This is a genomic window from Leisingera sp. ABM4_060, from assembly GCF_056158765.1.
In genome coordinates this window covers 3,963,787-4,017,987 of sequence record NZ_JBSWTX010000001.1, presented here as the reverse complement: position 1 = coordinate 4,017,987, position 54,201 = coordinate 3,963,787, and the positions used below count along the sequence as shown (strand labels likewise).

The following is a 54,201-nucleotide window of genomic DNA, read 5'->3' as shown; positions in this document are numbered from 1 at the left end:
ATACGTGGAATTAACTGTGACGCTTATATAGCCTCTATAGTGTTTAGGAAAAGAGACTGAGACACGCAGATTGACAGGAAATTTGACAACAATCGGCTTTGATGCCGACGACACCCTATGGCACAACGAGCGTTTCTTCCGCGTCACGCAGGAAAAATTCGCCGAATTGCTGATGGATCACACGCCCGCGGACATCGGCCCCGAGCAGCTGGAACGCCTGCTGCTGGACGCCGAAAAGCGCAACCTCGGCCGCTATGGCTACGGGGTGAAGGGCTTTACCCTTTCGATGATCGAAACCGCGATCGAGGTGACCGGCGAACGGGTGCCGGCGTCGGTGGTGAAGGAACTGATCACCGCGGGCCAGATGATGCTCTCTTACCCGATCGAGCTGTTGCCCCACGCCCGCGAAGCGGTGGAGGCGGTGGCCGGGCGCTATACCGTGGTGCTGATCACCAAGGGCGATCTGCTGGACCAGGAGCGCAAGCTGGCGCAATCGGGCCTGGGCGATCTCTTTGACGGGGTCGAGGTGGTCTCGGAGAAAACGCCGGACGTTTATGTCGAGATCTTCAACCGCCACGGCGACGGCCCGGAGACGGCGATGATGGTGGGCAATTCCATGCGTTCCGACGTGGTGCCGGTGATCAAGGCCGGCGGCTGGGGCACCTATGTGCCGCATGGGCTGGTCTGGGAGGTGGAGCACGCCGAAGCGCCGGAGCACAGCCCGCGCTATACAGAAATCGCCGACCTGAGCGGCCTGGCCGAACTGGTGGAGAGCCTGGGCTGACTTTATCCCGCGCCCGGACCGCCCGCTCCGCCCCAATGTGATGGCCATCGCCAATGCGGGACAGGTCGAATTCCTGCGAGGAATTCGGCCCGGTTTCCGGCGCGGAAACCGGATACCGCGGGGGGAACCGAAGGCTTCTACCCGAAACGGGCCTGAAATCCTCGCAGGATTTCAAGACGGAATTCGCGCCCGAATTCCGTATCCCCCGGATGCGGCAGCCTTGCCCCAAAGGCGGGTGCTGCCCTCATTGCGGGTCTTCATACGCTTTTCATTCGTCCCTTGATGGCCTAACTCCATCCCAACAGCCAAGGGAGCCCCGGGACATGCCGCACGCCGAACTGAAATACTCCAGCGACCTGGACATTGATGCGGGGGCGATCCTCGCCGGGATCGAAGCCATCATCCTGGAGCATGACAGCGGTGCCGGCGCCTGCAAGGGGCGGGCCTATCCCACCAGCCAGTTCCACCACAGCCATATCGCCATCAACGTGGCGCTGCTGACCAAGCCGCACCGGGACGCGGCCTTCTCGCAGGCGCTGCTGAACGACTTGGAGACCCGCATCAAGGCGCAGCTGAAACAGCCTTGCGAATTCTCTCTCGGCCTCAGCTACTCAACGCCGCATTATGTGACCAATTCCCACCGCCCCTGACCCTCATGGGCTGCTAGACAGCCCGTTCCGCCCCGTTAAAGGCAGGCTCCGCAGGGCTGGTTTGCAACTTTTTTTGATAACCATTTGTTAGGACTTGCCGCATCTAGCGGCCGGGCTAGGTCTACCTACAAGATGCCGGCCTAACGGTGGCAGCGGGCCAGACAGGCTGTTTTCACCGCTGTTTATTCCGCGCAAACCCTGTGTTAGGCTTTCGTCAACAGGCAAAAAGGCCAGCCGGAAAACCGGCGGCACGAGGCAAACATGGCAGTGATCACGCAGGTCAAACCGGCGTCAGGCCGGGATTCCCGACTCCGTTCCCTATGGACAGCACGCGCATGGGCCGCGGCAGGGGTTTTCCTTGCAATTCTGATACTGGGGCTGGCGCCGCAGCGGGCGGCGGCAGCGCCTTATGCGGCGATGGTGATCGATTCCCGCACCGGCGAGGTGCTGCATTCGCGCAATGCCGACACCCGGCTGCACCCGGCCTCGCTGACCAAGATGATGACGCTCTACATCGCGTTTGAGGCGGTCAGGAACGGCGAGATCACCCTCGACACCAAGGTGAAGATCTCCCGCAATGCCGCGGCTGAGCCGCCCTCGAAACTGGGGCTGAAATCCGGCCAGCGGATTGCCTTCCGCTACCTGATCCGTGCCGCAGCCGTAAAGTCCGCCAATGACGCCGCCACCGCCATCGGCGAGACGCTGTCCGGCTCCGAGGCGGCCTTTGCCCGCCGCATGAACCGCACCGCCAAGGCGCTGGGGATGAGCCGCACCACCTTCAAGAACGCCCATGGCCTGACCGCCAGCGGGCATCTGTCGACCGCGCGCGACATGACCACGCTGGGGCGGCATCTGCTCTATGATTACCCCGAGTACTACAATCTGTTCTCGCGCCGCTCGACCCATGCGGGCATCCGCGAAGTGCCCAATACCAACCGCCGCCTGCTGGCCAATTACCGCGGCGCCGACGGCATCAAGACCGGCTATACCCGTGCGGCGGGCTTCAACCTGGTGGCTTCGGCCAAACGCGGCAACGAACGCATCATCGCCACGGTGTTCGGCGGCAAGTCGACCACGTCGCGCAACGCCAAGGTGGCGGAACTGCTGGACCTCGGCTTCCGCCGTGCGCCCTCGCGCGCCAAGCTGCGCCGCCCGGCACGGCCCGCCTACCAGGGGGCCGGCGTGATTGTGGCCGATGCCGGCAGCGGCAGTTCCGAAGAAGCGGCCGGCAAGACCATCCGTGTAAGCGGCCAGGTCAACACCAGCCTGCGCCCCAAGACGCGCCCGGGCAGCAGCGAATCGCCGGTTCTGACCGCCGCGCTGGAGGAAGCCTTGCAGACCCCGCCGGCAGAGCCTGGTGAAGCGGCCTCTGTCCCTGAGCCGCAGGCAGAGAAGATCGAAAACGTCCAGCCCGTCAGCGCCGAAGGCGCGGTGCAGGGCGACGCGCTGCGCAACAGCATTGCGGTTGCCCTGGCAGAAGCCGAGGCGGAGCCGGAGCCTGCCCCGGCAGCGGTTCAGGCCGCCATTCTGCCCGCGGTTCAAAAGGCCTCCGCCAGTACCCTGCGCCCGGTTGCGCGCCCCGCCAGCCTGGCGCTGGCAGAGGCCTCTGTGGAGCCGGAGCCGGTGGTGGTCACCCGCCTTTCCACCTCGGGCGGGCGCTATTGGGGGGTCAACGTCGGCCTCTACACCAGCCGCTACCAGGCCGAGAAGGTGCTGCTGCGCACCGCATTGTCGGAACTGGAGACGCTGGACGGCAGCTTGCGCAAGGTGGCCAAGACCCGGCGCGGGTTCGAGGCGAATTTCCTCGGCATGACGCAGGAGCGTGCCGAACGCGCCTGCCGCCGCCTGAATGCCCGCAACGTCGCCTGCAAGCCGATCGGCCCGTCCTGAGCAATGCCCGCAGCACGCATCCGGAAAGGCGCCTTATCAGGCGCCTTTTTTTCGTGCCGGAAACCCAGGATCAGGCAGGTTCTCCCGCCCGCCGCCAGCCTTTTCTGCGAAAAGACCGGCGCCCGTTGGGCGTGGCACCGCGCAGGGCGCGGTGCCACGCCCAACCCCGCCAAGGGCTCTGGCGCCAGCCGGGGCAACTGCGGGGGCGGGAGGGCTTGTTTGCTGTGCAGCGGCCGGACGGATCAGGGCTTGGGCCGGATCAGGGCTTGGGCTTGTCGTCCCAGTCATCGCTGAGGATCCGGCGGGCGTCGCCTTCGGGATCGTCATACTGGTTGCTGCGCACCGTGTAGACAAAGGCCGCCAGCCCCACCGAGCCGAGGATCAGCGAAATCGGGATCAGATAGGCGAGAACACTCATGGGCGGTTCCTTGGCGGGCGGGTCCGGCAGGGCAGGCTCAGCGCAGCCGCAGCGCGTTGAGAGAGACGGTTATGGAAGAGGTAGACATCGCCAGCGCCGCAATCAAGGGCGTCGCCAGCCCGGCAATCGCCAGCGGCACCGCAATCACGTTATACAGCGTGGCAATACGGAAGTTCTCGCGGATGCGGCGGGTGGCCTTCTGCGCCACACCGCAGGCCTCGGCAATGGGCTCAAGGTCCTGGCCCAGGAGCACGATGTCCGAGGCTACCCGCGCCGCATCCAGCGCCGAGGCCGGCGAGACCGAGACATGCGCCGCCGCCAGCGCCGCAGTGTCGTTGAGGCCGTCGCCCACCATCAGCACTTTCCTGCCCTGATCTGCCAGCTGCTGCACCCGGGCGGATTTGTCGGCGGGCAGCGCTTCGGCCACCCACTTGGCGATGCCCAGCCGCCCGGCCAGATCCTCCACCGCGCCGGTGGTGTCGCCGGAGATCAGCAGCACGTCCTTGCCGGCCGCCTTTAGCGCTTTCACCGCTTCTGCCGCCCCGGGGCGCAGCGCATCGGTGAACAGGAACGCTTTCGCCGCCCCTGCCCCGCTGTCCAGCCAGGCTGCCGTCTGGCTGCCTTGCTTGGCACCGGTCCAAGCGGCACGGCCCAGGCGGACACGGTGGCCATGGAACATCCCTTCAGCGCCGTAACCCGGAACTTCGGTGATGTCCTGAACGCTGGCAGGCTTGATCCCGGCCTCCCGCGCCGCGCGGGTCAGCGCCATGGACAGAGGATGCGCGGAGCCTTCGGCCAGGGCCAGGGCAATCTCCAGATCGCGGCGGCCATGATCGCCGAGATTGGTGACCTCCGGCGTGCCCGCGGTCAGCGTGCCGGTCTTGTCGAAGACCACGGTGTCCACTTCTGCCAGCCGTTCCAGCGCGGTGGCGTGTTTGATCAGCATGCCCTTCTTGAACAGCCGGCCCGAGGCGGCGGTCGTCACCGCGGGCACTGCAAGGCCCAAGGCGCAGGGGCAGGTGATGATCAGCACCGCAGCCGCGATGTTCAGCGCCATGCGGATGTCGAATGTCCACAGGTACCAGCCAGCAAAGGCCAAGGCCGACAGGATATGCACGCCGGGCGCATAAAGCTTGGCGGCACTGTCCGCCAGCGACGTGTAGCGGGAGCGGCCCGATTCCGCGATGGCGACCAGATCGGCCATCCGGTGCAGCGAAGTGTCCTCGCCCACCGCCGTGGCGCGGACGGTCAGCGGGCCTGTGAGGTTCACTTCACCGGCGGAAACCGCAAGGCCCGGCTCTGCAAACACCGGCAGCGTCTCCCCGGTCAGCAGGGAGCGGTCCAGTTCCGACTGGCCCTCGACGATCTCGCCATCCACCGGCATCCGCCCGCCGGGGCGCACCAGGATCAGATCGCCGATGGCCAGATCTGCCACCGGCACCTCGTATTCATCACCATCCAGCAGCCGGATCGCACGGGGCACCTCCAGCGCCGCCAGTTCCTCAGCCGCGGAGCGCGCCACCGCCCGGGTGCGGTAGTCCAGGTAGCGGCCCGCCAGCAGGAAGAAGGTGAGCGTCAGCGCCGCATCGAAATAGGCGTGCTCGCCGGACAGCGAGGTTTCCCACAGCGAGGTCACCAGCGCCAGCACCAGGGCCAGCACAATCGGCACATCCATGTTGAGGCGGCCAACCCGCAATGCGGTCCAGGCATTGGCAAAGAACGGCTGCGCCGAGAAAATGATCGCCGGGAAGGTGATCGCGGCAGAGATCCAGTGGAACATATCCCGGGTTGCGTCAGACGCACCGGACCAGACCGACACCGACAGCAGCATCACGTTCATCGAGGCAAAGCCGGCCACCGCCAGCCGCATCAAGAGGTCGCGGCCCGCCTTGTCGTTCTGAGTGGCGGCCAGCGCTGCCAGATCCAGCTCATGCGCCTCATAGCCTGCCTTCTCCAGAACCGGGATCAGATCAGCGGCGCGCACGTCCGGCTCTGCCTCGATCAGCGCCCGCTTCAGCGTCAGGTTCACCCGCGCCGAATGGATGCCGGGATGCGCATTCAACTCCCGCTCCACCGCCGAGATGCAGGCCTGGCAATGGATGCCCGGCAGCGACAGCGCCAGCCGGGCCTCGGTGGGGGCCTGCTCAACGCCGCCTTCGGGGGCGGCGACGCAGGCCGGACAGGCGGCCAGGGACGGGCGGAGCTGGGCGGTCATCGAAAAGCCTTTCCAACGAGCAGTTTGAAAGCGTTCCGCCCGGCGGCACGCCGGGCAGCCCCATGCCGGAGGCATGCTTCCAGCATGACCCGCCCCCCCGGGCGGGGGCTATACCCCCACCCGCGGCCGGGGTTGCCCTTAGCGAAATACTCCACCGTCATCCCAAACACTTTTACCCTCTCACATGCAGGATCACGCGCTGGGTGAACTCGGTGCCGTCCTTGGCCCGCGCCACCATGCGGATGTTCCAATTGCCGGGGCCAAGCGCGGCCGGCGCCACATAGGCCTGGCCATCAAAGATGAATTCCGGCTGCTGGTCGTCCTGCACATGGGTGGCCCGGCCCAAAGTCGCGCTCAGCTTGGCGACCTCCACCGGCTGGCCGTCGGCATCGGTGATCTCCAGCTTGACCTGATCGCCTGCCGAGGAGGCATAGACCGACCAGCCCAGCGCCTCCTGCGCGGAACGGCGCACGTCAAACTCCTGGCTGGCGATATAGGAGTTCTTCACCTCCAGCCCCGGAAAGGTCTTCACCGCGTTCACCGCCAGGGCGATGTTCACCCCGATGATGACGGCAAAAGCCCCGCAAAAGACCATCAGCATGTGCTTGCCGGTAAACTCACGTTCGCGCTTGGCCATGGTTCACTTCCCCTTGCCGTTAAAGCTGGTGTCCTTGTAGGCCCGTTCCCCGTTTATCAGATCCTCGACCCAGATGCGAACCGGGGTGGTATCGGTCTGCGACGGTGCCGCGCCCTTGGCGGAGACGATATAGACCCGCTGCAGCAATGCCGTATCGGCGGGCACGTTGACCGAGTGGTAGACGGTGCCTTCCAGCTGCAGCCGCATCGTGGGATCGCCCTTGATCGACAGTTTGAACACCCGGTCCTCGCCATGCTTGTTGCGCAGGCGCACGTCATAGGTGTTGCGGATCGAGCCGTCCGACAGCGTCACATAGGTCGGGTTGCGTTCAGGTGCCACCGTCAGCTCGATGTCGGCGCGGATGAACAGGGCAAACAGCAGCCCCAGGCCGACCAGCGACCACAGGCTGGTGTACATGATGGTGCGCGGCCGGAAGATATGTTTCCAGACGTTCTTGGACGGCTTGCCCTGGCGTTCCGCCGCCTCGTCCGAGGCCGCCATATAGTCGATCAGCCCGCGCGGCTTGCCGATCTTGGCCATCACGTCGTCGCAGGCGTCGATGCACAGGGCGCAGGTGATGCATTCCATCTGCTGGCCGTCGCGGATGTCGATGCCCATCGGGCAGACGTTGACGCAGGCCATGCAGTCGATGCAGTCGCCTTTCGTCTCGCCGGGCGCATCCGTCTTGCGCGGCTTGCCGCGCGGCTCGCCGCGCCACTCGCGGTAGCCGACGGTCAGCGTGTCTTCGTCCATCATCGCCGCCTGAATGCGCGGCCAGGGGCAGGCATAGATACAGATCTGCTCGCGCGCGAAGCCGCCGAACAGGAAGGTCGTCGCGGTCAGCACCAGCATGGTGGAATAGGCAACCGGATGCGCGTTCAGCGTCACCAGGTCATACGCCAGCGTGGGCGCATCGGCGAAATAGAACACCCAGGCGCCGCCGGTCGCGAGGCCAATGAGGAACCAGGCGGTCCATTTGGTCAGGCGCAGCCGCGCCTTGCGGAAATCCATCTTTTTCTGCCGGTGCAGGCGCAGGCGGGCGTTGCGGTCGCCCTCAATCCAGCGTTCCACCAGGATGAAAAGGTCGGTCCAGACCGTCTGCGGGCAGGCATAGCCGCACCAGACCCGGCCCAGCGCCGAGGTGAACAGGAACAGCCCCAGCCCCGCCATGATCAGCAAGCCGGCCACAAAGTAAAACTCATGCGGCCAGATCTCGATCCAGAAGAAATAGAACCGCCGCCCCGCCAGATCCAGCAGCACCGCCTGATCCGGCAGGCTGGGCCCGCGGTCCCAGCGGATCCAGGGGGTCAGATAGTAGATCCCCAGCGTCACTGCCATGATGTACCATTTCAGGTTCCGGAAAGGCCCGGACACGCGCCGCGGGAAGATCGGCTCCCTGGCGGCGTACAGGCTGGGGGCAGGTTCGGAATCGCTCACGGACTCTCTCCGTCTTGTGGCTGTCTTGCGGCCCTTGTCACAGACGCGGCGGCCGGGAACTTTGACGTGGATCAAAAAGCGCATCGCACAATCATGTTTTCCGCCCCGTTTGCGCGTTTGTGACGGCAAAACGCCACCTATGCCCGCCTGCGCCCGCCCGCCAGGGGCAAGTTGCCGCAGCGCAGCGGGTGCACCAGCAAGATCTCCTTGATCCATCCCGGATCCTGCCCAATTTCCGGCCAATTCCCCGCCTATTTCCGCATGGTGATTGATGCATTTCATTTTGGAGATACCCATGAGGGGAGCAATTTCCCTGGCCGCCGGCGTTGCCGTGTTTGCCTATGCGCTGGCCGGCCCTGATTCCTTTTTCGCCAAGCCTTCGCTGCAGGCAAAAGCAGCAGACCCCGCACCGGCGGCAACGGTTGCAGAGGCCGCGGAATATACCCCCCGGACGCCGGGGCACGCCGAGGTGCAGCTGCAATACGTCGTTCATGCCGCTGAGCTGTTCACGGTGCAGGACCTGGCAGAGGGGCCGCCCGATATGCCGGTGGAGCAATATGCAGAGCTTCACATGGGCGCGCATGTGGAGAAAACCGAATGCGCGGTGATGAAGGAAACGCTGGCGGCAACCTGCGTTCTTGACGATCTGTCGATGACGCCCTTGGGCAAGGGCCGGTTTCTGGTCAAGGCCCGGTTCAAGTTCGATCCGAAGATAGACCCCGGACTTAGCCGTTACCGCAGCGCGCCGCATCACGGCAGCAAGACCTACAAGACCTATGATCCGCTTTACATCCGCGGCACCAAAGAGGAGCTGCTGCGGATGAAACGGCACACCTACGCCTATGGGCCCAAGCAATGCGATCTGGTCGAGGACCTGGAGACAATCTGCCACGTCAGCGATGTCGTGATGCATTTCCTGCCGGACGAAAACGGCGGCGCCGGCATTCATACCAGCACCCGGGTCGGGCTGCGCTGGGGGTATGACTCCGGAACAGACGGTTAGGCCGCTGCGCCCCTGGAGCCGGCACCGGACGGGGCCAGTCAGACGGCATCCCGCTCCCGCCGCAGCCAGGCGATGAACTTCCTGGCCTCAGGCCGCTGCACCCCCTGGCGGGTGGCGATGTGATAGCCGCGGCCGTCGGCCTCGTTGAACAGCTCCACCAGCCGCCCGGCGGCCAGATCCGCCTCGACGAAATGGCGCACCGTCACCGCCACCCCCTGCCCGGCATAGACCGCCTGCATCAGCAGGTTGCCCGGCATTTGCGTGCGCGGCCCGCGCAGGGCCTCTTGCACCCCGTGCATCTGCAGCCAGTGCGAGGCCTCGGTGGTGCCCAGCTCCTCCAGCCAGGGATAATCCAGCAGATCGGCGGGCGAGGCCACCTGCCGCCCGTCCAGCAGCGCCGGTGCTGCGATCACCACGATCGGCGAGGCCAGCAGCATCTCCGCCTCCAGCCCCGGCCAGCTGCCGTTGCCATAGCGCAGCGCGATGTCCACCCCGCCCGGCTTCAGCTCGACAATGCCGCCCGCGGGATCCAGCACCAGCTCAAGCCCCGGGTTCTGGGCCTGAAACCCCGGCAGCCGCGGCATCAGCCAATGGGTGGCAAACATCGGCGTGCAGGTGATGTGCAAAGGCCGCGCCGCCCCGGCCTGGGAGATTTCCTGCACCGCCGCCTGAATCGCCCCGAACCCCAGCTGCAGCGCCCGCCCCAGATGCGCGCCCTCTGCGGTCAGCGCCAGCGCCCGGCCGCTGCGCTCCACCAGCGCCACACCCAAATGCGCCTCCAGCGCCCGCAGCTGCTGGCTGATGGCAGCATGGCTGACATTCAGCGCCGCGCCTGCCTGCACCACATTGCCGCTTTCGGCAAAGGCTGCAAAGGCCCTCAGCGCCGCCATCGGCGGCATGCTCATCCAGTCCATATGTAATCCTGACTTACATATTGCGATTTTTCCTGACTCGCAAATTCCCCGCCCGAACGCAAGTATCAGGACAGACGCCAGCACAGGAGACCGATGAGATGTCAGGAGTTTTTGCCCGCTGCCTGTTCCTTGCAGCCCGGATCAACCCGCCCCGTTTCAGCGAACCCCGGACTGCCGCGCCCTGCCGCAGAACCCGCTGGACGCCCCCGGACCGCCGCGCAGGCCGCAAATCACACGCCCCGGACGGGGCAGCGTTTTAGGAAACACCAAATCAGGAGGCACTCGAAATGTTAGGTATCTTTGCCCGCAGCATGTTCACCGCAACCCGGATCCCCGCCGCCCCTGCACGCAAGACCCGCTGGGCCGCGCCCGCCCATTGGCGGCGCAGCTGCAAGCACGGGCTGAACCAGGCCGGGTACTGACACCGGGCCCCTGGCGGTTTGGCGGAAAAAAGCGCCGGTTTTCCAGGAAACGCGCGAACAGATCGGAAAACCGGCGCATGGCCTGCTTGGCCTGCACGTAGGCCTCGCAGGATTTCTTGCGGCCCGGGAGGGGGTGATGGCCAAGCCGCAATCTCTTGTCACCTGCTGGTTTAACGCTGTTTGCCCGGCGCGAATTTGACACGGATCAAACAGGCGCAAATTAATTGCCCGGTAACTGCAAAAATTCTACGCTTGTTTCATGGACATGGACACGCGCGAACACAGCAAACAGGGCGCCCGCGCGCCGCTGTCAGCGGCTGAGATCGGCGCGCTGGCGCATTTGTACCGCGGCGAGATTTACCGCAGCACCGTTTGGCGCACCCGGCTGGACACCACCACCAACTGGGCGGTGGTCACCCTTGGCGTGGCGCTGTCGATCTCCTTTTCCTCTCCCGAAGCCTCGCCATTGCCGCTGATCCTGGTCGGCATTCTGATCATCTTCTTCCTGATGCTCGAGGCGCGGCGCTACCGCTACTTCAACGTGTTCCGCGCCCGCGCCCGCTGGATGGAAACGCATTTCTACACGCCGATGCTGCAAGAGGGCGATCTGCACCTGGAGGAGCACTGGCAGGACGTGCTGGCCGCCGATTACCTGCGCCCCGAATACCATGTCGGCGTGATGACCGCGATCGGGCGGCGGATCCGGCGCAACTACTTCTGGATCCTGCTGATCCAGACGCTGGCCTATGCCGGCAAGATTGCCGTGCACCCCACCGGCGTCACCTCGCTGCAGCAAGCCATCGAGCGCGCCGATATCGGTCCCTTCCCCGGCGAACTGGTGCTGGCAACCGGCGTGTTCTACATCCTGCTGTGGGGCAGCATCGCCTGGTGGAGCACCCGCAGCGACGCCGCCCGGGCCAGCCGGCGCAAGTCGATGACCTCGATGGGCTGAGGCCTGCAGGGCAGGATTTGCTGCCTTGACTTGCCGTTACGTAACTCTCCTTATGAGAGAGCGACCGACTTCCCAGCCCCATGCACGGACATTCCGATGAAATTCAGTTTCTCCCTTTTCCTTTCCAAGCGGTTCTGGATCGCATTGCTGATCCTCCTTGCCGCGGCCTTGTTCTTTACCCTGCGCAGCACCGCCGTCCGCAAGATCGTCGAAACCCTGACGCCGCCGGAACTGCCGCAGGCCGAACCGGCGCAGAACCGGGTCTCCCTGGCGCAGAACTGGAGCGCGGAAACCACCGGGACCTTCCATTTCATCTCGCAGGGCACCGGCACCCTGCCCATTCCCTATGACTGGCTGCTGGCGCTGGAACAGCCCGAAGCCTCGCCCTTCGGCCTGCTGTGGCCCGGCAGCGAGCCGGCATTCACCGACCCCGGATACCTTGAGCGCTACGGCTTCATTTCCGCGCCGGCCAGCCCGGAAAACCCCGATGGCCTGCCTGTCGGATTTGCCGCAACCCCGTTCCAGAACCTTGCCGGGCTTCCCGAAACCGCAACCGCCGTGGGTTTCACCTGCGCCGCCTGCCACACGGGCCGGTTTTCCTATGAAGGAACCGAATACATCGTCCAGGGCGGCCCCGCGGTGACCGATCTGCAGCAATTCACCAAAGGCCTGGGCGCCGCCATTGGCCAGACGGTCCTGTCGGCCAAGCTGCCGCTGCCGAACCGGCGTTTCGACCGTTTTGCCCGCAACGTGCTGGGCGATAACTTCAGCCAGGCCGCCAAGGCGCAGCTGGCGGAAAACCTGCAATCGGTCGCCGGGGCCGGTGCAAAGACCGGCGATGTGATCGAAGTCGCCGAGGGCTTTGGCCGCCTCGATGCGCTCAACCGCATCGGCAATCAGGTGTTTTCCAAGAACACCGGCCGCCGCGAAAACTACACCCCCATCAATGCGCCGGTGAACTACCCGCATATCTGGACCGCCTCCTGGTTCGACTGGGTGCAGTATGACGGCTCGATCATGCAGCCGCTGGTGCGCAACGCGGGCGAGGCCCTGGGGGTGCATGCCGCCATCAACACCACCGCGCCCCTGGCCCAAAAGGACATGCCCGGCCAAGGCCGCTTCTCCTCCTCGGTTCCGGTGAAAAACCTCAAGTGGATCGAGGACAGCCTGGCAGGGGAAGAGCCCCCCTATGCGCAGCGCAAGTTCGGCGGACTCTGGGCGCCGCAGTGGCCCGAAAGCCTGCCCGCCATCGACAGCGCCCTCGCGGAACAGGGCGCGGCGCTTTACGGTGAAATCTGCGCAGGCTGCCATCTGCCGCCGCTCAGCTCCGACGCGATCTGGAGCGACAAGTATTTCCGCAAGATCAGCTATTACTCCGGCGGCCAGCAGCGGGAAACCGGCGAGGCGTTCCTGGCGCTGACCATCAAACCGCAGGCAGATATTGGCACCGATCCGGCGCAGGGCGCCGTGCTGGCCCAGCGCACCGTCAACACCGCCGGCAGCGTGGAGACCGGCGCCAAAGGCATGGGGATTGATGCCACCGTCTGCATCCCCGAACCCCGTTTCGAAGGCCGGGCGGATTATGCCTCCTCCGCGCTGGACACCAAGGTGCAGTACCGCGCAGCGGGCAGCGAGAACCGCCTGGTCGATGTGCACGTGCAGGACGGCCCGATGGTCAGCTTTGCCCTGGCGCTTGGCGCTATCGTGCAGCAGGTGGACGACGCCTGGTTCCGCAACAATTTCATCCCGGACCGCCTGCGCCCCTTCTTCGAGGGCGAGCGCCCCAATTGCCTGCAGGCAGGCGCCGGCTACAAGGCGCGGCCGCTGAACGGGGTCTGGGCCACCGCGCCCTTCCTGCACAACGGCTCGGTGCCGACGCTGGACGCGCTGCTGCGCCCGGAGGCCGAGCGCCCGCGCTACGTGCGGCTGGGCGATACTTCCTTCGACCCCGTCAAGGTCGGGCTGGCCCAGCCTGTGCTGGAGGGGGAGCAGCCGCTGTACAAAGACGGCTACTTCATCCTGGACACCGCCAAGGACGGCAACCGCAACACCGGCCATTCCTTTGAAGGCAAGGCCGGGGAATACGGCAACGGCGTGGTCGGGCGCGCCCTCAGCGATCAGGAACGCGCAGCGCTGATCGAATATCTGAAAACGCTGTAGCCGCAGCACCATCACAAAGAAAAGACCCGCCCCGGTTCGGGGCGGGTCTTTTCCTGCTCTCCCGGACAGGTTTCGCGCGTCACAGTTTTCTGGTCACCAATGAAAAGCACATCGGCAGCTGCGCCGGCTGGTTTTCGTAGACAGCAAAGCAAGCCTCCCGGTTGGAATGCGGATATTCCTCGAACCGGGCGGTTTCCATCCCGGCGCGGATCAGCCCCATGAAGATGCCGCTCATCGTGTGGCTGTACCAATAGGAGGGCGCCGCAGCCTGTTTGGCGCTGCCGTCATAGGTGATGGCGGTTTCGGTGACCGCCGGTTCGCTGTTGAAATAGGAATAGGCTGGCAGAAACGGCTGCGCGGCCTCCGGCTCGAACATCTCCAGCACCGGGTGGGTTTCGTAGATCACCAGCCATCCGCCGGGGCGCAGCAGCCCGGCCACGGCCTGAAAGAACCGCGTGAGATCCGGCATCCAGTTCAGCACCCCGATAGTGATCACCGCAAAGTCGAAGTCACGGCGGATGCCCGGCGGCAAAGCATAGATATCGGAACAGAGGAATTCGCAGTCCGATCCGGCGATCTCCTTCAGGATCGCCGCCTGCTTCAGAAATTCCGCCGACTGGTCAATCCCCAGGCAGCGCTCTGCCCCGAAGGCTGCCAGAGACAGCGTCTCGCGCCCGTTGTTGCAACCGATCTGGACACCGGACAGCCCCTGCAGGCCCAGCCCCTCCAGCACCCGCGTCATCGCCGGATCAAAGGTGGAGTACCCCGGCTGCGCAAATCCCGCGGTCAGATCCTGCCACAGGGCGTTGCCCATGTGCAGCCGCGCGGACTCGTCCCAGGCGCGGCGGTTGGCGGCAACGGCTTGTTCCAAGTCAATAGGTTTGTCCGTCATGGCTGTTCTTCCCAGTGAATTTGATCAAATATCCGGACGAGGCTGCCGGAGTTTTCCGCCGAACTCAACCGGAAAGTGAGTACCCCAAATCAAAAAGGGCCGCCCGAAGGCAGCCCTTTCGTTGTTCTTGCCAAACCGGTCCCGGCTTATTCGCCGCCGCCCAGCTGGTGGACATAGGCCGACACCGCGCGGATCTGCGCCTCGGTCAGGCGGGTGTTCCAGGCCGGCATCACGCCATAGCGCGAGTTGCTCACGGTCTCGGTCAGGCTGGCGTAGTCGCCGCCGTAGAGCCAGATCGCATCGGCCAGGTTCGGCGCGCCCTGCGAACGGTCGCCGGTGCCGTCATCTGCGTGGCAGGAGGCGCAGTTGTCGGCAAACAGCACCGAGCCCGCGTCCACCTGGGAGGCATCCTGCGCCTCGCCCGACAGCGACATCACGAAGTTCACCACCTGGGCAATCTCTTCCTTCTCCAGCAGCTCGTCCCGGCCGAAGGCAGGCATCTGCGAGTAGCGCGCATCGTCGCTGTCCTCGTTGCGGATGCCGTGGGCGACGGTGGCGTGGATGTCCTCCACCGAACCGCCCCAGAGCCAGTCGTCGTCCAAGAGGTTCGGATAGCCCTTGGCGCCGGCCGCACCGGAGCCGTGGCACTGGGCGCACCAGGTCTTGAACACGGCGGAACCGGCAGACACCGCGTAAGAGCCCAGTTCAGGATCTTCCGCAATGGCAGTCAGCTCGGCCGCTTCCAGCTTGGCATTTATCGGCGCGTTGGCTTCTTCCACCGAGGCGATCTCTGCCGCCACATCGGCGCGGGTCGACCAGCCCAGCACCCCGGCGGTGGCGCCGTTGATCAGCGGCCAGGCCGGGTAGGCGATGGTGTAGAGCACCCCCCAGATGATGGTCACATAGAAGGTCCACAGCCACCAGCGCGGCATCGGGTTGTCGAATTCCTCGATCCCGTCCCACTCATGGCCGGTGGTGTTCGGATCGCCCTCGAATTTTTGCGATTTCTTGCTCATGCCCTCGCCTCCTTAGCCGCGGCGGGTTTGCCGGTGCCTTCGGCCGGCGCCGGTGCGTCATCATGCCGGAACGGGATGTTGGCGGTATCCTTGTAGACCTTGGTGCTGCCCGGGCGGAACGCCCAGACCACAACACCGATGAAGAAGGTGAACAGGAACAGCAGCATCCAGCTGTCGGCAAACTGCCTGAGAAGTGTATAGAGTTCCATCTCTCCCTCCTCAGCGGCTTGCGTCGGGCGTGAAGGTCGAGAAGTCGACCAGCGTGCCCAGCATCTGCAGGTAGGCGATCAGCGCATCGGCCTCGGAAACCCCCGGCTGGCCGTCAAAGTTGCGCACGTTGACACCCTCGCCATAGCGTTCCAGCAGCCCGTCGTAGTCGCTGTCCGGATCCGCCTGGGCGCGGAAGTCTCGCTGCGCCTGCTCCACCATCTCGTCGCTGTAGGGGGTGCCCAGGAGCGCGTTGGTGGCCATCACCTCGCCGATGTATTTGCCGTCGATCTTCTTCTCTTCGAGGAAGCCGTATTTCGGCATCACCGATTCCGGCACCACCGCCTGCGGGTCGCGCAGGTGGTCGACGTGCCACTCATCCGAGTAACGGCCGCCAACCCGGGCCAGGTCCGGCCCGGTACGCTTGGAGCCCCACTGGAACGGGCGGTCGTACATCGATTCCGCTGCCAGCGAGTAGTGGCCGTAGCGTTCGACCTCATCGCGCATCGGGCGGATCATCTGGCTGTGGCAGACATAGCAGCCCTCGCGGATGTAGATGTCCCGGCCTGCCAGTTCGAGCGGGGTGTAGGGACGCATGCCCTCCACCTCCTCGATGGTGTTTTCCAGGTAGAACAGCGGAGTGATCTGCACCAGGCCGCCAATGGTCACGACCAGGAAACTGCAGATCAGCAGCAGGGTCGCGTTGGTCTCGAGGATCTTATGTTTGTCGAGAATGGACATATCTGCCTGGCTCCTTATTCAGCCGGGACCGGGACCGACAGGCTGGCATCTTTGGCCGGGGCCCGGCGGACGGTCATCCACAGGTTGTAGCACATGATGATCGAGCCGGTGAGGAACATCACCCCGCCAAGACCGCGCACCACATACATCGGGAACTTCGCTGCCACGGTGTCGGCAAAGGAGTTCACCAGGAAGCCATTGGCATCCACTTCGCGCCACATCAGGCCTTCCATAATCCCGGTCACCCACATCGACGCGGCGTAGAGCACGATACCGATGGTGGCGAGCCAGAAGTGCCAGGAGACGAGGCTGAGGCTGTACAGGCGCTCCCGCTTCCACAGCACCGGCACCAGATAGTAGAGCGCGCCAAAAGTGATCATGCCGTTCCAGCCCAAGGCGCCGGAGTGCACGTGGCCAATGGTCCAGTCGGTGTAGTGCGACAGCGAGTTCACTGCACGGATCGACATCATCGGGCCTTCAAAGGTGGACATGCCGTAGAAGCCGACGGAGATCACCATCATCCGGATCACCGGGTCGGTGCGCAGCTTGTCCCAGGCGCCCGACAGGGTCATCAGGCCGTTGATCATGCCGCCCCAGGAAGGCATCCACAGGATGATCGACATCACCATGCCCAGGGTCGAGGCCCAGTCCGGCAGCGCGGTGTAATGCAGGTGGTGGGGGCCGGCCCAGATATAGAGGAAGATCAAGGCCCAGAAGTGGATGATCGACAGCTTGTAGGAGAACACCGGACGCTCGGCCTGCTTCGGGATGAAGTAATACATCATGCCCAGGAAGCCCGCGGTCAGGAAGAAGCCCACGGCGTTGTGGCCGTACCACCACTGGATCATCGCATCCTGCACGCCGGGCCAGACGATCACCGACTTGGAGCCCCAGATCGAGACCGGAACGGTCATGTTGTTGACCAGGTGCAGCATCGCCACGGTGACGATGAACGCCAGGTAGAACCAGTTCGCCACATAGATATGCGGCTCCTTGCGCTTGATCACGGTGCCCAGGAACACGGCCAGATAGGCAACCCAGACCACGGTCAGCCACAGGTCGACGTGCCATTCAGGTTCCGCGTATTCCTTGGACTGGGTCGAGCCGAACAGATAGCCGGTCGCCGCCAGCACGATGAACAGCTGATAGCCCCAGAACACGAACCACGCCAGGTTGCCGCCCCACAGGCGCGCCGCGGAGGTCCGCTGCACCACGTAGAAGGAGGTGGCGATCAGCGCGTTGCCGCCAAAGGCAAAGATCACCGCCGATGTGTGCAGCGGGCGCAGGCGGCCGAAATTGGCAAACCCTTGCGCCCATTCAAAGTTCAGCGCCGGAAAGGCCAGCTGGAACGCAATGAATGTCCCCGCCAGAAACCCGACCACACCCCAAAAGGCGGTTGCAATTGCACCAGCGCGGATCACGCTGTCGAAATACTCGTTTTCCACCCCGGCGACGGCCTTCTTCGGCTCGTCAGTGTGGCGCAAAGTGTAGAGGAACAGCCCGCCGGCCACGATCATCACGATGACCGCATGCACCTGGTAAGCCAGATCCCGCGCGTAATTGGTCCCGATCATCGCAAACAGCGTGATCAGACCAAGCGCTATCAGCTTGATATAGTTAGACATCTTGCGTCCCTTTGCCATGCCTGCGCAAATCTTAAATCGCAGAGGCGTTTTTAGACTGGGCCCTTCATGCAAAAGGCGCCCTCTTGCTGCCTTGATCTGCATCAAGACAATTCCGGGCGGTATGTGACACTTCTGCCCATGCAGTGAAATTCCGCACCGGGGCCTCTGGCGGCCTGCGGTGCCTTATCCGCCGAGAGGTGTCAATGTCTTACAAGTCCTTGCTAACCGTCCTCACGGCTGCGGAGACCGCAGCGGCGCCGCTGGCGCAGATCACCGCCCTGGCCGGGGAGTTCGGCGCCCATGCCGATGCCCTGTGCCTCGGCGTCGACCGGACCCAGACCGGGTATTATTATGCCGGCGCCAATGCGCTGGTGCTGCAGGAAACCCTGGCCCGCGCCCAGGAGGAGGCCGAAGAGGTCCAGGCGCTGGCGGAAGACACCCTGCGGCGCGCCGGCGTGCCCTTTGCCGCCGACAGCGGCATCGCCCAGATCGCCGACCTCGGCCGCCACGTGGCGCGCCAGGCGCGGTTCTCCGATCTGGTGGTGCTGGGCAAGCCCTATGGCCCCGGCAAGCGCGCCGAGGCCGAGCCGATTGTCGAGTCGGCACTGTTCGAGGGCCGCGCCCCGGTGCTGGTGGTTCCGGATGAGGGTGCGGCGCTGCAGCAGCCGAAAACCGTGCTGGTGGCCTGGAATGAAAGCGTCGAGGCAATGACCGCGATCCGCAAGGCGCTGCCGTTCCTGACCCGCGCCGACCTGGTGCGCATCGCGGTGATCGACCCGCCGCAGCACGGTCCCGAACGCTCCGACCCCGGCGGCCTCTTGGCGCAGATGCTGGCGCGCCACGGGGTGGCCTGCGAAATCGACGTGCTCAGCAAGACGCTGACCCGGGTGTCCGGCATCCTGAACCGGCACGCGACCGACACGGCGGCGGATCTGATCGTGATGGGCGCCTATGGCCACTCCCGCTTCCGCGAGGCGATCCTCGGCGGTGCCACCCGCAACATGCTGGAACAGGCGGCGGTGCCGGTGCTGATGGCGCACTGATGGCGCACTGACGGCGCTGACGCACAGGCCCGGAACCAGAAGAAAGGCGCCCGCGATGATGCTGCCCGGAAGGCCCAAGCCGCGCCCCTGCCCGATCCTGCATGATCCTGCCCAGCAGCCGGAGAACTGACGGCACACTCTGCGCGGCGGCGCTGCTCCCGCCCGTCGCCGGCCCCTCCTGCGGAGAGGCCTCCTCCCGTTGGGCCAGGCTCAGCGCCAGCGGCGCTGAGCCTGGCCCAAACCCGCCAGCGGGTCCGGCGCAGCCGGGCGCGCGCGGGCGCGGGAGCGCTCCCGGCGGATTTGCAAGGCGGCGGCCTCAGTCCGCGCCGCCGCTCCAGGCGAATTTGCGCGCTTGCGCCACGAACCGCTGCACCGCTTCCGAATCCTGCCGTCCCGCCGCTACCGACAACAGCACGCTGCGCTTCATGTCCTCGCGCGCCAGCGGCACCGTCGCAATCCCGTCCATCACCACCGAGTGGCGCGGCAGGATGGTCACCCCTTGCCCGGTCTTGACCAGATACTGGATCCAGTCCTCCCGCTCGCTGCGCACCGAGATCCGCATCGGCACATTCTCCCGCACCGCGGTGGCCAGAAACGTGTCGCGGAACTCGCAATGCAGCCGGTCCAGGTAGGAGAGCCGCGACAGATCCTCCAGATCCACCTCGGGCCGCGCCGCATAGGGGTGATCGGCCGCACAGGCCATCACCATGTCCTCGGTATAAAGCTCGATGTGATGCAGCCGCCCGGCATCCGAGACCGGCGCGCCGAGGATGGCCAGATCGACCCGGCCGCTCAGCAGGTCCTCTCCGATCTTCACCGCGGGCACGTCGTGCAGGGTGATCTCCACATCCCTGTGCTCCGCCAGGTAGTCCAGCATGAACGGCGACAGCCGGTAGGGGCCCACCGTGCACATCACCGCAATCTCCAGGGGCTGCACATTGCCGCTGGAAATCCGCCGCGCCTCGGCCTCAGCCGAGGACGCGCTGCGCGCCACCTCCGCCAGATGCAGCGCCATCGCCCGGCCCAGATGGGTCAGATGCGTCAGCCGCCCCTCGCGCCGGATCAGGCTGCCGCCCAGCTCCTCCTCCAGCTTGCGGACCGACTTGCTGAGCGCGGGCTGCGACACCCCGCTGCGCCGGGCGGCCTCGGAGAAATTCAGAGTGTCGGCCAGCAGCAGAAACTGGCGGATGCGGCGTAAGTCCATGCGGGTCCTCCCGGCCCCAGTAAACGGCAATTCCCGGCGGATGTGCAGTTATGATTTTCATAACCCAAAGGCGGCCCGCGCCTTCCTACCTTTGTTCCAGCCCAACCCGGAACTTAGCCAAGGACATGCCGATGACCCAGGAACATGCCAAATCCATCCTCCTCGCCGCCCTCATTCTGCTGACCGCCCTGATCATGGCCGCAGTGGCGGGCGGCACCGTCTTTGCCCAGTCCGCCGCCATACGCGGGGCCGGTTTCACCGCCGGGGGCGACGCTGTCCGCCCGGAGGGCTACCGCCGCTGGGTTTTCGTGGGCAGCCCGCTCACGCCCAATGCGCTGAACGGCGGCGAGGCGCCCTTCCCCGAATTTCACAATGTCTATGTCGAACCCACAGCTTTTGACCACTACGCCGCCACCGGCTCCTGGCCCGAGGGCACGCAGATCGCCAAGGAGCTGGTGATGGTGCAGACCGACGACAGCACAGATCCGGACACAGGCGCCAATGCGCAGGTGTCGGGCATCGGCTATTTTCAGGGCGATTTCGCGGGGCTGGAGCTGCTGGTCAAGGATACTGCCCGCTTCCCGGATGAACCCGGCGGCTGGGCGTTCTTCTCCTTTGGCCACGGCGGCGAGCCTTATGCGGAAACCGCGGCGGCCTTCCCCACCGAGGCCTGCAATGCCTGCCACGAGGCCAATGCCGCGGATGATTTCGTCTTCACCCAGTTCTATCCGGTGCTGCGCGCAGCGAAGCCCTGAGCGGCATTCCCCGCCCGCAAGCCGCAGCACAGGTCCCCAAGGGTGCGGCCCGGCACTCTTGGGGGTTTGTTCAGGTAAGAAGGTAAACCGCAGTCAGCCCAGGAAGCCGCCGTCGCTGTCGTCGCCGGCTTCTTCCATCAGGCGGCGCATGTCGGGCACGGTGACGTGGCGCTTGCCTTCCAGCTCGATGATGCCGTCCTTCTTCAGCGCCGAGATCTGGCGGCTCACGGTTTCCAGCGTCAGGCCAAGGTAATCCGCCATCGCCTCCCGCGTCAGCGGCAGATCGAACACCATCCGGTTGGTGGCGCCGCCCGGGGTCAGCGAGGCATCGCGGCGGGCGATGATCGACAACAGGCTGGCGATCTTCTCGCGCGCGGTCTTGCGGCCCAGCACCAGCATCCACTCGCGCGCCGCGTCGAGTTCATCCAGGGTCATTTCCAACAGCCGGTGGGCGATGTGCGGGGTGCGCTCCATCAGCTCCTCAAACGGCTTCTTGCGGAAACAGCACATCACTACATCGGTGGTCGCCACCACATCATAGGCCGCGCCTTCGCGGCCCGGGCGGCCGACAAAGTCGCTGGGCAGCAACAGCCCCACCATCTGGGTGCGCCCGTCCTCCATCGTCTGCGTCAGCGAGGCGATGCCGGACACTACGGAACCGACGAAATTCATCACGTCGCCCGACCAGATGATCGGCTGCCCGGCCTCGTAGGTGCGGTAGTATTTGATGCTGTCCAGCTCCTCCAGCTCATCCGCGTTGCAGCGGGCGCAGACGGCACGGTGGCGGATCGGGCAATCGCCGCATCTGGATTGGGAAAGGGCTGGAGCGTTCATTAAGCGATCCCGGTTGATCTGGGTCAAGGATGATGGTCGCGCGTTCCCATAACGGTAATTGAATGGATCAGAAAGCTCAATTGGCCAAACTCGGTTTGTTTGACGCCAAAGTGCCGCGCTATACCAGTTACCCCACCGCGCCGCATTTTGGGGACAGCACTGATTCCGCCGTGTTTTCCAATTGGATTTCAAGCATTTCCCCCGGCAGCAGCATCTCGCTTTATGTGCATGTGCCGTTCTGCCGCAGGCTGTGCTGGTTCTGCGCCTGCCGCACGCAGGGCACCCGGTCGGAGGCGCCGGTGGAGGCTTATGCCGAAGTTCTGAAAGCCGAAATCGCCTTGCTGCGGCGGCAATTGCCCGACGGCATCACCCTGTCGCGGCTGCATTGGGGCGGCGGCACGCCGACGCTGCTGAGCGCGGGTCTGATCCGCGACTTGGCCGGTGCCATCACTGCGGCGCTGCCGCTGGCGCCGGGGGCGGAATTTTCGGTCGAGATCGACCCGAACGAGGTCGGGGACCGGCGCCTGGACGCGCTGGCAGAGGCGGGCATGACCCGTGCCTCGGTCGGGGTGCAGGATTTTGACAGCACCATCCAGCAGTCGATCGGCCGGATCCAGAGCTTTGAGGCCACCCGCCAGGCGATCGAGATGCTGCGGGCGCATGGGATCACCAGCCTCAATGCCGACATTCTGTTTGGCCTGCCGCATCAAACTCCTGCGCGGATGACCGAAAGCGTGCAGAAGCTGTTGTCGCTGACCCCGGACCGGGCGGCGGTCTACGGCTATGCCCATGTGCCCTGGATGGCGGGGCGCCAAAGCATGATCCGCTCGGACACGCTGCCAACGCCGGAAGCGCGGCTGGAACTGTTTGAGACCGCGCGGCAACTGTTTCTCTGGGACGGCTACCGGGAGATCGGCATCGACCATTTCGCGCGGCCTCATGACGGGCTGGCGGTGGCGCAGCGCACCGGGCGGCTGCGGCGCAATTTCCAGGGCTACACCGATGATCCGGCAGAAGTGCTGATCGGCATCGGCGCCTCGGCGATTTCGCGGTTTCCACAGGGCTATGCGCAGAATGCGCCCGGCACCTCGGCCTATGTCCGCGCGATCCGCGGCGGAGGCTTTGCCACCACACGCGGCCATGGCTTTGGCGGCGAGGACCTGCTGCGGGCCAGGCTGATCGAAGCGCTGATGTGCGATTTCCGCATCTGCCGCGAGGAGATCCTGTCGCGGTTCCCGGTCTCCGCTGCTGCGCTGGATGGGATGTTCGCCGAAGCCGGAGCCGCCTTTCCCGGGATGCTGGCCCTGTCGCCGGATGGCCTGGAAATCCGCGACGAGGCGCGCCCGCTGACCCGGATGATCGCCCGCAGTTTCGACGCCTATGGCCTGAACCACGCGGGCCACAGCACCGCCATCTGAGCCGTACTTCTGTTCCCAGGAGACCCTCCCGCCCGTCGCCGCTGCGCCAGAGCGCATCGCTCCCGTTGGGCCAGGCTCAGCGCCTGCGGCGCTGAGCCTGGCCCAAGGCCGCCAAGGGGTCCGGCAAAGCCGGGCACCTGCGGGCGCGGGAGCGCTCCGGCCGTATTGGCAGCCCGGTTTTGAAACGTTGAAGACAGGTCAGCAATGCTGCCGCAATGTTTCGCGCGCGAAACATTTGGTCAACCGCACTGCCGCAACTTGTGGGCGTTGCAGACAGGGCGCGCGCATAGATGCGGCAAAGCCTGCCAGAGGGTTAACCCGCAGGTTACCCCGCCGCTGCCAGCAGCCTGCGGGTGTATTCGGCCTGCGGGTTTTCGAACAAGGCTTCCGCTGAACCGGTCTCCACCACGTCGCCCTGGTTCATCACCACCACCTGATGCGACATCGCGCGCACCACGTTAAGGTCATGGCTGATGAACAGATAGGCGAGGCCATAACGCGCCTGCAGGTCGCGCAGCAGCCCGACAATCTGCACCTGCACCGTCATGTCCAGCGCCGAGGTCGGCTCATCCAGCACCACCAGCTTGGGGCGCAGCACCATGGCACGGGCAATGGCAATGCGCTGGCGCTGGCCGCCGGAGAACTCATGCGGGTAGCGGTCCATGGCGGCGGGATCAAGGCCCACCTCCGTCATCACCTCTGCCACCAGTTCGCGGCTGTCGCGGTGCTGGTCCACCTTATGGATCGCCAGCCCCTCCGAAATGATCTGCGCGCAGGTCATCCGCGGGCTGAGCGAGCCGAAAGGGTCCTGAAAGACGATCTGCATGTCCTTGCGCAGTTTGCGCAGATCGCGGGTGGACCATTTGCGCAGGTCCTGACCGCGGAAGGAAACGCCGCCTTCGGAGGCAATCAGCCGCATGATGGCAAGTGCAAGGGTGGTCTTGCCGGAGCCGCTCTCGCCGACGATGCCCAGGGTCTCTCCTGCCCGCACCGCAACCGACATCGGATTGACCGCCTTCACATGGCCCACCGTGCGTTTCAACAAGCCGCGCTGGATCGGGAACCAGACCTTGAGATCTTTGGCCGCGACCAGTTCCTCGGCGCCGTCTTCCACCGGCCGGGGCTGGCCCGAAGGCTCTGCCGCCAGCAGTTTCTGGGTGTAGGGGTGCTGCGGATTGGCAAAGATCTCTGCTGCCGGGCCTTCCTCGACAATCCCGCCGTCTTTCATCACGCAGACCCGGTCAGCGATGCGGCGCACGATGCCGAGGTCATGGGTGATGAACAACAGGCCCATGCCCTCGCTCTGCTTCAACTCCGCCAGCAGGTCGAGGATCTGCGCCTGGATGGTCACATCGAGCGCCGTGGTGGGTTCGTCCGCAATCAGGATGTCGGGTTTGTTGGCCAGCGCCATGGCGATCATCACCCGCTGCCGCTGCCCGCCCGACAGCTGGTGCGGATAAGAGGTCAGACGGTTTTCGGCGTCGCGGATGCCGACCTTCTCCAGCAGTTCCAGAATGCGGGCACGGGCAGCCTTGCCGGTCAGCCCCTGGTGCAGGGCGAGGGATTCCTCCAGCTGGCGTTCGATGGTGTGCAGCGGGTTCAATGAGGTCATCGGCTCCTGAAAGATGAAACTGATGTCATTGCCGCGCACCTCCATCAGGTGCTTTTCGCTGGCGCCGACCATCTCGGTGCCGTTGTAGGAGACCGACCCTTCGACGATGGCACTGTCACCCAGCAAGGACACGGTAGAGAGCGCCGAGACCGATTTGCCGGAACCGGACTCGCCAACCAGCGCCACCGTCTCGCCACGGTCCACGGAAAAGGAGACGCCGCGCACGGCCTGGGTAATCTTGCCGTCCTGGCGGAAGGAAACGCGGAGGTCTTTGACGTTCAGGAGGGGCGCTTCGGATGGGGTCATTCTTCTTCGCCTTGCATTCCAGTGGGGAGGGCATTGCCCGTCCGAGGGCGGAAACGAAGTGCCCGCCCGTGGGGGCGGACGGGCACTGCCCGGCGTACCGCCGGGCGGTACAGCTTGAACTCACCTGCCCCAATCATGAAAATGTCTTCCTCGGATCGAAGGCATCGCGCACGCCTTCGAAGATGAAGACCAGCAGCGACAGCATGATGGCAAAGGTGAAGAAGGCGGTGAAGGCCAGCCAGGGCGCCTCCAGGTTCTGCTTTGCCTGCAGCGTCAGCTCTCCCAGCGAGGGCGCCGAGGACGGCAGGCCGAAGCCCAGGAAATCGAGCCCCGCCAGCGCCGAGATGGTGCCGGTCACGATGAAAGGCAGCATGGTCAGCGTCGCCACCATCGCGTTGGGCAGCATGTGGCGGAACATGATGGTCATATTGCCGACCCCCAGCGCCTTGGCCGCACGGACGTACTCCAGGTTGCGGGCGCGCAGGAACTCGGCCCGCACCACACCAACCAGCGCAGTCCAGCCGAACAGGATCATCAGGAACACCAGGAGCCAAAAACTGCGCCCCAGGATCGCAAACATGATGATGATCACGTAAAGCGTCGGCGTAGAGCTCCAGATCTCGATGATGCGCTGGAACACCAGATCCACCCAGCCGCCGAAATAGCCCTGCACGGCGCCGGCCAGGATGCCCAGCACCGTGGCAGCGCCGGTCACGATCAGGGTGAACAGGATCGACAGGCGGAAGCCGTGGATCACCCGCGCCAGCACGTCGCGCTTGGTATCGTCGGTGCCCAGCAGGTTCTGGCCGTTGGGCGGCAGAGGGGCTGCGCCAGGACGGTCCACGGTGGTGTTGTAGCTGTAAGGGATCGGCGGCCAGAGGGTCCAGCCTTCCTCAAACCCCTCCGCGGCATAGGTGCCTGCGGAAATCGCTTCGATGATGCCTTCGGGGTCGTCAAAGCAGTCCTCGATGCCGCCGGAGCGGATCAGGCATTCCACCTCGGGGTCGCTGTAGATCGCCTCGGTCTGGAAATCGCCGCCGAATTTGGTTTCCGGGTAGAAGTTGAACACCGGCGCGTGGATCTCTCCGCGGTAGCTGACGAGGATGGGTTTGTCGTTGGCGATGAACTCGGCAAACAGCGACAGCGTGAACAGCACCGAAAAGATAATCAGCGACCAGAAGGCGCGCTTGTTCTTGCGGAAGTTGCTCCAGCGGCGCTGGTTGAGGGGGGAAAGCGCCATTGGTCAGGTCTCCGAAGAAAGGTCTTGCCTGGCCGCCAGGCCGGGCAGCGCCCGTCCGCCCCCGTCAAACCGGAGGTTTGCCTTCGGCAAAACGGCGGGCGCTACACGCCCCCCCGCGGCCGGGCTCTGCCCTATGCGTTTCAGGATGAAGTCCATCCCTCAGCCCTCCCTCTTTTCAAAGTCGATGCGCGGGTCGACCAGCACATACATCAGGTCCGAGAGGATCCCCACCACCAGGCTCATCAGGCCGAAGATGAACAGGGTGCCGAAGATCACCGGGTAGTCGCGCGCCACTGCGGCCTCGAACCCCAGGCGGCCCAGGCCGTCGAGCGAGAAGATCGTCTCGATGATCAGCGAGCCGGAAAAGAAGATGCCGATGAAGACAGAGGGGAAGCCTGCAATCACGATCAGCATCGCATTGCGGAACACATGGCCATAGAGCACCCGGTTCTCGCTGAGGCCCTTGGCGCGGGCGGTCATCACATATTGCTTCTTGATCTCATCGAGAAAGGAATTCTTGGTCAGCAGAGTCAGCGTCGCAAAGGCGCCGATGGTCGAGGCCAGCACCGGCAGCGCGATGTGCCAGAAATAGTCGGCGGTCTTGCCCAAGAGGCTGAGGTTCTCCCAATTGTCCGACGTCAGCCCGCGCAGCGGGAAAATCTGCCAGTAGGAACCGCCGGCAAACAGCACCAGCAGCATGATGGCAAACAGGAAGGATGGGATCGCATAGGCGGCGATGATCACGCCGCTGGTCCAGGTGTCAAACCGCGAGCCATCGCCCAGCGCCTTGCGGATGCCCATAGGGATCGAGATCAAATAGGCGATCAGCGTCGACCACAGGCCGAGCGAGATCGACACCGGCATTTTCTCCAGCACCAGATCGATAACGCTGACGGAGCGGAAATAACTTACCCCGAAGTCAAGCGTCAGATAGTTGCCCATCATGCCCAGGAAACGCTCCAGCGGCGGTTTGTCAAAGCCGAACTCTTTTTCCAGTTCAGCAATGAATTCCGGCGGCAGGCCGCGGGCACCGGCATATTGTTCACTTCCAGCGCTGGATTGCGCCTCGACATCGCCGCCGCCGGCAAAGCCCTCAAACACGTCGCCACCGCCCTGCATCTGCGCGATGACCTGCTCAACCGGCCCGCCTGGCACAAATTGCACCAGCGTGAAATTGACAATCATAATGCCCAGAAGGGTCGGGATGACCAGCAGCAGGCGGCGGAGAATATAGGCTCCCATCTGACCCGCCTACCTCAGCGCGCCTGACGCCTTGAGCCGGTCCGCCTTTTCGGCGTTGATCCACCAGGTGTCCAGCGCGCTGAGGCCGTAGGGCGGTGTGGTTTCCGGGTGCTCGTACATATCCCAATAGGCAACCCAGTGGCTGTCATTGTACCAGACCGGCACCAGGAAGCGCTGATACCGCAGTGCCCGGTCGAGGGCTTTCAGCGACGCCAGCTCTTCTTCACGGGTTTCACTGGCCAGCGAGCGGTTGATAATCTCGTCCACCAGCGGGCTGGCAAGACCGGCCGGGTTGAACAGGCTGAAGGCCGCCTCGCCCGAACCGAACAGCTGCCGCAGCCCAGTGCCGGTTTCCTCGGACAGCGGATAGTAGAAATCATAGACCATGTCATAGTCGCGGTCGCGGTTGCGCAGGGTGTATTGCGCCGGGTCGATCCGTTCGACATTGGCCTCCACACCCAGGCTTTTCAGGTTCTTGGCATAGCTTTCGAGAATTGCAAAAATAGTCGCCGACCCCGCCGAAGAGACCGGGAAATCAATCTTCAGCACCTGTCCCTGCGGGTTGCGGCGCAGCCCGTCATCTCCAACGGCCCAGCCGGCCTCATCCAGCAGCTGCATCGCCCTGCGCAGGTTCTTCCGGTCGTTCAGACGCTTGGGCCGCGATTCATGCGCGCGCACCGCCGGTTCGTTCAGCATTTCCGGCGGCACCAGATCGCCCAGTGATTCCAGCAGAGCCAGCTCAGCGCCTTCAGGCGGGCCGTCTGCATGGATACTGGTGTCCTGTGCAAACGACTGGCGCTGTTTAAACAGGCCGTACTGCAGCAACTCGTTAGTCCATTCGAAATTATAGGCCAGCGCCAGCGCCTGCCGCACGCGCACGTCCTGCAGTGGCTCGCGCCCAAGGTTGAACACAAACCCCGTGGCGGTGGGCGGCAACCCGTCCGGCAGCACCTCGCGCACCACGTCACCGCGGTTGAAGGCCGGGAAGTCGTAACCAGTGGCCCAGGCCTTGGAGCTGCTTTCCGGGCGGTAGGTATAAATGCCGGCTTTGAAGGCTTCAAAGTTGGCGGTTGCGTCGGTGAAATACTCCACCCGGATTCTGTCGAAGTTGAACCGCCCCACCGCAAAGGGCAAATCCTTGCCCCAGTAGTTCGGGTTCCGCTTATATACGATGCGCCGGTTCACGTCATAGCTCTCCAGCTGGTACGGGCCTGAACCCGGCGCTGCGTCCAGCCGCAATTCATCCAGCCGCGCGCCGGTGGCGTCATACCAATGTTTGGGGAATACCGGGGTCCCACCTACCTGATCAATCAGTGAGCGCCGCGAGATCCCGGTGGCAAAGGTGAACTTCACCCGGTGGTCGTCCAGCGCTTCGGCGCCCAGCACCCGCTTTTTCACCGCCGCTGAGTAAGAAGGCAGCCCTTGTTCGATGAACAGGTTATGCGAGAACACGACATCATGCGCCGTCACCGGCTGCCCGTCGGCAAACCGCGCTTCGGGCCGCATGTGGAAAATGACCCAGGTCTTGCCCGCATCATATTCCAGGCTTTTGGCAAGAACCCCGTAAACCTCGCCAAATACATCCGCAGGCACACTGGTGGAGTTGTCATAGGCGCGGGTCAGCAGCGTCTCATACGGGATGTTCGACAGCGCCCCCGCGCGTCCTTTGCGCGCATAGGGGTTCATGGAATCAAAAGTGCCGGAAGCACCTATTGAGATTTCCCCGCCTTTCGGCGCATCCGGATTGACATAATTGAAATGCGGATAATCTGCCGGGTAAGAAAGATTGCCAAAAAAGGAATACCCGTGGCTCTTGATGATGGTTTCCTCTGCCTTGGCCAGCGTCGCTGCTGCCAGCGCCAGAACCAGCCCCAAGGCAAGCGCCGCAGCGGCTTGCACCGGGTTCCCCCTCTCCTTCACGCGCACACGCGCCGCAGCCCGAGCGGTTTTCATCTGCCATGACCTCCTTTGCCCCGGGACTGCACGCCCGGGATGTTATCTGCCCACAAGCTAATGGCCCGGGGCGGTAACATTCAAGTTGAGATTGGGTGATTTCCCGGCACAGGCCTCTGCGCTTTAGGCGTGCAACTGCCGATCCGGCCTGCCCTTTCACAGCCCGCTTGCCCGCATCCGGCCCGCGTGCCAGCCTCGCATCACGATTTTGTTAACGATCCTGGGAGACAGAGATGCCGAAAGTGAAAATCGCCGCCGTGCTTGCAATGGCCGGAGCCGCCGCGCTGAGCGCCTGCGCCCAGCAGGAAGAGGAAGTGGTCTACAGCAGCCCGGAAGAGGCGTTCTGCGTGCAAAGCGGCGGCAGCTATGTGCTGCGCAGCGGCAAGGCCGGCACCATCGGCGTCTGCATCCTGCCCGACGGCCAGGAGCGCGATGCGCTGGCCTATTACCGGGAGAACAATCCGGCCTGAGGTTTGGGCCAAAGGGCTGGCCTGAGGTTTGGGCCAAAGGGCCGGCCTGCCCCCGGCGGGTCTGCTGCCATCAAAAAAGCCGCTGCGGAACTGCAGCGGCTTTTTCGTTTTGGATAGCTTGGACAGCGGGCTGGATCAGTTGTCCAGGCTGTCCAGATAGGCGATGAGGTTCACCCGGTCCTTTTCTTTCTTCAGGCCGGCAAAGCTCATGCTGGTGCCGGAGGCATAGGCGGACGGTTTGGTGATGAAGGCGTCCAGCTCTTCTGCGGTCCAGGCCTTGCCGGCCAGGCCGGTCAGCGCGCCGGAATAGCCAAAGCCGGCTTCGGTTGCGATGCCGCGGCCGACAACGCCGTACAGCGACGGGCCGGTGGAGTTCACGCCGGCTTCCAGCTTGTGGCAAGCGGAGCATTTCTTGAAGACTTTGGCGCCTTTGGCGGCGTCGGCGGAGGCCATCAGCTCTTCGAAGCTGACTTCCGGCTCATCGCTGGCGGCTTCGGCCGAGGCGACTTCGATCACATAGGCGGCCTCACCGTGGCTGTCCATGTGATACAGGCCGCTGGCAGCCCATTTGCCCAGCAGGAGAACCAGGAACGCGCCGCAAACGCCTGCGGTCGCTTTGGTAAGGGTCATTGTGTCAAACATGAATCGCGGGTCCATTTAGCTGTCTGACGGGGTGTCTAAGGCTTCCCCTCTCAAGTGGCAAGGTATAGACAGCGCGACGAAACGCCCAATTGTTGAAGTTTTGCACCGGGAACACACCTTATGACCCGCAAGATCGCCATCCAGGGGGAGCTGGGCTCCTACAGCCACGAGGCCTGCCGCAATGCGCGCCACGATATGGAGGTGCTGCCCTGCCGCACTTTTGAGGACGCAATCGAAGCGGTCAAACGCGGTGACGCCGAGCAGGCGATGCTGCCGGTGGAAAACTCCACCTACGGCCGGGTTGCCGACATTCACCGGCTGTTGCCGCACAGCGGGCTGCATATCATCGACGAGGCGTTTGTGCGGGTCCATATCAACGTGCTAGGGGTGCCGGGCGCAAAGCTCGAGGACATCCGCGAGGCAAAGTCGCATCTGGTGCTCTTGCCGCAATGCGGCACCTTCCTGCGCGCCCATGGCATCACCGGCCGCGTCAGCCCCGACAATGCCCGTGCGGCCCGCGATGTGGCCGATGCCGGCGACAGGCATGTGGCGGCGCTGGCCAGCGAGCTGGCGGGCGAGATCTACGGGCTGGAGGTGCTGGCGCGCCACATCGAGGACAACGGCGACAACACCACCCGCTTTCTGATCATGTCGCCGGAGCCCAACTACACCCGCCGCGGCGCCCATAACATGATCACCAGCTTCGTGTTCCAGGTGCGCAACATCCCGGCGGCGCTTTACAAGGCGATGGGCGGCTTTGCCACCAATGGCATCAATATGACCAAGCTGGAAAGCTACATGGTGGACGGCTCGTTCACCGCCACCCAGTTCTATGCCGACATCGAGGGCCACCCCGAGGATCCGCATGTGCAGCTGGCAATGGACGAGCTGAGCTATTTCACCACCAATGTGGAAATCCTCGGCGTCTACCCGGCGGACAACGGCAGGTTCTGAACGGGGCCTGCCGGCAGGGGCGCTGCCCCTCTTGGCCTCGCGGCCAATTCACCCCGGAGTATTTCGGACCAGAAAGAAGCGGCAGCCCCGCCGCGCGCCAGCGCGGCGCCCGGCCCAACGGCGAGGGGGCAATCTGTGATTGCACTGCGCGCGGGCGGGAGAGGCCCGTCTGCTATTCAGTTGTGCGGGGATTTAAGTGAGAGGCTGGACATCGACCCAAGCGGGGCTCGTTGTGGCTGCTTCCTTCCGGACCTGACCAGGTTGGCGAGGCGCCTGCCCGCGCCAACCTCTCGAATCCCGGTATAAGCGCGCCTGCGGCGATTGGCAAGGGCCCGGCGCCCGGGCCTAGAGATACAGTTCCAGCTGCCAGAAACCGCTGCTGCTGACACCGCGGGGCCGGGCCAGCCCGGGCGGCAGCTCGTCCAGATACTGCGCCGCCCCGGGGCCGGTGACGGCGGTGGCGCGGGTGCCGGGCAGCGCTGCCAGCTGCCAGGGGTAAGGCTCTTCGGCCAGCGGGTCGGCGGTCAGCCGTCCGGCGATATAGTCGCGCACCGCGTCGCGGATCCGCATCGGCGGCAGCGGCAGCTGCTCGGCCTCCCGCAGCATGCGGAAACTGCCGCCGCCGGCGGTGCGGTAACTGTTGGCGGCAACCGCAAACCGCTGCCCGGGCGCCACCGGCTGCCCGTTCCAGCACAAGTCCCGGATCCGCTGCGCCTGAGGGCTGATGCGCTCGCCCGCGGCTGAAAACCGCGGCGGCTGCGAGGGGTCGATCCGGTAGCTCAGCCCGAAGATGACATCAAAGTTATGGCCGGCCCGCTGCGGGTCGACCAGCAGCTGGCCGCCGCGGCCCGGCGCCACCTGGCTGAACAGGCCCGCGGACATCTCCAGCCAGTCCGTCAGCTGGGCGCCGGTCACCACCACCGCCCGCAGCTCGTTGGGAAAGACCTGCAGGTCGGCGATATTGCGGGCACAGAGGCCGCCGGCTGCGATATCGGTATAGAATTGCGGCCCCGAGCGGCCGCCGAACTTGCAGGGCGCCGCCGCCGACAGCAGCGGCAGCCCCTCTGCCGCCGTGCCCCGCAGCAGCGGCCGCACCGCCGCCGCCTGGGCGCTGCTGACCAGCGCCAGGCCGCGGTCCGGGGCAAAGAAGGTGAAATAGGAATGCATCGCCACCGAGCTGTAGCCGGCCGGCTGGCGCATCCGCTCCAGGGTGCGCGCGTGATCTGCCGCCAGCGCCTGGCAGAAGGCCGGATCTTCGGCAATCAGGGGCTCTGCTGCGCCATCCGGGCCGTTCTGCGCCACCGGTTGCAGGCTGGCGCTGCCGCCGCAGACGCGCCAGCGGGCGCCGCTGTGTTCCAGTTCGAGATGGATCAGCCCGAGATGCGAGCCATGGGCGCCCGGCATCACCACAGGATTGGCAAAGCGGTGCTCTGCGTCCGGCAGCGTCAGATGGGTGTGGCCGCCGACCACGGCATCAACCTCGGGGATCGAGGCCAGTTGCGCCAGGGCGTTTTCGCAAAGACCGGCGCCGGTTTGGGAGGCCAGGCCGGTATGGCCCAAAACCAGCACCAGATCGCAGCCCTCAGCCTTCAGCCGGCGGGCCTTGGCCGCAGCTGTTTCAACGATCCCGCCGGCCGCCAGCTGCTCTTGCAGCGCCGGGCCGCACCAGGCCAGCGTCTGCGGCGGCAGGACTGAAAACAGCCCGATCCGCACCGGCGGCAGCCCGGGACAGCCGGGGATGTGCCGCTCCAGCACCGCCGCGGGCGCAAAGGGCAGCGCCAGCTCCGGCTGCAGCGCGGTCAGGTTTGCACAGAGCACCGGGCAGTCCACATCCTTCAGAATGCCCGCCAGCGCCTCCAGCCCGAAGTCGAAATCATGGTTGCCCAGGCCCACCGCATCATATCCAAGCACCTGAAAGGCGCGCGCCAGCGGATGCGGCCCGGCGGCACCGGGCACGATGTCGCCCAGCGGCGAGCCCTGGAACCCGTCGCCATTGTCCACCAGGATCGAGGCGGCGCCCTGGCGCGCCGCTTCCGCCCGCGCCCGGGCAATCAGGGTGGCGACCCGCGACAGGCCGATGGAAGGATCCGGCCGGTCGGCGTAATAGTCGTGGCTCAGCAGGTTGCAGTGCAGGTCCGTAGTGGCCAGCACCTGCAGCACCCCGGAGGTCCGGGCCGCGGGAGCCTCCGCCCCGCCTGTCATGTCCGAAGTTGTGCTGACACCGCCTGCCCGCCGCTCCTTTCGGCACCCTTCAGCGCCGATCCTTGTCCGCTGACATTTAAATCAGCGTTTCAACGATTTGCAAAGAAACCTTTTTACCGCATTTGAAAAATTATTAACGCAACGGCAGCGCGGGCGCGTTTCAGCCCTGTTCCGCTGGAAATTGCCGCAAACCCGGCACGCAGGGTGTGGCGGCACAGTGACAGGCAAGCACCGATCACCACCCGCTGCTGGCAACACCGCCGGCGCGCTGGCATGCAGAAGCTTAGTCCAGCCGTTGAGCCAAGCCGCGGCGGCGCCAGCCAAAGGAGAGCTGTCATGAAACATGCGGAACAGGTGACCTTCGGCGGCGGCGGGCTGGAGCGGGCGGCGCATCTGCGCGGCGACCCGGCGGCGCTGGCCGCCGCCTGGCAGGATCCCCGGGCGCAAGTGCTGCTGATGTGGCGCGGCAAGCCGCTGACGCTGCGGCAGGCAGAGACGGATCTGCCCTGCGGGCTGGCCTGGACCGCCCCCGCCCATGCGCTGGCTGCCAGCCGCCGGGATGCGGCGCTGTTCCTGGGCCTGGAGCCGGACGGCGCGCCGTGCTTTGCCTGCGATCTTGGCGATTGGCAGCCTGAGGGGCTGGATCAGGAGGCTTTGAACAGCTTTGCCGATGCCAGCGAGCAGCAGCATCCCGATTTGCCGCAAACCCATGTCTTTGCCGAGCTGCGCCGGGTGATGACCCGGCTGACGCCGCTGGAAGCGGAGCTGGCCGCCACGGCCAAGGCGCTGCTGTCCTGGCACCGCAGCCACCGGTTCTGTGCCTGCTGCGGCAACGCCAGCGATATGGTGCAGGCGGGCTGGCAGAGGCTGTGCCCCTCGTGCAAGGCGCCGCATTTTCCGCGCACCGATCCGGTGGTGATCATGCTCATCACCCATGGCGATGCGGTGCTGATGGGCCGCTCGCCGGGCTGGCCCGAGGGCATGTATTCGCTGCTGGCGGGATTTGCCGAGCCGGGCGAGACGCTGGAGGCGGCAGTGCGCCGCGAGACCTTGGAGGAAACCGGCGTGCGGGTCGGGGCGGTCAGCTATCTGGCCTCGCAGCCCTGGGCCTTTCCGATGTCGCTGATGTTCGGCTGCGCGGGCGAAGCGCTCAGCCGGGAGATCACTATCGACCCGGCAGAGATCGAAGATGCGCTTTGGGTCAGCCGCCAGGAGATGATGGACGTATTTGCCGGCGGGCACCCGGTTCTGAAACCTGCGCGGAAAGGCGCAATTGCGCATTTTCTGCTCAAGAACTGGCTTGCAGACAGGCTGGACTAAAGCGCATATTTGCCGGAAACGACGCAGCGGGCCCGCCGCGCAACTGAGGCAGACCACCATGGACTTTCAAAGCAAGGAAGATATCGAGGCGCCCATCGCCGATGTATTCGGGGCGATTGCGGATTTTGAGCTGCTGGAGCGCGCGGCCCTGCGGCGCGGCATCGAGGTGCAGCGCATCGGCGACGCCGCCCAGCCGGAGAACGGCCTCGCCTGGGATCTGGCCTTCAGCTTCCGCGGCAAGCAGCGCGAGGCGCGGATGACCCTGGACAGCTATACCCCGGTCACCGGGCTGGCGGTGGCCGGCTCCGGCAGCGGCATCGACGGGCGGATGGAAATCGAATTGCTGGCGCTGTCGCCGCAGCGCACCCGGATGTCGGCAGAGCTGAAACTGACGGCGTCCAGCCTGACCGGCCGCCTGCTGGTGCAATCGATGAAACTGGCGCGCAGCAACCTCACCCGCCGCTTCAAGCTGCGGCTGGCGGATTATGCCCGCGTGACCGAAGAGCGGCTGAACCGCAGCGCCTGACGCCGGATGCGCGGCTGCCCCGGGGGCCGGAAGAATAAGGGGCGCTGCCCCGCAGGTTTGTGCAGAAGAGGGGCGCTGCCCCTCTTGGCCCTTCGGGCCAATTCACCCCGGAGTATTTCGGACCAGAAAGAAGCCTGGGCCGGTTTGCGGCACCAGCTGCGGCCATAGGGCGGCGCTGCTGCGGGCAAAGGCGCCGAGATGGCCGATCCTGTTCAGCCCATGCGCCTGCGGCACCAGGGTCTTGCGCTGCTGCGGCCCTTTGCCAAAGACCTCGCCCAGCCGCCAGACGGCGGCCGGCGGCACCATGCTGTCATCTCCGATCGCGAACAGATCCACCGGAATGCCGGTTTCCTCCCACCGTGGACGCGGCAGGCTGCCGCCGGTTTCCGGCAGGCAGCTGCCCGGCGTGGTGCACCAGCGCCGCCATTGCCAGTAGACCCCGGCAGGCAGATCTGACCCGAACCCCAGCGCGCGCCCGGGCAGATAGCCCAGGGCGCGGACCAGCACCGGCACATGGCCGAACCAGAAAGCCAGCGCCAGCGCGCGGTAGGGCCAGGGGTGATCGTGGTGGTGCACCAAGCCGCCCGCAACCACGATCATGCGGGCGACGTCTTCAAGGCCGTCCTGCAGGGGCATCAGCATTGCCCCCAGCGAATGGCCAATGATCCACAGCGGCACCCCCGCATGGTGCCGCCGCATTTCTGCCCGGGCGGCAGGCTGATCCGCCAGCGCCCAGTCCGCCATGGTGGCAGCGGACCGGCGCGGATGCCCCTGCGCCGAAGCTGCGAAATCCCGGTAGTCGTAGGTCAGGCAGGCGATCTGCCGCTCTGCCGCCAGCCAGCGTGCGAAATGCCGGTAAAAGCGCTGCGGCACCCCGGTTGCCCCGTTCAGCACCACAGCAGTCCGCGGCTGCCCGGCCGGCTGGTAAAGCCGCCCTGCCAGCACGGTGTCCCCGGAGGGAAACCGCAGCTCCTGCTCCCGCACTGCCGCTGTCTGATCTGCATTGCTGTCCAGCATTGCCGCCTCCTAGACCAATCGGTCCAGCAACATCACTGGACCAACCGGTCTATTGCTGTCAAGCTACCGCCATGGATGACGTGACGACAGCCGGACCCGCTCCGGCCCAGCCCCTGCCAACCCGCGAGCGGCTGATTCTGGCCGCCGCCAGCCTGTTCCGCAACAAAGGCTACAGCGGCACCGGGCTGGCCGAGCTTCTGACCGAAGCCGGGGCGCCCAAGGGTTCGCTCTACCACCATTTCCCTAACGGCAAATCCGACCTGGCGCTGGCGGCTGCCAATTGGGCGTCAGAGCAGATGCTGCAGCTGATCGATGCCTCTTTCACTCCTGCCCCCAGTTTTCAGGAAGGCGCCAAGACGGTCTGCTACAAGCTGGCCAAGCTGTTTGACATGCAGGGAAAATGGAGCGGCTGCCCGGTCTCGGCGACGCTGTTCGAAGGGCCGGAGAACGAGGCCTTCCACCAGCACGCCGCCCTGCTGTTCGAGGGCTGGATCAGCGCCACCGCGGCGCATGCGCGGCGCCTGGGCCTGGTGGAGGAAGAGGCCCGCGCGGCGGCGGAGACCTTCTATATCCTGCTGCAGGGCGGCTGGCAGCTGGCCCGGGTGCGGCGCGATTCGGATGTGATCCGCGGGCTGCACCTGCAGCTTCACCTGCCCCAGCCAAACCCAATGCAGGTGCAGAAAAACGATTGACAACTCAGGGATCCAGCCGCTACCGCTTGTGGCGATGGTTCCCGAGCCACAAAATCTTGTGTCCGGGATGAATAGGGAACACGGTGCGGCCTGCGCAAGCGGGTCAATTCCGAGACTGCCCCCGCAACTGTAAGCGGCGAGCGACCCCGATAGAGCCACTGGCCTTGATAAGGCCGGGAAGGATCGGGAAAGCGACGACCCGCAAGTCAGGAGACCTGCCATCGGATGTGAAACTCGAACCCGGGCGGGGTGTCCGGACAGGGTCTGATGGCACTGCGGGGCTCCCGCTATTTCATCCGGTCTCTTGTCCTGCAGGCTCCCCGCACCACGCGCGGAGGGCGCAATTATGATGTGGACCGACCAGACGCATTTCTATGCGGCAACGGATTGCAAATACCTGGGGCGGCCCTGCCCCGCGGCGGAGCGGATGATCGCCAAGCTGGCCGAGGCGATGACCAAGGCCAAGCCGCTGACCCAGGAAGATTTCGAAATCACCGGCACCACCGCGCTGGACGGCTGCCCGCGCAACTGCCCGGCGCAGTTCGTAGCCAGCCATGACCGGATCCGGCTTTACTGCGGCGTCGGCGAGGACGCGCCGCGTGAGGGGCTGGACCGGTTTGCCGATGCGATCCTCAGCCGCGATGGCACCGGCTTTGCTGCCTCGAAACTGGACGCCCGCCCCTGCGCGCTGATGGAGGCGCTGCCGAAAACGGCGGAGGCGCGGCGGGCGGAGCAGATGCTGGCGCTGTAACGCGCGACCCAGGCGCCGGCACCGGTTTCTGCGGGCGCCTTCTCATCCGGCTGACGGCATTGTGTTCTGCGCCGGGCTGGCCCGTCCGCAGGATCAGCTCTAGGCAATTCCCGCTATTCAGACTTTGAACACGGGGATTGCCGATGATTAGGACCTTTCTGCCCGCTGCTGCTGCCGTTCTTGCCTGCGCGGCGGCAGTTTCCGCCGCCGAACAGCCGCTGACCAGCAATGAGATCAAAGAACTGCTGACCGGGAAGACCATCGAAGGGCTGCATTTCGAGAGCCGTACCCGCCAGTATTTCTCGCAATCCGGGCTGACGCTCTGGATCAAGCAGGGCGACGCTGCCCCTTCGGAAGCACGCTACAAGATCGAAGACGGCCAGTATTGCTCCAGCTGGTCCGGGTTGTGGAACACACCGGAATGGGGCTGCTATGCCATCCTCAAGGATGCGGCGCAGGGGCTTTATTATTTCCACGGCGAGAATTTCCGGGCGCCTTTTATTGCCGGAGACGGGTTTGACCTGAGCTTCGACTAGAGGTCCCGTTCATGCCGCGGCGCGGGTCACAGGCCGGCAGGCCGCGCACCGGCACAGGCCCAGTCCAGCTGCGCATCCGTCTCTACTGCGCAGGGCCGCACGGCCCGCAGCCGTGCCAGTGCTTGCGCCGGATCTTCACCGCAGTCGATCATCAGCCGCAGCACCGCCATGCCGGAGCGCCCGCAGCCGCCCTTGCAATGCACCAGCACCCGGCCGCCGCCGCCCAGCGCCTGCCGGGCCGAGCGGCTGGCGGCGGCCCATTTCGCGTTCACCGCGGGCGGCGGCACCTGGAAATCCGGCACCGGCAGATGCAGCCAGCGGCAGGCCATGCTTTGGAGATCAACCCCCAGCCGCGGTGCGCCGGCGGCCACGTGCTCGGCTTCTGTGGTCATCGAAATCACCAGCCCCGGTTTCCACTGATAGATCTGGATCAGGTCGCTGCGGTAGTCGCCCGCACCGCCCGGCAGCCGGCACAGCGCCAGAATGCCGCCGCCCGCGGACAGCGCGTGGATGGTCAGCCCGGCCTGCGCCGCAGTTTCCTGCATGGCAGGCTTTGAAGTGTCTTCAGTTTGCATACCGCCTCCCCGGACGCTGCGCCCCTGCACTTCCCCCGCATTTCCCCCTGCCCGCAGCCTAGCTGCTAACCGCAGAAAGCCAAAGCGCTTTTGCAGCCCCCGGAATGCCGCCTTCTGCGGTGGACGAACGGGCTGCGCTTCAATACCCTGCGCGGAACGCGGGACACCCGCAAACCGAATCCGGCACGAGAAACCATGAACGATACCCCCAGCGGCACCACCGGCGGCACCGGCCAATCCCAATACCAGGTTCTGGCCCGCAAGTACCGGCCAGAGACCTTTGCCGATCTGGTGGGCCAGGACGCCATGGTGCGCACCCTGAAGAACGCCTTTGCCGCCGACCGCATCGCCCAGGCCTTCATCATGACCGGCATCCGCGGCACCGGCAAAACCACCACCGCCCGGATCATCGCCAAGGGCATGAACTGCGTCGGCGAGGACGGCCAGGGCGGCCCCACCACCGACCCTTGCGGCAAATGCGAGCATTGCACCGCGATCATGGAAGGCCGCCATGTGGATGTGATGGAGATGGACGCGGCCTCGCGCACCGGTGTCAACGACATCCGCGAGATCATCGACTCGGTGCAGTACCGCGCGGCTTCGGCCCGCTATAAGATCTACATCATCGACGAGGTTCACATGCTGTCGACCAGCGCGTTCAACGCGCTGCTGAAGACGCTGGAGGAGCCGCCGGCGCATGTGAAATTCATCTTTGCCACCACCGAAATCCGCAAGGTGCCGGTGACGGTGCTGTCGCGCTGCCAGCGGTTCGACCTGCGCCGGATCGAGCCGGAGGTGATGATTGCCCTGTTGCGCAAGATCGCCACTGCCGAAGGCGCCCAGATCGCCGAGGACGCGCTGGCGCTGATCACCCGCGCCGCGGAAGGCTCTGCGCGGGATGCGACCTCGCTGCTGGACCAGGCGATTTCCCATGGCGCCGGGGAGACCACCGCCGATCAGGTCCGCGCCATGCTGGGCCTTGCCGACCGCGGCCGGGTCCTGGACCTGATGGACATGATCCTGCGCGGCGATGCGGCGGCGGCCTTGACCGAGCTCAGCGGCCAGTACGCCGAGGGCGCCGACCCGCTGGCAGTGCTGCGCGATCTGGCCGAGATCACCCATTGGGTCTCGGTGGTGAAGATCACCCCGGATGCGGCCGAAGACCCCACCGTCAGCCCCGACGAGCGTGCCCGCGGCAAGGCGATGGCGGATGCTCTGGCCATGCGCGTGCTGACCCGCATGTGGCAGATGCTGCTGAAAGCGCTGGAGGAAGTCGCCGCCGCGCCGAACGCGATGATGGCCGCAGAGATGGCGGTGATCCGCCTGACCCATGTGGCCGACCTGCCCTCGCCCGAGGAACTGATCCGCAAGCTGCAGGACACCCCGCCGCCGCCGCCTCCCGGTCCCGGCGGCGGCGTGCCGATGCAGGGCATGGGCGGCCCGGCGCTTGGCGGCGGCAGCACCGATGCTCAGGGCAGCTATACCGGTCCCGGCGCCCCCGCAGGCGGTGCTCCGGTTGCGCGCGGCGGCTCCGGCCCGGCGGCAGCGCTTGCGCCGCAAGCCAGCCCGGCGCTGGCCCGCTACCCCACCTTCGAACATGTGGTCGAGCTGATCCGCGAAAAACGCGACGGGCTGCTGCTGGAATATGTCAAAAGCTACCTGCGCCTGGCCGCCTATAAACCCGGCCAGATCACCTTTGAGCTGACCAGCGACGCCCCCCGCGACCTGACCAAACGGCTGAGTGAACAGCTGAAGGCCTGGACCCATCACAACTGGTTCTTCACCATTGTCACCGAAGGCGGCGGCGATACCATCAGCGAGCGCGAAAACGCCGCCGAGAACGCCCTGCGCGCGAAAGCCGCCGCGCATCCGCTGGTGCAGGCGGTTCTGGAAAGCTTCCCCAAGGCCAAGATCAAGCGCATCCGCACAGCCGACGAACTGGCCGCCGAGGTTGCCGCCGAGGCCCTGCCCGAGGTCGAGGACGAATGGGATCCCTTCGAGGAAGAGTGACGGCCGGCCTGGCGGCACTCTGGTTCTCCCTACCGGCCACCGCCTTCGCCAATGCCTGCTGGCATGAAGGCGGTACACCGGCCAGCGCATGGGATGAGCTGATCCGCCTGTCCGCCAAGCCTGTTTCTCTGGTCCTCTTCGCCCTTGCCGGATTCGCTATTTTTTCCGGGCGGCGCCTTCCCTTTGCAGCCGCCGCCGCGCTGTGGGCCGGGCTGGCGCTGCTGATTGCCGTCGATAATCATGAGGTTTTCTTCGATGATAAGAGTGCCTTGGGCATAATCCAGGACTGCACCGCCTCCCCCCACTTGTTCATCGCGCTTGCAATTGCGATATGTGCGGGGATGACTTACGGCGCCCTGCGCCCCCGCACTTAGGAGAACACAGATGCTCAAAGGCCTCGGCGGTCTTGGCGACATGGCCAAGATGATGAAATCGGCTCAGGAACTGCAGACCAAGATGGCGCAGATGCAGGAAGACCTGCACAACGTCATGGTAACCGGCGAGGCCAGCGCCGGCCTGGTCAAGGCAACCGCATCCGCCAAGGGCGACCTCAAGGGGCTGGACATTGATCCCTCGATCTTCAACGGCGACGACAAGGAAGTGGTCGAAGACCTGATCCTGGCCGCCATCAAGGACGCGCAGGCCAAAGCAGCCGAGAAGGCGCAGGACGAGATGACCAAGCTGACCGAAAGCATGGGTCTGCCCAAGGACATCAAGCTGCCGTTCTAAGCGGCGCTTGTGCGACCCGACAAAGGCGGCCCCTTGGGAGCCGCCTTTTTCTATGCCCGGCTCAGGATGTCTGCAGCCGGAACTTCAAAAAACGCTGCCCCTCGTATTGCACCTCTCCGGTTTGCACCGCGCCCAGCCGTGCCAGCGGCCGCAGATGACGCCGCGTCGGCGGCAGCAGAAAGGTGACATAGGGAATGCGCGCGTCGCTGCGGGCAAAAGCCAGCGCCTTGCGGGCAATCGCAGGCCCCAGGCCAAAGCAGGCAGGCCGCAGCACCAAACCGAAATCCCACTCCGCGCCTTCTTTCTGGAAACCGCCCCAGCCCAGATAAGCATCGCCGCGCAGAAACGCCCAATGGCCCAGGCCGTCACGCTGCCAGCAGGCTTCCTTGGCTGCCGCAAAAGCCTTGGCGGCCTCCGCATCCCAAGGCCCCGTCAGCAGCGGCATATGCGCCGCCATCCGCGGATCGGACATATGGCGGGCGATCTCGCCCGGTGCGACCTCCGTCAGCCGGGCAAACCGCATGGGTCCGGAAAGCTTGCCTGTCTGTTCTGCCATCGCTCCAGCCTGAAAACCTCTGACGGGCCAACAGATACTCCTGCACGGCGGCAAAACAAACCCTGAACATTTTATCTGCCTGCTCTTGCGCTCCCCTGCCCCGTTCAGCCTATATGGCTGGGACGGAAAAGGGCCAAAGGCATGATCAAGAATTCCACCGGCAGCATCGAAGACCTGATTGACCTGATGGCCAAGCTGCCGGGGCTGGGGCCGCGTTCTGCCCGGCGCGCGGTGCTGCATCTGATCCGCAAACGGGCGCTGCTGCTGGCGCCGCTGGCCGATGTCTTAAGCGAGGTGGCGGCGACAGCCCGCGAATGCCTCAACTGCGGCAATGTCGGCACCGAGGAGATCTGCCCGCTGTGCACGGATGAGCGGCGCGCCAACGGCGAGATCTGCGTGGTCGAGGATGTCTCCGACCTCTGGGCGATGGAGCGCGCGGGCGTGTTCAAGGGCCGCTATCACGTGCTGGGCGGCACGCTGTCAGCGCTGGATGCCGTAGGGCCGGAGGATCTGCGCATCCCCCGCCTGGCAGACCGGGTTGCAACCGAAGAAATCACCGAGGTGATCCTGGCGCTGAATGCCACCATCGACGGCCAGACCACGGCGCATTACATCGCCGACCTGCTGCAGGGGCAGGTCAAGCTCACCTCGCTGGCGCAGGGCGTGCCGATTGGCGGCGAGCTGGATTACCTGGACGACGGCACCATCTCTGCCGCAATGCGGGCGCGCAAGGAACTCTGACGGCGCGGCCGGGCGCAGAAAATTTTTCAGTAAAAATTTTGGCCGGAAAATTTGCAATTTTCCGGTGCCGCGCCGGGTGCAAGCGCGGCGCGCCGGGCCCAAAGCCGCCAAGGGGTCCCGTCAGGGGCACCTGCGGGTGCGGGAGCCCGCCCTTGCCGCCTTAGCCGCCGCTGCACCGCGCCGGACGGTCAGCGGAATACCGCCTTGTAGAGCTTTTCCTTGGTAAAAGGCTTGTCCAGCACCTGCACTTCCGCGAGCTCCGGAAATCCCGCCTCCGCCGCGCTGATGGCAAAACCGCTCATCATCACCGCGTTCAGCCCCGGCTGCAGCCGGCGCAGCTGCGACAGGGTCTCCCAGCCGCCGCGCCCCGGCATGCTCATGTCGATCACCGCGCCGTCAAACGGCCCCTGGCCCTGCAAGGCGGCCAGCGCCGCGTCATAGCCGTCCGCCAGCGCCACCTGGCAGCCGCGCAGCTGCAAGAGCCCGGCCACCGCGCGGCGCACCGTGTCCTCGTCATCCACCACCAGGATCCGCAGCGCCCCGGCGCTGCGCCCGGCCGCGGCCGGAGCCGCCGGCTCAGGTGCTGCCGCCCCGGCACAGGCCGGAAAGTAGAACCGGAAGGCACTGCCTTCGCCCTCACGGCTTTCCACCGCCAGCCCGCCCCGGTGGCGGCTGATGATGCCAAGTGCCGCCGCCATGCCAAGGCCGCGGCCGCCGGGCTTGGTAGTGAAGAACGGATCGAAGATCCGGGTCACGGTCTGCCGGTCCATGCCGCCGCCGGTGTCGCGCACTTCCAGCAGCAGGCAGTCGCCGCCGTCCATTTCCTGCCCGTTCAGCAGCTTGCGCCGCTCGGCGCTGCTGAGGCGGGTGCGCCGGGTGGCGACGGTGACCGTGCCCGGCCCCGGGCCAATCGCCTCCACCGCGTTGAACACAAGGTTCATCAGCAGCTGGCTGACCTGGGCCGGATCCATCCGCGCCGTCAGCACCCCCGGCTCCAGCGCCATTTCCACCGACTTGCCCATCTTGCGCTCCACCGGCACCAGCGCCATCGTCTCCTGCACGATTGCGTTCAGATCGCAGGCTTCCTGCTCGCGGCTGCCGCCGCCCTTGGCATAATTCAGCAGCTGCCGCACCAGCGCCGCCGAGGCCTGCAGCCCCTGTTCCACCACCTGCACATGCGCGCGCGCCGGGTGCCGGGTCTCCAGATGCGCCAGCGCCAGCTCGCTGCGCCCCTGCATCGAGGCCAGAAGGTTGTTGAAATCATGCGCAATGGTGCCCGCCAGCAGCCCCAGGCTCTCGGTCTTGTGCTTGATCAGCAGCGCTTCCTCTGCCTGCGCGCGGCGGCGCTCGGCCTTGCGGCGGCGCAGCTCCAGCCCGATGCGGGCGGCAAACAGCGCGATCAGATCGGTCTCAAGCTTGCGCTGGCGGATCTCCCGGTCGTGCTGCAGGGCAAAATGGCCGATCACCGTGCCTTCGGCATCCTTCAGCGGGATGCCCAGGTAAGAGTGCAAATTCTGGGTCCGGAATTGGGTCTGGCTGGGAAAGGCCTCCTGCAAGCCTTCAGGCACCAGGAATTTTTCCCGCCCCTGCAAAAAGGCGCAAGGTGTGCCCTCATAAGGCACAACCGCATCCTCGACCGCTGCCATCTGCTGCCCTTCCAGGCAGCAGGCCAGCACCCGGAAGCACTCCGGCTGATCCTCCAGGCATTCGGCAATGAAGGCCGAGCGCACCTTGAGCGCGCCCTGCAGCTGCTCTGCCAGTTGCCGGAAGGCTTCCCGCGGCGAGGAATCCTGCGGCCCCTCCGCCAGCACCGACAGGGTCGCCAGGGTCTGCAGCCCGGCGATTTCGGCCCCGAGCCGGGCGGCAAACCGCTCCATCGCCTCCACCACCCGGCGGCCGAACCCCTCGCCGATCTCCTGCCGCCAGGAGGCCTGCACCAGGCCGATAGCCTCGCCATCGGCGTTCTTCAGCGCCACGCCGATATAACTCTGGATCCCCTCTTCGATGAACATCTCATCATCGGGGTACAGCTCTTGCACCCGGCAGGGGAACACATGCGGATTGCCGCTCAGCACCACATCGTGGCAGGGCGTCACGCAGCTCTCATATTCGAAATCGCCCAGCTGCAGGCCGTCAAAAAAACTGGCCAGCACCCTGATGCGTTCGGTTTCCATGACCTTCAGCTCGCCGACGGTGACCAGATCCGCGCCAAAGGCGGCGGCCAGCTGGTCCACATAGGCCTGGCAAAATTCCAGCCCGCTCAGCCTTGCGAGCACCTCCAGGTCCAAACTGCCCCCATCGCCAAGCGCTGCTGCCCCTGCTGCATCCATAGCCCCTACTCCTGCCATCCCTGCGCGCGCCGGCTTCCTGGCCCGGCCCGCTGGCAATACTCACTAACTCCTGTCCCTGTCACTCTGGCAAACCGCCCGTATTCGCAAGGCGTTTCCCGCACCCCGGTTCCTGCAGGCGGTCTGGAACATGACTGCCCTGCAACACAATGCTGCGCAAAAGAGGTGCGTATAGTCAACATTTTGTAGTGCTGACAGTTCATTCTAACAGAAAAAGCCGCAAATCCGGAGCGCCGGATTTGCGGCTTTTTAATGAAGTGCCGGGGCAGGCCTGCCAGGCCCGCCGCAGGGGACAAGGATCAGAAACGCGGATCCTCGCCGTCTTCCTCGTCCTCATCACCGCCGGAGGGCAAGTTGAAGAAGCTGTCGGCGTCGAGGATGTCCTCTTCCTTCTTCTCTTCCTCGTCAGAAGAACCGCCGCCCAGGGTAAAGGTTTCCAGCCCTTCGATGGCGCTCGGGATCTTCGGCTCGGCGTCCATCTCCAGCGACTGCTCGGTGGAGACCAGCTTGCGGCGCTCGTCGTCGCTCATCACGCCGCCTTCGGCTGCCTTCTTGGCTGCGGCTTTCTGCACCGCCGAGTCCAGCTCGGACTGTTTGCACAGCCCCAGCGCCACCGGGTCGATCGGCTGCATGTTGGCGATGTTCCAGTGGGTGCGCTCGCGGATCGACTGGATGGTCGGCTTGGTGGTGCCCACCAGCTTGGCGATCTGGCCGTCCGACAGCTCCGGGTGGAATTTGACCAGCCACAGGATCGAGTTGGGACGGTCCTGGCGCTTGGACAGCGGAGTATAGCGCGGGCCGCGGCGCTTTTCCTCGCCCGCCGCGGCCGGGTTGAACTTGAGCTTCAGCTTGTGCAGCGGATTGGCCTGCGCCTTGTCGATCTCTTCCTGGGTCAGCTGGTTGTTGGCCATCGGGTCGAAGCCCTTGACGCCCACCGCCACTTCACCGTCGGCGATGCCCTGGATTTCCAGCTCGTGCATGCCCACGAAATCCGCAATCTGCTTGAAGCTGATCGTGGTATTGTCCACCAGCCACACGGCGGTTGCCTTGGCCATCAACGGTTTTGCCATGTGCTCATCTCCTTAAACACCTCATCCCCGGATACATCTCTCCCGCCGCCTCAAAAGGGCGTCCCCGGCGTGCGGGGCAGGTTTCCGTTGTCGGGGAACTTCCGCCCTATATAGTCGGCATCGTTGCATAAGGAAAGAGGCCAATGCGCAAGTTGTTCACAGGGGTCTTTGCGGCTGTTCTGAGCCTTGCCGCACCCGCCGCTGCCGAAGGAGAACGCGCGGGAGAGTTCGACTACTACGTGCTGGCGCTCAGCTGGTCGCCGAACTGGTGTGCACTGGAAGGCGACGCGCGCGGCGCCGATCAATGCCACCCCCGCCACGATTACGGCTGGACGCTGCACGGGCTCTGGCCGCAATTCCACCGCGGCTGGCCCAGCTATTGCCGCACAGTTCAGGCGCCGCCCAGCCGCGCGATGAGCCGGGGCATGGCGGACATCATGGGCAGCCCGGGCCTGGCCTGGCACCAGTGGAAGAAACACGGCACCTGCACGGGCCTCAGCGCCCGCGCCTATTACGCCCTGATGCGCGAGGCCTATGGGCAAGTCACCCGCCCTGCCATCTTCCGCAAGCTGGAGCGGCCCGTGAGCCTGCCCGCGTCAGTGGTGGAGCAGGCGTTCCTGAAGGAAAATCCCGCGCTGTCGCCTGGCAGCCTGACCATCACCTGCCGGGACGGCGCCATCCAGGAGGCCCGCATCTGCCTGTCCAAGGCGCTGGAGCCGGTGCCCTGCGGCCGCGATACGATCAAGGATTGCGCTTTGAAAAACGCGCGTTTCGCGCCGGTGCGCTGAACGAGGAGGGGCGCTGCCCCGCAGGCTTGAAGGGAAGAGGGGCGCTGCCCCTCTTGGCCTCACGGCCAATTCACCCCGGAGTATTTCAAACCAGAAAGAAGCCCCGCGGAATTGTCAGGCCGCGTGACCCGGGCCTCCCCGCCGCTTTCATCTTGCCAAAAATACTCCCGCCGGAGGCCGGCGCCGCAAGGCGCCACGCCGCGCACGCGGCAATAAATGGCCTGTGAAGCACACTTCGGCAGGATTTGTGCTAGTATTATGTTACGTGCCGCGCCCGGCCCCGCTTGAGCCCTGTCTGAACGGCACTTCCGTTTTAGCCGGTGAGGAGGAGAACGCATGGCAAAAACAATCGGAAACCCGCTCAGCTGGCTGTTGCAAGGGGCTGAGACAACCAGTGAGCACATTGGCCATACCGTCGGCGAGATGAGCAGCGACGGCGTCAAGGAGCTGCCCAAGGCCCGCAAGCTGACCATGGACGATATCATCCATTCGCTGGCGGCCGGGCTGGAGGATTTTGCCGCCTGCCGCTCGGATGCGATGTTCCTGGTGCTGTTCTACCCGCTGATCGGCATCGCCCTGGTGGTGATGAGCCTGTCGATGAACCTCTTGCCGCTGATCGTGCCGATGATCATGGGCTTTGCCATCCTCGGCCCGGTCGCCGCGGTCGGGCTTTACGAGATGTCCCGGCGCCGCGAGGCCGGGGCGGAGCCGCGATGGCTGGATGCCTTTGCGGTGCTGCGCTCGCCCGCCTTTGGCGCCATCCTGGTGCTTGGCATCTACCTGGCCGCCCTGTTCATGGTCTGGCTGGTGGCCGCCGACATGATCTACAGCCGCACCCTGGGGCCGGAGCCGCCGGCTTCGATCGCCAGCTTTGCCGCCGCAGTGGTGACCACCCGCGAGGGCTGGATCATGGCCATTGCCGGCGGCGCCGTGGGTGCGGGCTTTGCCTTTGCCGCGCTCGCCGTCAGCCTGGTGTCCTTCCCGCTCCTGCTGCACCGCCATGTGGGCCTGCCGGTGGCGGTGGCGACCTCGCTCAAAGTGTTCCGCAAGAGCCCGGTGGTCTGCCTGACCTGGGGCGTCATTGTCGGCGGTTCGCTGGTGGCGGGATCGGTTCCCTTCCTGGTCGGGCTGATCTTTGCAGTGCCAATTCTGGGGCATGCGACCTGGCATCTGTACCGCCGCGCGGTGCAGTAACAGGCAGTCTCAAACAAGCAAGGGCCGGCGCATCTGCCGGCCCTTCATTATTTCAGGTTCTGCCGCTCAGCCCACGTTCAGGACAATCTTGCCGATATGGCCCGAGCTCTCCATCCGGGCATGCGCCGCGGCGGCCTCCTTAAGCGCAAACTCGCTGTCCATCACCGGCGCCACCTTGCCCGCCGCCAGCAGCGGCCAGACCGCCTCGCGCAGCTCCCGGGCGATCTGCGCCTTGGCCAGGTCGCTTTGCGGACGCAGGGTCGAGCCGGTCAGCGTCAGCCGCTTGACCATCATCAAGGCAAAGTTCAGCTCGACCTTGGGCCCTTGCAGAAAGGCGATCTGCACCAGGCGGGCGTCCTCGGCCATTGCCTTGATGTTGCGCGGGATGTAATCGCCGCCGACCATGTCCAGCACCAGATCGGCGCCGCCTTCGGCGCGCAGCACCTTGACGAAATCTTCGTCGCGGTAGTTGATCGCGCGCTCAGCCCCGAGGTCCAGGCAGGCCTGGCATTTCTCATCCGACCCGGCAGTGGCAAAGACACGCGCGCCGAATTCACGGGCCAGCTGGATTGCGGTGGTGCCGATCCCGGACGAGCCGCCATGCACCAGAAAGCGTTCCCCCGCCTTCAGCCCGCCGCGCATGAAGACGTTGGACCAGACGGTAAAGAAGGTCTCCGGCAGGCAGGCCGCCTGTTTCAGATCCAGCCCTGCAGGCACCGGCAGGCAGTGCGCCGCAGGCGTCGCCGCATATTCCGCATAGCCGCCGCCCGGCAGCAGCGCGCAGACCAGATCGCCCGCCGAAATCCCCTCGACGCCCGCGCCCACGGCCACCACCTCGCCCGAGGCTTCCAGCCCCGGCAGGTCGCTGGCGCCCTTGGGCGGGTCATAGGCACCGGCGCGCTGCAGCGCATCGGGGCGGTTCACGCCGGCATAGGCCACCTTGATCACCACCTCGCCATGGCCCGGCTGCGGCACCGGGCGCTCGCATAATTGCAGCACCTCCGGCCCGCCGGGTTTGCTGATCTCCACCGCGCGCATCATCTCTGTCATCGGAATATGTCCTCCTGATCCTTGCCCCTGCCTAACATCCGGCAAGAGAGGCGCAAACAGCAAAGGCGCCGCAGTTGGGGCGGATTGCGGACAGCGCTGCCGGGCAAAAATACGGGACCAGCCGTGCCTCAAGCCTTGCAGCCCAAGTGCCCGGCCGGCCCCTTGGCCGATGAGGCAGCGGCTTCAGCCGTAGGCGGATGTATCCCAAAGCCCGGGCTGCATGAACGGCTCAACTGCAACCGTTTTGCCGCTCAGCGGCTTTACGGCCCCGGCGGTCAGCTCAAGCACCATCCAGGACTCCGGCATGGTCAGAAGATCCGGATAGGGAGTCTGCTGGTCTGCCGGCACAAACCCGTACCGCGGATAGAAGCCCGGCACGCCCAGGACAAAGACCGCATCCATGCCGATGGACTTGAGGCGGGCGATGCTGGTTTCCATCAGCTCGCGTCCAACGCCGCAGCCTTGATACCCGGGCAAGACACCGCAGGGGGCCAGCAGGCAGCACGCCGTATCCGGATGGTCCTCAAACACAAACGGTGTGAACAGCACATTGCCGGCGAGTTGCCCGTCGCGGCGGGCGCTGATGGAGATTGTGTCCGGCAGCGCCAGGAAGCTTTCGGCCAGCCGGGCGATTTCAGGCCCTTCTTCCGGCCCGAAGGCCAGGCGGTGGATGGTGATGATGTTTTCTTTTTCCAGGTGGTCCATTTCAGGTTTCCTCGTGATCAATTGCTTGGCCGCGCCGGCCAATAGCGTTGCATGCGGCGCGCGCCCCTGGGCCGTCCCCCGCAAGGGACAGCCCGCTGGTAGAAAGTCAGGCGCCGGGCATCGACATCTTCCGGCTCACCTGGCCGGAAGGTTCGTGCAGCTCGTCCCCGGCAAACACGAAACCGTAGCGTTCGTAGAACGGCCGTCCGATGGTGTTGTCGCGAAAGACCTCGACCTTCAGCGGCCCTTTGAGGGCGACGGCATGATCGACCAGTGCCTTCCCATACCCCCTGCCGTGCCTGGATGGGTCCAGAAACAGGCCGCCGATTTCATTGCCGAGCAGGGCAATGAAACCAAGGACGGCTCCCGCCTCCTCCAGCACGTGGGTTTCGGCGTTGGGCAGATAGACGTCGCGCATTGCCTGCTGCACCTCTGCCACGAAGTCCCGGGGGAGGAACGGATGGGCCAGCGCGTTGGCCCTTTGCCAAACGGCAATCACCTCCTCTGTGTCATTGGCATGATAGGGGCGGATCAAAATGGCGTTGTTTGTCATCTTCTTATCCTTCTCTACCGCTGGTTCATTTGCGCGCGCACGGATTGGTTCCCCAAATGCGTGATGCGGTAGGGGCTGCCGTTTTGCGACTTGATGAAGCGTTTGTCCTTGAGACGTTTGAAAACGTCCAGCGTGCAGGCGGAGAAGACAAATCCGTCACGTGTATAACACTGAACGGATTGTACTTTTCCGTTATCGCCGCGCGCGTATTTTATCTCGCCGCCCAGGGCGAGTTCATGCAAAACACGTTGCTCGTGCTTTGAGATGTTCATTGGGATGTCTCGATTTTATGAAAGCACAGAAAAATGAGCCGCCCAGCGTCGCGCGTGAGCGTGCCTGTTTTTGCTGATGTTCCTGAGAGTTTCGCCAGGAACGGGCGTTAGCCCCGGGACTCTTTCATAAAATCTCCATGACAAGAGGCAGCCTGCCTCTAGTGCCGGCCGTAGGTAGCCATCCTGCCGGAAAAGGTCAAGAGGCGCAGGTGAAAAAGGCGTCCAGGCCTTTCAGCAGGTGCAGAGGCTTTGTGCCTCTCTTCCAGTCTGGCCGGGCCCGCTGCGGACCGCCGCCGCAACGCATCGCGGCCGCCTCAATCCACGCGGTGCAGCCAGCAGCCCGCCCGGATCTCAGCGCCGCGGGTTCAGCGACCCCGGCAGATCATCGCGGCCCTTGGGCGGTTTGATCTGTTCGGCCAGCCAGTTCGGCCCCACCAAAAGGGGTTTCAGCAGCGGGTTCTTCTGCAGGCCCGCTTTCAGCTTTTCAAAGTCCATGACGTTATCAATGCGCCGGTCCAGGAAATCCCAGGTCGCCTGGTGGTCCAGGCTGTCGTCGCCCAGCCAGTACAGCACGGTGGCAGAATAGACCCCCGCCAGCGAGGCGCGCTTGGTGTACCAGTTCAGATCGTCCGAACCGTCGCCCAGCGCCTCCCAGATCAGGTCGCAGGTGCCCCAGATCGCCTTGACGCCGTCGCCCGCGTATTGCGGCAGCGTCAGCAGCGTGGTGCCGCGGCGCACCGCCTCCTTGTCGTCCACCGCCTCCAGCCGGAACCGCACCGCCGCCGCCACCTTGTCGCGGAACCGCAGCCCCGACAGGTCTTCGCTCTCCAGCCGCGCCAGCATCCGCGAATCGCCGCGCGCATGATAGGCCAGCGCCAAGTCGACACCGCCGCGCGGGCAGACCGCATGCGCCAGCACCTCTGCCACATCCGCATCCTGGCAGGCGGCGCGGAATGTGACCTCGGACCAGCCGTCGAAGGGCACATGCAGCAAAGCCGCATCCAGCAGTTTTTCCTTCAGATCTTCCTGTGCGTGATCCTGGTTTTCAGCCATGGCACCCTCCCGCTGGCAGCGTTCTGACACGTCCTGACACCCTACTAGACAAATTAGCGGCGCTTTGCTATACGGCCACCTCCTGCAATTTCCTTGCAACTCAAAACTTAGAAAGGTGGTGAATACCACATGCAGGTTAGTGTTCGCGACAACAACGTCGATCAGGCGCTTCGTGCCCTGAAGAAAAAGCTGCAGCGTGAAGGCGTCTTCCGCGAAATGAAGCTCAAGCAACATTTCGAAAAGCCGTCCGAGAAAAAAGCGCGCGAGAAAGCTGAAGCGATCCGCCGTGCCCGTAAACTGGCACGCAAGAAAGCCCAGCGCGAAGGTCTGCTCTAAGAGCGCAAGACCCGGCTCTCCAGCTTTGGACAGCACTAGGGCAAGTCTCCGGACCCGCCCGAACAGAAGATCAGACGACCCCCGCGGCCCCGGCCCGGGGGTTTGTCATTTGGAGCCCCCCAAAAGGATAGGCCGGCGCTCCTAAGGATAGGGTACCCCCTGCGAATTATCCAAAATTACATCTTTAGGGTGTATTTTCATATTAACCTCTGCTATACAGAGAGTACGGCAGGGCAAACTCAAAGCGTTTCCCTAACCACTGCCCCGCCGTCCGGGCTTGGAACACCCGGTGCATTGATACCCGGAGCAGGCTGCGTCTCCCCCCATCTAAACCGGCGCTTGTCTTGGTCCCTGCAAACAAGGCACTGCCTCTCCGGGTTCTCTTTTGTCCGGGCGCCGCCTCCTGACCGGGGCGGCGCCCGGCCCGTTCTCCCCTCCAGCCCCCGCACCCGGCCCGCCGGCCGCGCCCGCCTTCGGCTGCGGCCGAATCCCCGGCGCGCGCTGCCCCGGGCGGGCGGCACAGTTCCGCCGCCGGCCGCCTGCAGCCCCTGTGGCAGCCTGCAGGCGCAGGCACGCGCAGGAATCCGCGTATCCGCCGCCGGGCTTCGGGCAAGTCTGTGCCGCAAACCGCCACGGCACAGAGCTGCCCTTTTAGCGCCTTAAAATTTGGTTAACCGGATAGGGCACCGCCGCACAGCCGGCTCACTCACGGAGCAGTTATTGATGTCACAGGCAAGCGAACTCGAGCGCCAGATGCTCGACCTGATCAACGCCGAGCGCACCTCGCGCGGGCTCAACCCGGTGCAGTTGGAGCTGCGCCTCAACGATTCAGCCGAAGACCACAGCGAGTGGATGCTGAACCAGAATGTGTTCTCCCACACCGGTGCCGGCGGCTCCAGCGCGGGCGACCGGATGGCGGATGCGGGCTTCCAGTTCTCCGGCAGCTGGACCTGGGCCGAGAACATCGCCTGGCAAAGCGAGCGCGGCGCCCCCGGCCTGGCCGATGATGTCATCGACCTGCACAACTCGCTGATGAACAGCCCCGGCCACCGCGCCAATATCCTGAGCGCCAATGTCGAGGTGATCGGCATCGGCATCGAACAGGGCAATTTCAACGGCTGGGATGCGGTGATGGTCACCCAGAACTTTGCCCGCACCAGCGCCTCGGTGCAGCTCGACAACGGCAGCGGCAACAGTGGCGGCAGCGGCGCCACCGCCGGCAATGACAGCCTGTCTCTTTCAGGCCCCGGCAGCCTGGAAGGCCTGGCCGGAAATGACACGCTGGCCGGCAGCAGCGGCCAGGACACACTTAAGGGCAACGCCGGCCACGACAAACTGAACGGCAAGGCCGGCGCAGACAAACTGACCGGCGGCGACGGCAATGACACGATGCGCGGCAACAGCGGCGCAGATGATCTGAACGGCGGTTCGGGCCGCGACAAGATGTGGGGCGGTAACGGCAACGACACATTGGACGGCGGCAACGGCAACGACAAGCTGACCGGCAAGGGCGGCGGCGACCTCTTCATCTTCAGCAAGGG

General features: G+C 65.1%; 53 protein-coding genes, 1 other RNA gene and 1 riboswitch (1 of these 55 only partly in view). Of the genes, 25 read left to right on the top strand and 29 right to left on the bottom strand.

Features of this window, described 5'->3' with window-relative positions:
• Positions 1-70 precede the first annotated feature (70 nt).
• From ACXAEH_RS19425 to ACXAEH_RS19415, 3 genes are all read left to right on the top strand, one after another.
• On the top strand, positions 71-784 hold the full coding sequence (locus ACXAEH_RS19425) for an HAD family hydrolase (RefSeq protein ID WP_475035132.1): 714 nt from the start codon (positions 71-73) through the stop codon (positions 782-784).
• A 323-nt stretch (positions 785-1,107) separates the two neighbouring features.
• Positions 1,108-1,434: a hypothetical protein gene (locus ACXAEH_RS19420; protein ID WP_475035130.1), complete on the top strand. Its 327-nt coding sequence runs from the start codon at positions 1,108-1,110 to the stop codon at positions 1,432-1,434.
• Positions 1,435-1,695: 261 nt separating this feature from the next.
• Positions 1,696-3,324: a D-alanyl-D-alanine carboxypeptidase family protein gene (locus ACXAEH_RS19415; RefSeq protein ID WP_475035129.1), complete on the top strand. Its 1,629-nt coding sequence runs from the start codon at positions 1,696-1,698 to the stop codon at positions 3,322-3,324.
• A 259-nt stretch (positions 3,325-3,583) separates the two neighbouring features.
• Here the strand turns inward: ACXAEH_RS19415 and ccoS are convergent, their stop codons facing one another.
• The 4 genes from ccoS to ccoG form a co-directional block, all read right to left on the bottom strand.
• Positions 3,584-3,742 carry a cbb3-type cytochrome oxidase assembly protein CcoS gene (gene ccoS, locus ACXAEH_RS19410; protein WP_475035127.1) on the bottom strand — a complete coding sequence of 53 codons (159 nt, stop codon included), beginning with the start codon at positions 3,740-3,742 and terminating at the stop codon, positions 3,584-3,586.
• Between the two features lie 37 nt (positions 3,743-3,779).
• On the bottom strand, positions 3,780-5,957 hold the full coding sequence (locus ACXAEH_RS19405) for a heavy metal translocating P-type ATPase (protein ID WP_475035125.1): 2,178 nt from the start codon (positions 5,955-5,957) through the stop codon (positions 3,780-3,782).
• A 172-nt stretch (positions 5,958-6,129) separates the two neighbouring features.
• Entirely contained in the window at positions 6,130-6,594 is a 465-nt protein-coding gene (locus ACXAEH_RS19400; protein ID WP_475035124.1) for a FixH family protein, read from the bottom strand.
• Between the two features lie 3 nt (positions 6,595-6,597).
• Complete coding sequence (gene ccoG, locus ACXAEH_RS19395) at positions 6,598-8,031, bottom strand: cytochrome c oxidase accessory protein CcoG (protein WP_475035122.1); 1,434 nt, start codon at positions 8,029-8,031, stop codon at positions 6,598-6,600.
• Between the two features lie 295 nt (positions 8,032-8,326).
• On the opposite strand from ccoG, the gene ACXAEH_RS19390 reads away from it, so the two are divergent.
• Entirely contained in the window at positions 8,327-9,034 is a 708-nt protein-coding gene (locus ACXAEH_RS19390) for a hypothetical protein (protein WP_475035120.1), read from the top strand.
• Between the two features lie 38 nt (positions 9,035-9,072).
• On the opposite strand, the gene ACXAEH_RS19385 is transcribed toward ACXAEH_RS19390, so the two are convergent.
• The gene (locus ACXAEH_RS19385) at positions 9,073-9,948 is read right to left on the bottom strand and encodes a LysR family transcriptional regulator (RefSeq protein WP_475035118.1); all 876 of its coding nucleotides are present in this window, start codon (positions 9,946-9,948) and stop codon (positions 9,073-9,075) included.
• 287 nt (positions 9,949-10,235) lie between these two features.
• On the opposite strand from ACXAEH_RS19385, the gene ACXAEH_RS19380 reads away from it, so the two are divergent.
• The 3 genes from ACXAEH_RS19380 to ACXAEH_RS19370 all read left to right on the top strand — a co-directional run bounded on the left by ACXAEH_RS19380 (position 10,236) and on the right by ACXAEH_RS19370 (position 13,482).
• Entirely contained in the window at positions 10,236-10,370 is a 135-nt protein-coding gene (locus ACXAEH_RS19380; protein ID WP_475035116.1) for a hypothetical protein, read from the top strand.
• A 265-nt stretch (positions 10,371-10,635) separates the two neighbouring features.
• Positions 10,636-11,322, top strand: a complete 687-nt coding sequence (locus tag ACXAEH_RS19375) for a DUF2270 domain-containing protein (RefSeq protein WP_475035631.1) — start codon at positions 10,636-10,638, stop codon at positions 11,320-11,322.
• Positions 11,323-11,418: 96 nt separating this feature from the next.
• Positions 11,419-13,482 (top strand): di-heme-cytochrome C peroxidase, encoded by a 2,064-nt coding sequence (locus tag ACXAEH_RS19370; RefSeq protein ID WP_475035114.1) that lies wholly within the window; start codon positions 11,419-11,421, stop codon positions 13,480-13,482.
• A 79-nt stretch (positions 13,483-13,561) separates the two neighbouring features.
• Here ACXAEH_RS19370 and ACXAEH_RS19365 read toward each other — a convergent pair whose 3' ends face one another.
• The 5 genes from ACXAEH_RS19365 to ccoN all read right to left on the bottom strand — a co-directional run bounded on the left by ACXAEH_RS19365 (position 13,562) and on the right by ccoN (position 17,963).
• On the bottom strand, positions 13,562-14,374 hold the full coding sequence (locus ACXAEH_RS19365; protein WP_475035112.1) for a class I SAM-dependent methyltransferase: 813 nt from the start codon (positions 14,372-14,374) through the stop codon (positions 13,562-13,564).
• A 146-nt stretch (positions 14,375-14,520) separates the two neighbouring features.
• The gene (gene ccoP / locus ACXAEH_RS19360) at positions 14,521-15,390 is read right to left on the bottom strand and encodes a cytochrome-c oxidase, cbb3-type subunit III (RefSeq protein WP_475035110.1); all 870 of its coding nucleotides are present in this window, start codon (positions 15,388-15,390) and stop codon (positions 14,521-14,523) included.
• Entirely contained in the window at positions 15,387-15,599 is a 213-nt protein-coding gene (locus ACXAEH_RS19355) for a cbb3-type cytochrome oxidase subunit 3 (protein WP_475035108.1), read from the bottom strand. Before ACXAEH_RS19355 ends, ccoP begins: the two co-directional genes overlap by 4 nt.
• Positions 15,600-15,609: 10 nt before the next feature.
• Entirely contained in the window at positions 15,610-16,338 is a 729-nt protein-coding gene (gene ccoO / locus ACXAEH_RS19350) for a cytochrome-c oxidase, cbb3-type subunit II (protein WP_475035106.1), read from the bottom strand.
• A gap of 14 nt (positions 16,339-16,352) precedes the next feature.
• Positions 16,353-17,963 (bottom strand): cytochrome-c oxidase, cbb3-type subunit I, encoded by a 1,611-nt coding sequence (gene ccoN, locus ACXAEH_RS19345; RefSeq protein WP_475035104.1) that lies wholly within the window; start codon positions 17,961-17,963, stop codon positions 16,353-16,355.
• A 203-nt stretch (positions 17,964-18,166) separates the two neighbouring features.
• Between ccoN and ACXAEH_RS19340 the strand changes: the two genes are divergently transcribed.
• Positions 18,167-19,006, top strand: a complete 840-nt coding sequence (locus ACXAEH_RS19340; protein WP_475035102.1) for a universal stress protein — start codon at positions 18,167-18,169, stop codon at positions 19,004-19,006.
• Between the two features lie 316 nt (positions 19,007-19,322).
• On the opposite strand, the gene ACXAEH_RS19335 is transcribed toward ACXAEH_RS19340, so the two are convergent.
• Positions 19,323-20,210, bottom strand: coding sequence for a LysR family transcriptional regulator (locus ACXAEH_RS19335; RefSeq protein WP_475035100.1), 888 nt, complete (start codon positions 20,208-20,210; stop codon positions 19,323-19,325).
• A gap of 131 nt (positions 20,211-20,341) precedes the next feature.
• Between ACXAEH_RS19335 and ACXAEH_RS19330 the strand changes: the two genes are divergently transcribed.
• Positions 20,342-20,965, top strand: coding sequence for a cytochrome P460 family protein (locus ACXAEH_RS19330; protein ID WP_475035099.1), 624 nt, complete (start codon positions 20,342-20,344; stop codon positions 20,963-20,965).
• 93 nt (positions 20,966-21,058) lie between these two features.
• Here the strand turns inward: ACXAEH_RS19330 and fnrL are convergent, their stop codons facing one another.
• A complete protein-coding gene (fnrL, locus tag ACXAEH_RS19325) occupies positions 21,059-21,799 on the bottom strand; it encodes a transcriptional regulator FnrL (RefSeq protein ID WP_475035098.1) in 741 nt (246 codons plus the stop codon).
• Positions 21,800-21,861: 62 nt separating this feature from the next.
• On the opposite strand from fnrL, the gene hemN reads away from it, so the two are divergent.
• Complete coding sequence (hemN, locus tag ACXAEH_RS19320; RefSeq protein ID WP_475035096.1) at positions 21,862-23,217, top strand: oxygen-independent coproporphyrinogen III oxidase; 1,356 nt, start codon at positions 21,862-21,864, stop codon at positions 23,215-23,217.
• 325 nt (positions 23,218-23,542) lie between these two features.
• Here the strand turns inward: hemN and ACXAEH_RS19315 are convergent, their stop codons facing one another.
• The 4 genes from ACXAEH_RS19315 to ACXAEH_RS19300 form a co-directional block, all read right to left on the bottom strand.
• Entirely contained in the window at positions 23,543-25,135 is a 1,593-nt protein-coding gene (locus tag ACXAEH_RS19315; protein ID WP_475035095.1) for an ABC transporter ATP-binding protein, read from the bottom strand.
• Positions 25,136-25,268: 133 nt separating this feature from the next.
• Positions 25,269-26,375 (bottom strand): ABC transporter permease, encoded by a 1,107-nt coding sequence (locus ACXAEH_RS19310; RefSeq protein WP_475035093.1) that lies wholly within the window; start codon positions 26,373-26,375, stop codon positions 25,269-25,271.
• Between the two features lie 159 nt (positions 26,376-26,534).
• Positions 26,535-27,617, bottom strand: coding sequence for a microcin C ABC transporter permease YejB (locus ACXAEH_RS19305; RefSeq protein WP_475035091.1), 1,083 nt, complete (start codon positions 27,615-27,617; stop codon positions 26,535-26,537).
• A gap of 9 nt (positions 27,618-27,626) precedes the next feature.
• Positions 27,627-29,570 (bottom strand): extracellular solute-binding protein, encoded by a 1,944-nt coding sequence (locus ACXAEH_RS19300; protein WP_475035089.1) that lies wholly within the window; start codon positions 29,568-29,570, stop codon positions 27,627-27,629.
• A gap of 233 nt (positions 29,571-29,803) precedes the next feature.
• Here ACXAEH_RS19300 and ACXAEH_RS19295 point away from each other — a divergent pair, with 233 nt between their 5' ends.
• The gene (locus ACXAEH_RS19295) at positions 29,804-30,040 is read left to right on the top strand and encodes a DUF333 domain-containing protein (RefSeq protein ID WP_039135385.1); all 237 of its coding nucleotides are present in this window, start codon (positions 29,804-29,806) and stop codon (positions 30,038-30,040) included.
• 135 nt (positions 30,041-30,175) lie between these two features.
• Here ACXAEH_RS19295 and ACXAEH_RS19290 read toward each other — a convergent pair whose 3' ends face one another.
• Positions 30,176-30,682 (bottom strand): c-type cytochrome, encoded by a 507-nt coding sequence (locus ACXAEH_RS19290; protein ID WP_475035087.1) that lies wholly within the window; start codon positions 30,680-30,682, stop codon positions 30,176-30,178.
• A 120-nt stretch (positions 30,683-30,802) separates the two neighbouring features.
• Between ACXAEH_RS19290 and ACXAEH_RS19285 the strand changes: the two genes are divergently transcribed.
• A complete protein-coding gene (locus ACXAEH_RS19285) occupies positions 30,803-31,636 on the top strand; it encodes a prephenate dehydratase (protein WP_475035085.1) in 834 nt (277 codons plus the stop codon).
• A gap of 194 nt (positions 31,637-31,830) precedes the next feature.
• On the opposite strand, the gene ffs is transcribed toward ACXAEH_RS19285, so the two are convergent.
• Together ffs and ACXAEH_RS19275 are read right to left on the bottom strand one after the other, a co-directional pair.
• An RNA gene (gene ffs, locus ACXAEH_RS19280) (signal recognition particle sRNA small type) lies at positions 31,831-31,929 on the bottom strand.
• Between the two features lie 52 nt (positions 31,930-31,981).
• Entirely contained in the window at positions 31,982-33,838 is a 1,857-nt protein-coding gene (locus ACXAEH_RS19275) for a 5'-nucleotidase C-terminal domain-containing protein (protein WP_475035083.1), read from the bottom strand.
• A gap of 336 nt (positions 33,839-34,174) precedes the next feature.
• Here ACXAEH_RS19275 and nudC point away from each other — a divergent pair, with 336 nt between their 5' ends.
• Positions 34,175-35,158 carry an NAD(+) diphosphatase gene (gene nudC, locus ACXAEH_RS19270; protein ID WP_475035081.1) on the top strand — a complete coding sequence of 328 codons (984 nt, stop codon included), beginning with the start codon at positions 34,175-34,177 and terminating at the stop codon, positions 35,156-35,158.
• A gap of 58 nt (positions 35,159-35,216) precedes the next feature.
• Positions 35,217-35,684: an SRPBCC family protein gene (locus tag ACXAEH_RS19265; RefSeq protein ID WP_475035079.1), complete on the top strand. Its 468-nt coding sequence runs from the start codon at positions 35,217-35,219 to the stop codon at positions 35,682-35,684.
• Between the two features lie 102 nt (positions 35,685-35,786).
• On the opposite strand, the gene ACXAEH_RS19260 is transcribed toward ACXAEH_RS19265, so the two are convergent.
• Entirely contained in the window at positions 35,787-36,701 is a 915-nt protein-coding gene (locus ACXAEH_RS19260) for an alpha/beta hydrolase family protein (protein ID WP_475035077.1), read from the bottom strand.
• A gap of 71 nt (positions 36,702-36,772) precedes the next feature.
• On the opposite strand from ACXAEH_RS19260, the gene ACXAEH_RS19255 reads away from it, so the two are divergent.
• From ACXAEH_RS19255 to ACXAEH_RS19245, 3 genes are all read left to right on the top strand, one after another.
• On the top strand, positions 36,773-37,393 hold the full coding sequence (locus tag ACXAEH_RS19255) for a TetR/AcrR family transcriptional regulator (RefSeq protein ID WP_475035075.1): 621 nt from the start codon (positions 36,773-36,775) through the stop codon (positions 37,391-37,393).
• Between the two features lie 18 nt (positions 37,394-37,411).
• A riboswitch (cobalamin riboswitch) is annotated at positions 37,412-37,630 on the top strand.
• Between the two features lie 109 nt (positions 37,631-37,739).
• Positions 37,740-38,144, top strand: coding sequence for a hypothetical protein (locus ACXAEH_RS19250; RefSeq protein ID WP_475035073.1), 405 nt, complete (start codon positions 37,740-37,742; stop codon positions 38,142-38,144).
• Between the two features lie 143 nt (positions 38,145-38,287).
• Positions 38,288-38,680, top strand: coding sequence for a hypothetical protein (locus tag ACXAEH_RS19245; protein ID WP_475035071.1), 393 nt, complete (start codon positions 38,288-38,290; stop codon positions 38,678-38,680).
• A 26-nt stretch (positions 38,681-38,706) separates the two neighbouring features.
• On the opposite strand, the gene ACXAEH_RS19240 is transcribed toward ACXAEH_RS19245, so the two are convergent.
• On the bottom strand, positions 38,707-39,255 hold the full coding sequence (locus tag ACXAEH_RS19240) for a protein-tyrosine phosphatase family protein (RefSeq protein ID WP_475035069.1): 549 nt from the start codon (positions 39,253-39,255) through the stop codon (positions 38,707-38,709).
• 195 nt (positions 39,256-39,450) lie between these two features.
• Here ACXAEH_RS19240 and ACXAEH_RS19235 point away from each other — a divergent pair, with 195 nt between their 5' ends.
• The 3 genes from ACXAEH_RS19235 to ACXAEH_RS19225 are packed head-to-tail and all read left to right on the top strand — an operon-like array spanning position 39,451 to position 41,994.
• A complete protein-coding gene (locus ACXAEH_RS19235) occupies positions 39,451-41,265 on the top strand; it encodes a DNA polymerase III subunit gamma/tau (RefSeq protein WP_475035068.1) in 1,815 nt (604 codons plus the stop codon).
• Positions 41,262-41,639, top strand: coding sequence for a hypothetical protein (locus ACXAEH_RS19230; RefSeq protein WP_475035067.1), 378 nt, complete (start codon positions 41,262-41,264; stop codon positions 41,637-41,639). The genes ACXAEH_RS19235 and ACXAEH_RS19230 overlap by 4 nt, the downstream gene beginning before the upstream one ends.
• 10 nt (positions 41,640-41,649) lie before the next feature.
• Positions 41,650-41,994 carry a YbaB/EbfC family nucleoid-associated protein gene (locus tag ACXAEH_RS19225; RefSeq protein ID WP_475035065.1) on the top strand — a complete coding sequence of 115 codons (345 nt, stop codon included), beginning with the start codon at positions 41,650-41,652 and terminating at the stop codon, positions 41,992-41,994.
• Positions 41,995-42,055: 61 nt separating this feature from the next.
• Here ACXAEH_RS19225 and ACXAEH_RS19220 read toward each other — a convergent pair whose 3' ends face one another.
• Positions 42,056-42,550: a GNAT family N-acetyltransferase gene (locus ACXAEH_RS19220; RefSeq protein WP_475035063.1), complete on the bottom strand. Its 495-nt coding sequence runs from the start codon at positions 42,548-42,550 to the stop codon at positions 42,056-42,058.
• A 141-nt stretch (positions 42,551-42,691) separates the two neighbouring features.
• On the opposite strand from ACXAEH_RS19220, the gene recR reads away from it, so the two are divergent.
• On the top strand, positions 42,692-43,291 hold the full coding sequence (gene recR, locus ACXAEH_RS19215; RefSeq protein WP_475035062.1) for a recombination mediator RecR: 600 nt from the start codon (positions 42,692-42,694) through the stop codon (positions 43,289-43,291).
• Positions 43,292-43,479: 188 nt separating this feature from the next.
• On the opposite strand, the gene ACXAEH_RS19210 is transcribed toward recR, so the two are convergent.
• Together ACXAEH_RS19210 and ACXAEH_RS19205 are read right to left on the bottom strand one after the other, a co-directional pair.
• Positions 43,480-45,621: a hybrid sensor histidine kinase/response regulator gene (locus ACXAEH_RS19210; protein ID WP_475035060.1), complete on the bottom strand. Its 2,142-nt coding sequence runs from the start codon at positions 45,619-45,621 to the stop codon at positions 43,480-43,482.
• A 317-nt stretch (positions 45,622-45,938) separates the two neighbouring features.
• Positions 45,939-46,709 (bottom strand): DUF1013 domain-containing protein, encoded by a 771-nt coding sequence (locus ACXAEH_RS19205; protein ID WP_475035058.1) that lies wholly within the window; start codon positions 46,707-46,709, stop codon positions 45,939-45,941.
• Between the two features lie 143 nt (positions 46,710-46,852).
• Between ACXAEH_RS19205 and ACXAEH_RS19200 the strand changes: the two genes are divergently transcribed.
• Both ACXAEH_RS19200 and ACXAEH_RS19195 read left to right on the top strand, forming a co-directional pair.
• Positions 46,853-47,497 (top strand): ribonuclease T2 family protein, encoded by a 645-nt coding sequence (locus tag ACXAEH_RS19200; protein WP_475035057.1) that lies wholly within the window; start codon positions 46,853-46,855, stop codon positions 47,495-47,497.
• A gap of 336 nt (positions 47,498-47,833) precedes the next feature.
• The gene (locus ACXAEH_RS19195) at positions 47,834-48,691 is read left to right on the top strand and encodes a DUF2189 domain-containing protein (protein WP_475035055.1); all 858 of its coding nucleotides are present in this window, start codon (positions 47,834-47,836) and stop codon (positions 48,689-48,691) included.
• Between the two features lie 66 nt (positions 48,692-48,757).
• Here the strand turns inward: ACXAEH_RS19195 and ACXAEH_RS19190 are convergent, their stop codons facing one another.
• The 5 genes from ACXAEH_RS19190 to ACXAEH_RS19170 all read right to left on the bottom strand — a co-directional run bounded on the left by ACXAEH_RS19190 (position 48,758) and on the right by ACXAEH_RS19170 (position 52,324).
• A complete protein-coding gene (locus ACXAEH_RS19190) occupies positions 48,758-49,741 on the bottom strand; it encodes an NAD(P)H-quinone oxidoreductase (protein ID WP_475035054.1) in 984 nt (327 codons plus the stop codon).
• A gap of 183 nt (positions 49,742-49,924) precedes the next feature.
• Positions 49,925-50,446, bottom strand: a complete 522-nt coding sequence (locus ACXAEH_RS19185; RefSeq protein WP_475035053.1) for a GNAT family N-acetyltransferase — start codon at positions 50,444-50,446, stop codon at positions 49,925-49,927.
• A 106-nt stretch (positions 50,447-50,552) separates the two neighbouring features.
• Positions 50,553-50,999, bottom strand: a complete 447-nt coding sequence (locus tag ACXAEH_RS19180) for a GNAT family N-acetyltransferase (RefSeq protein WP_475035052.1) — start codon at positions 50,997-50,999, stop codon at positions 50,553-50,555.
• A gap of 14 nt (positions 51,000-51,013) precedes the next feature.
• Entirely contained in the window at positions 51,014-51,271 is a 258-nt protein-coding gene (locus tag ACXAEH_RS19175) for a YjhX family toxin (protein WP_475035050.1), read from the bottom strand.
• Positions 51,272-51,622: 351 nt separating this feature from the next.
• Complete coding sequence (locus ACXAEH_RS19170; protein ID WP_475035049.1) at positions 51,623-52,324, bottom strand: COQ9 family protein; 702 nt, start codon at positions 52,322-52,324, stop codon at positions 51,623-51,625.
• 129 nt (positions 52,325-52,453) lie between these two features.
• Between ACXAEH_RS19170 and rpsU the strand changes: the two genes are divergently transcribed.
• Together rpsU and ACXAEH_RS19160 are read left to right on the top strand one after the other, a co-directional pair.
• Positions 52,454-52,660, top strand: a complete 207-nt coding sequence (gene rpsU, locus ACXAEH_RS19165) for a 30S ribosomal protein S21 (protein WP_005614280.1) — start codon at positions 52,454-52,456, stop codon at positions 52,658-52,660.
• Positions 52,661-53,383: 723 nt separating this feature from the next.
• Positions 53,384-54,201 carry the 5' portion of a CAP domain-containing protein gene (locus tag ACXAEH_RS19160; protein ID WP_475035047.1) on the top strand. 211 nt of this gene lie beyond the right edge of the window, so 818 of the gene's 1,029 nt are visible here — the first part of the coding sequence; the start codon lies at positions 53,384-53,386; its stop codon lies beyond the right edge, outside the window.

Bases quoted from the DNA above. Each gene is read 5' to 3' on its own strand.
- ACXAEH_RS19255 (WP_475035075.1), top strand. From the start codon at position 36,773: ATGGATGACGTGACGACAGCCGGACCCGCTCCGGCCCAGCCCCTGCCA.
- ACXAEH_RS19420 (WP_475035130.1), top strand. From the start codon at position 1,108: ATGCCGCACGCCGAACTGAAATACTCCAGCGACCTGGACATTGATGCG.
- ccoS (WP_475035127.1), bottom strand. From the start codon at position 3,742: ATGAGTGTTCTCGCCTATCTGATCCCGATTTCGCTGATCCTCGGCTCG.
- ACXAEH_RS19355 (WP_475035108.1), bottom strand. From the start codon at position 15,599: ATGGAACTCTATACACTTCTCAGGCAGTTTGCCGACAGCTGGATGCTG.
- ACXAEH_RS19415 (WP_475035129.1), top strand. From the start codon at position 1,696: ATGGCAGTGATCACGCAGGTCAAACCGGCGTCAGGCCGGGATTCCCGA.
- ACXAEH_RS19310 (WP_475035093.1), bottom strand. From the start codon at position 26,375: ATGGCGCTTTCCCCCCTCAACCAGCGCCGCTGGAGCAACTTCCGCAAG.
- hemN (WP_475035096.1), top strand. From the start codon at position 21,862: ATGGATCAGAAAGCTCAATTGGCCAAACTCGGTTTGTTTGACGCCAAA.
- ACXAEH_RS19315 (WP_475035095.1), bottom strand. From the start codon at position 25,135: ATGACCCCATCCGAAGCGCCCCTCCTGAACGTCAAAGACCTCCGCGTT.
- ACXAEH_RS19205 (WP_475035058.1), bottom strand. From the start codon at position 46,709: ATGGCAAAACCGTTGATGGCCAAGGCAACCGCCGTGTGGCTGGTGGAC.
- ACXAEH_RS19290 (WP_475035087.1), bottom strand. From the start codon at position 30,682: ATGTTTGACACAATGACCCTTACCAAAGCGACCGCAGGCGTTTGCGGC.
- ACXAEH_RS19245 (WP_475035071.1), top strand. From the start codon at position 38,288: ATGATTAGGACCTTTCTGCCCGCTGCTGCTGCCGTTCTTGCCTGCGCG.
- ACXAEH_RS19250 (WP_475035073.1), top strand. From the start codon at position 37,740: ATGATGTGGACCGACCAGACGCATTTCTATGCGGCAACGGATTGCAAA.
- ACXAEH_RS19195 (WP_475035055.1), top strand. From the start codon at position 47,834: ATGGCAAAAACAATCGGAAACCCGCTCAGCTGGCTGTTGCAAGGGGCT.
- ccoN (WP_475035104.1), bottom strand. From the start codon at position 17,963: ATGTCTAACTATATCAAGCTGATAGCGCTTGGTCTGATCACGCTGTTT.
- ACXAEH_RS19365 (WP_475035112.1), bottom strand. From the start codon at position 14,374: ATGACGGACAAACCTATTGACTTGGAACAAGCCGTTGCCGCCAACCGC.
- ACXAEH_RS19185 (WP_475035053.1), bottom strand. From the start codon at position 50,446: ATGGACCACCTGGAAAAAGAAAACATCATCACCATCCACCGCCTGGCC.
- ACXAEH_RS19330 (WP_475035099.1), top strand. From the start codon at position 20,342: ATGACCCAGGAACATGCCAAATCCATCCTCCTCGCCGCCCTCATTCTG.
- ACXAEH_RS19200 (WP_475035057.1), top strand. From the start codon at position 46,853: ATGCGCAAGTTGTTCACAGGGGTCTTTGCGGCTGTTCTGAGCCTTGCC.
- ACXAEH_RS19375 (WP_475035631.1), top strand. From the start codon at position 10,636: ATGGACACGCGCGAACACAGCAAACAGGGCGCCCGCGCGCCGCTGTCA.
- ACXAEH_RS19265 (WP_475035079.1), top strand. From the start codon at position 35,217: ATGGACTTTCAAAGCAAGGAAGATATCGAGGCGCCCATCGCCGATGTA.
- ACXAEH_RS19240 (WP_475035069.1), bottom strand. From the start codon at position 39,255: ATGCAAACTGAAGACACTTCAAAGCCTGCCATGCAGGAAACTGCGGCG.
- ACXAEH_RS19385 (WP_475035118.1), bottom strand. From the start codon at position 9,948: ATGGACTGGATGAGCATGCCGCCGATGGCGGCGCTGAGGGCCTTTGCA.
- ACXAEH_RS19190 (WP_475035054.1), bottom strand. From the start codon at position 49,741: ATGACAGAGATGATGCGCGCGGTGGAGATCAGCAAACCCGGCGGGCCG.
- ACXAEH_RS19210 (WP_475035060.1), bottom strand. From the start codon at position 45,621: ATGGATGCAGCAGGGGCAGCAGCGCTTGGCGATGGGGGCAGTTTGGAC.
- ACXAEH_RS19235 (WP_475035068.1), top strand. From the start codon at position 39,451: ATGAACGATACCCCCAGCGGCACCACCGGCGGCACCGGCCAATCCCAA.
- ACXAEH_RS19305 (WP_475035091.1), bottom strand. From the start codon at position 27,617: ATGGGAGCCTATATTCTCCGCCGCCTGCTGCTGGTCATCCCGACCCTT.
- ACXAEH_RS19180 (WP_475035052.1), bottom strand. From the start codon at position 50,999: ATGACAAACAACGCCATTTTGATCCGCCCCTATCATGCCAATGACACA.
- ccoO (WP_475035106.1), bottom strand. From the start codon at position 16,338: ATGTCCATTCTCGACAAACATAAGATCCTCGAGACCAACGCGACCCTG.
- nudC (WP_475035081.1), top strand. From the start codon at position 34,175: ATGAAACATGCGGAACAGGTGACCTTCGGCGGCGGCGGGCTGGAGCGG.
- ACXAEH_RS19260 (WP_475035077.1), bottom strand. From the start codon at position 36,701: ATGCTGGACAGCAATGCAGATCAGACAGCGGCAGTGCGGGAGCAGGAG.
- ACXAEH_RS19300 (WP_475035089.1), bottom strand. From the start codon at position 29,570: ATGAAAACCGCTCGGGCTGCGGCGCGTGTGCGCGTGAAGGAGAGGGGG.
- ACXAEH_RS19220 (WP_475035063.1), bottom strand. From the start codon at position 42,550: ATGGCAGAACAGACAGGCAAGCTTTCCGGACCCATGCGGTTTGCCCGG.
- ACXAEH_RS19370 (WP_475035114.1), top strand. From the start codon at position 11,419: ATGAAATTCAGTTTCTCCCTTTTCCTTTCCAAGCGGTTCTGGATCGCA.
- ACXAEH_RS19225 (WP_475035065.1), top strand. From the start codon at position 41,650: ATGCTCAAAGGCCTCGGCGGTCTTGGCGACATGGCCAAGATGATGAAA.
- recR (WP_475035062.1), top strand. From the start codon at position 42,692: ATGATCAAGAATTCCACCGGCAGCATCGAAGACCTGATTGACCTGATG.
- fnrL (WP_475035098.1), bottom strand. From the start codon at position 21,799: ATGAACGCTCCAGCCCTTTCCCAATCCAGATGCGGCGATTGCCCGATC.
- ACXAEH_RS19340 (WP_475035102.1), top strand. From the start codon at position 18,167: ATGTCTTACAAGTCCTTGCTAACCGTCCTCACGGCTGCGGAGACCGCA.
- ACXAEH_RS19275 (WP_475035083.1), bottom strand. From the start codon at position 33,838: ATGACAGGCGGGGCGGAGGCTCCCGCGGCCCGGACCTCCGGGGTGCTG.
- ACXAEH_RS19175 (WP_475035050.1), bottom strand. From the start codon at position 51,271: ATGAACATCTCAAAGCACGAGCAACGTGTTTTGCATGAACTCGCCCTG.
- ACXAEH_RS19335 (WP_475035100.1), bottom strand. From the start codon at position 20,210: ATGGACTTACGCCGCATCCGCCAGTTTCTGCTGCTGGCCGACACTCTG.
- ACXAEH_RS19285 (WP_475035085.1), top strand. From the start codon at position 30,803: ATGACCCGCAAGATCGCCATCCAGGGGGAGCTGGGCTCCTACAGCCAC.
- rpsU (WP_005614280.1), top strand. From the start codon at position 52,454: ATGCAGGTTAGTGTTCGCGACAACAACGTCGATCAGGCGCTTCGTGCC.
- ACXAEH_RS19295 (WP_039135385.1), top strand. From the start codon at position 29,804: ATGCCGAAAGTGAAAATCGCCGCCGTGCTTGCAATGGCCGGAGCCGCC.
- ACXAEH_RS19170 (WP_475035049.1), bottom strand. From the start codon at position 52,324: ATGGCTGAAAACCAGGATCACGCACAGGAAGATCTGAAGGAAAAACTG.
- ACXAEH_RS19390 (WP_475035120.1), top strand. From the start codon at position 8,327: ATGAGGGGAGCAATTTCCCTGGCCGCCGGCGTTGCCGTGTTTGCCTAT.
- ccoP (WP_475035110.1), bottom strand. From the start codon at position 15,390: ATGAGCAAGAAATCGCAAAAATTCGAGGGCGATCCGAACACCACCGGC.
- ACXAEH_RS19405 (WP_475035125.1), bottom strand. From the start codon at position 5,957: ATGACCGCCCAGCTCCGCCCGTCCCTGGCCGCCTGTCCGGCCTGCGTC.
- ACXAEH_RS19400 (WP_475035124.1), bottom strand. From the start codon at position 6,594: ATGGCCAAGCGCGAACGTGAGTTTACCGGCAAGCACATGCTGATGGTC.
- ACXAEH_RS19380 (WP_475035116.1), top strand. From the start codon at position 10,236: ATGTTAGGTATCTTTGCCCGCAGCATGTTCACCGCAACCCGGATCCCC.